At 38.7% G+C, this 57,671-nt stretch carries 54 protein-coding genes, 1 tRNA gene and 1 other RNA gene (1 of these 56 running past the window's edge); 28 read left to right on the top strand and 28 right to left on the bottom strand.

Going from position 1 to position 57,671, the window contains the following annotated elements; all coding sequences use genetic code 11:
- The first annotated feature begins 384 nt into the window (after positions 1 to 384).
- Positions 385 to 966: a thymidine kinase gene (locus AC13EX_RS07780; RefSeq protein WP_339715439.1), complete on the top strand. Its 582-nt coding sequence runs from the start codon at positions 385 to 387 to the stop codon at positions 964 to 966.
- The gene (recO, locus tag AC13EX_RS07785) at positions 966 to 1,652 is read left to right on the top strand and encodes a DNA repair protein RecO (protein ID WP_048640166.1); all 687 of its coding nucleotides are present in this window, start codon (positions 966 to 968) and stop codon (positions 1,650 to 1,652) included. Before AC13EX_RS07780 ends, recO begins: the two co-directional genes overlap by 1 nt.
- Before the next feature lie 7 nt (positions 1,653 to 1,659).
- Here recO and AC13EX_RS07790 read toward each other — a convergent pair whose 3' ends face one another.
- Positions 1,660 to 2,427 carry a hypothetical protein gene (locus AC13EX_RS07790; protein WP_482892235.1) on the bottom strand — a complete coding sequence of 256 codons (768 nt, stop codon included), beginning with the start codon at positions 2,425 to 2,427 and terminating at the stop codon, positions 1,660 to 1,662.
- Between the two features lie 238 nt (positions 2,428 to 2,665).
- Between AC13EX_RS07790 and AC13EX_RS07795 the strand changes: the two genes are divergently transcribed.
- On the top strand, positions 2,666 to 3,646 hold the full coding sequence (locus AC13EX_RS07795) for an isopenicillin N synthase family dioxygenase (RefSeq protein ID WP_048640168.1): 981 nt from the start codon (positions 2,666 to 2,668) through the stop codon (positions 3,644 to 3,646).
- A 9-nt stretch (positions 3,647 to 3,655) separates the two neighbouring features.
- Positions 3,656 to 4,867, top strand: coding sequence for a chromate efflux transporter (gene chrA / locus AC13EX_RS07800; protein WP_048640169.1), 1,212 nt, complete (start codon positions 3,656 to 3,658; stop codon positions 4,865 to 4,867).
- On the opposite strand, the gene AC13EX_RS07805 is transcribed toward chrA, so the two are convergent.
- Positions 4,864 to 6,117 (bottom strand): hypothetical protein, encoded by a 1,254-nt coding sequence (locus tag AC13EX_RS07805; RefSeq protein WP_482892237.1) that lies wholly within the window; start codon positions 6,115 to 6,117, stop codon positions 4,864 to 4,866. The genes chrA and AC13EX_RS07805 overlap by 4 nt on opposite strands.
- A gap of 275 nt (positions 6,118 to 6,392) precedes the next feature.
- Between AC13EX_RS07805 and AC13EX_RS07810 the strand changes: the two genes are divergently transcribed.
- The 5 genes from AC13EX_RS07810 (at position 6,393) to AC13EX_RS07830 (ending at position 11,542) form a co-directional block, all read left to right on the top strand.
- Positions 6,393 to 6,764: a BlaI/MecI/CopY family transcriptional regulator gene (locus tag AC13EX_RS07810; RefSeq protein ID WP_482892238.1), complete on the top strand. Its 372-nt coding sequence runs from the start codon at positions 6,393 to 6,395 to the stop codon at positions 6,762 to 6,764.
- A gap of 8 nt (positions 6,765 to 6,772) precedes the next feature.
- Positions 6,773 to 8,278, top strand: coding sequence for a TonB family protein (locus AC13EX_RS07815; protein WP_482892239.1), 1,506 nt, complete (start codon positions 6,773 to 6,775; stop codon positions 8,276 to 8,278).
- A gap of 390 nt (positions 8,279 to 8,668) precedes the next feature.
- Positions 8,669 to 10,144, top strand: a complete 1,476-nt coding sequence (nirK, locus tag AC13EX_RS07820) for a copper-containing nitrite reductase (RefSeq protein ID WP_048640173.1) — start codon at positions 8,669 to 8,671, stop codon at positions 10,142 to 10,144.
- A complete protein-coding gene (locus tag AC13EX_RS07825) occupies positions 10,141 to 10,902 on the top strand; it encodes a formylglycine-generating enzyme family protein (RefSeq protein ID WP_048640174.1) in 762 nt (253 codons plus the stop codon). The genes nirK and AC13EX_RS07825 overlap by 4 nt, the downstream gene beginning before the upstream one ends.
- Before the next feature lie 40 nt (positions 10,903 to 10,942).
- Positions 10,943 to 11,542, top strand: coding sequence for an SCO family protein (locus tag AC13EX_RS07830; protein ID WP_482892240.1), 600 nt, complete (start codon positions 10,943 to 10,945; stop codon positions 11,540 to 11,542).
- A gap of 192 nt (positions 11,543 to 11,734) precedes the next feature.
- On the opposite strand, the gene AC13EX_RS07835 is transcribed toward AC13EX_RS07830, so the two are convergent.
- The 15 genes from AC13EX_RS07835 to AC13EX_RS07905 all read right to left on the bottom strand — a co-directional run bounded on the left by AC13EX_RS07835 (position 11,735) and on the right by AC13EX_RS07905 (position 26,226).
- The gene (locus tag AC13EX_RS07835) at positions 11,735 to 12,136 is read right to left on the bottom strand and encodes a group III truncated hemoglobin (RefSeq protein WP_048640176.1); all 402 of its coding nucleotides are present in this window, start codon (positions 12,134 to 12,136) and stop codon (positions 11,735 to 11,737) included.
- A 15-nt stretch (positions 12,137 to 12,151) separates the two neighbouring features.
- Positions 12,152 to 12,592, bottom strand: a complete 441-nt coding sequence (locus AC13EX_RS07840; RefSeq protein ID WP_482892241.1) for an RrF2 family transcriptional regulator — start codon at positions 12,590 to 12,592, stop codon at positions 12,152 to 12,154.
- A 10-nt stretch (positions 12,593 to 12,602) separates the two neighbouring features.
- Positions 12,603 to 13,085, bottom strand: a complete 483-nt coding sequence (locus AC13EX_RS07845) for a hemerythrin domain-containing protein (protein ID WP_048640178.1) — start codon at positions 13,083 to 13,085, stop codon at positions 12,603 to 12,605.
- A gap of 623 nt (positions 13,086 to 13,708) precedes the next feature.
- A complete protein-coding gene (locus tag AC13EX_RS07850) occupies positions 13,709 to 14,710 on the bottom strand; it encodes an alpha/beta fold hydrolase (RefSeq protein ID WP_482892242.1) in 1,002 nt (333 codons plus the stop codon).
- A 323-nt stretch (positions 14,711 to 15,033) separates the two neighbouring features.
- Positions 15,034 to 15,675: a hexitol phosphatase HxpB gene (gene hxpB, locus AC13EX_RS07855; RefSeq protein WP_339715413.1), complete on the bottom strand. Its 642-nt coding sequence runs from the start codon at positions 15,673 to 15,675 to the stop codon at positions 15,034 to 15,036.
- A gap of 80 nt (positions 15,676 to 15,755) precedes the next feature.
- The gene (locus AC13EX_RS07860; protein WP_339715410.1) at positions 15,756 to 16,181 is read right to left on the bottom strand and encodes an Ig-like domain-containing protein; all 426 of its coding nucleotides are present in this window, start codon (positions 16,179 to 16,181) and stop codon (positions 15,756 to 15,758) included.
- Between the two features lie 451 nt (positions 16,182 to 16,632).
- Positions 16,633 to 18,396 (bottom strand): hypothetical protein, encoded by a 1,764-nt coding sequence (locus tag AC13EX_RS07865; RefSeq protein ID WP_482892243.1) that lies wholly within the window; start codon positions 18,394 to 18,396, stop codon positions 16,633 to 16,635.
- A 154-nt stretch (positions 18,397 to 18,550) separates the two neighbouring features.
- On the bottom strand, positions 18,551 to 19,918 hold the full coding sequence (locus AC13EX_RS07870; protein WP_482892244.1) for a Gfo/Idh/MocA family protein: 1,368 nt from the start codon (positions 19,916 to 19,918) through the stop codon (positions 18,551 to 18,553).
- A gap of 148 nt (positions 19,919 to 20,066) precedes the next feature.
- A complete protein-coding gene (locus AC13EX_RS07875; protein ID WP_048640184.1) occupies positions 20,067 to 20,636 on the bottom strand; it encodes a uracil-DNA glycosylase family protein in 570 nt (189 codons plus the stop codon).
- 177 nt (positions 20,637 to 20,813) lie between these two features.
- Positions 20,814 to 21,059 (bottom strand): cytochrome C oxidase subunit IV family protein, encoded by a 246-nt coding sequence (locus AC13EX_RS07880; RefSeq protein WP_048640185.1) that lies wholly within the window; start codon positions 21,057 to 21,059, stop codon positions 20,814 to 20,816.
- Positions 21,059 to 21,646, bottom strand: a complete 588-nt coding sequence (locus AC13EX_RS07885) for a cytochrome c oxidase subunit 3 (RefSeq protein WP_048640186.1) — start codon at positions 21,644 to 21,646, stop codon at positions 21,059 to 21,061. Before AC13EX_RS07885 ends, AC13EX_RS07880 begins: the two co-directional genes overlap by 1 nt.
- Before the next feature lie 28 nt (positions 21,647 to 21,674).
- Complete coding sequence (locus AC13EX_RS07890; RefSeq protein WP_339715400.1) at positions 21,675 to 23,438, bottom strand: nitric oxide reductase activation protein NorD; 1,764 nt, start codon at positions 23,436 to 23,438, stop codon at positions 21,675 to 21,677.
- A gap of 83 nt (positions 23,439 to 23,521) precedes the next feature.
- Positions 23,522 to 24,301 (bottom strand): CbbQ/NirQ/NorQ/GpvN family protein, encoded by a 780-nt coding sequence (locus tag AC13EX_RS07895; RefSeq protein WP_339715397.1) that lies wholly within the window; start codon positions 24,299 to 24,301, stop codon positions 23,522 to 23,524.
- 117 nt (positions 24,302 to 24,418) lie between these two features.
- Positions 24,419 to 25,780 carry a cbb3-type cytochrome c oxidase subunit I gene (locus AC13EX_RS07900; protein WP_339715393.1) on the bottom strand — a complete coding sequence of 454 codons (1,362 nt, stop codon included), beginning with the start codon at positions 25,778 to 25,780 and terminating at the stop codon, positions 24,419 to 24,421.
- A gap of 11 nt (positions 25,781 to 25,791) precedes the next feature.
- Positions 25,792 to 26,226, bottom strand: a complete 435-nt coding sequence (locus AC13EX_RS07905) for a c-type cytochrome (protein ID WP_339715390.1) — start codon at positions 26,224 to 26,226, stop codon at positions 25,792 to 25,794.
- A gap of 375 nt (positions 26,227 to 26,601) precedes the next feature.
- On the opposite strand from AC13EX_RS07905, the gene AC13EX_RS07910 reads away from it, so the two are divergent.
- On the top strand, positions 26,602 to 27,735 hold the full coding sequence (locus AC13EX_RS07910) for a hypothetical protein (RefSeq protein WP_482892245.1): 1,134 nt from the start codon (positions 26,602 to 26,604) through the stop codon (positions 27,733 to 27,735).
- A 50-nt stretch (positions 27,736 to 27,785) separates the two neighbouring features.
- On the opposite strand, the gene AC13EX_RS07915 is transcribed toward AC13EX_RS07910, so the two are convergent.
- On the bottom strand, positions 27,786 to 30,536 hold the full coding sequence (locus tag AC13EX_RS07915) for an outer membrane beta-barrel protein (protein ID WP_482892246.1): 2,751 nt from the start codon (positions 30,534 to 30,536) through the stop codon (positions 27,786 to 27,788).
- 365 nt (positions 30,537 to 30,901) lie between these two features.
- On the opposite strand from AC13EX_RS07915, the gene AC13EX_RS07920 reads away from it, so the two are divergent.
- Positions 30,902 to 30,974: transfer RNA gene (locus AC13EX_RS07920), tRNA-Gln, on the top strand.
- 480 nt (positions 30,975 to 31,454) lie between these two features.
- On the top strand, positions 31,455 to 33,053 hold the full coding sequence (locus AC13EX_RS07925; RefSeq protein WP_048640193.1) for a calcineurin-like phosphoesterase C-terminal domain-containing protein: 1,599 nt from the start codon (positions 31,455 to 31,457) through the stop codon (positions 33,051 to 33,053).
- Between the two features lie 223 nt (positions 33,054 to 33,276).
- Here the strand turns inward: AC13EX_RS07925 and AC13EX_RS07930 are convergent, their stop codons facing one another.
- The 5 genes from AC13EX_RS07930 to AC13EX_RS07950 form a co-directional block, all read right to left on the bottom strand.
- Positions 33,277 to 35,445 carry a TonB-dependent receptor gene (locus AC13EX_RS07930; protein WP_482892247.1) on the bottom strand — a complete coding sequence of 723 codons (2,169 nt, stop codon included), beginning with the start codon at positions 35,443 to 35,445 and terminating at the stop codon, positions 33,277 to 33,279.
- A gap of 281 nt (positions 35,446 to 35,726) precedes the next feature.
- Positions 35,727 to 36,038 (bottom strand): hypothetical protein, encoded by a 312-nt coding sequence (locus tag AC13EX_RS07935; protein WP_157470237.1) that lies wholly within the window; start codon positions 36,036 to 36,038, stop codon positions 35,727 to 35,729.
- An 813-nt stretch (positions 36,039 to 36,851) separates the two neighbouring features.
- On the bottom strand, positions 36,852 to 37,856 hold the full coding sequence (locus AC13EX_RS07940; RefSeq protein WP_482892249.1) for an ABC transporter permease: 1,005 nt from the start codon (positions 37,854 to 37,856) through the stop codon (positions 36,852 to 36,854).
- Positions 37,853 to 38,821 carry an ABC transporter ATP-binding protein gene (locus AC13EX_RS07945; RefSeq protein WP_482892250.1) on the bottom strand — a complete coding sequence of 323 codons (969 nt, stop codon included), beginning with the start codon at positions 38,819 to 38,821 and terminating at the stop codon, positions 37,853 to 37,855. The genes AC13EX_RS07940 and AC13EX_RS07945 overlap by 4 nt, the downstream gene beginning before the upstream one ends.
- 7 nt (positions 38,822 to 38,828) lie before the next feature.
- A complete protein-coding gene (locus AC13EX_RS07950) occupies positions 38,829 to 39,686 on the bottom strand; it encodes a COG1470 family protein (RefSeq protein ID WP_482892251.1) in 858 nt (285 codons plus the stop codon).
- A gap of 243 nt (positions 39,687 to 39,929) precedes the next feature.
- On the opposite strand from AC13EX_RS07950, the gene AC13EX_RS07955 reads away from it, so the two are divergent.
- The 9 genes from AC13EX_RS07955 (at position 39,930) to AC13EX_RS07995 (ending at position 49,164) form a co-directional block, all read left to right on the top strand.
- On the top strand, positions 39,930 to 40,757 hold the full coding sequence (locus tag AC13EX_RS07955) for a LytR/AlgR family response regulator transcription factor (RefSeq protein ID WP_482892252.1): 828 nt from the start codon (positions 39,930 to 39,932) through the stop codon (positions 40,755 to 40,757).
- A 105-nt stretch (positions 40,758 to 40,862) separates the two neighbouring features.
- The gene (locus AC13EX_RS07960) at positions 40,863 to 41,243 is read left to right on the top strand and encodes a hypothetical protein (RefSeq protein WP_482892253.1); all 381 of its coding nucleotides are present in this window, start codon (positions 40,863 to 40,865) and stop codon (positions 41,241 to 41,243) included.
- A gap of 226 nt (positions 41,244 to 41,469) precedes the next feature.
- Positions 41,470 to 42,072 carry a Uma2 family endonuclease gene (locus AC13EX_RS07965; protein ID WP_482892255.1) on the top strand — a complete coding sequence of 201 codons (603 nt, stop codon included), beginning with the start codon at positions 41,470 to 41,472 and terminating at the stop codon, positions 42,070 to 42,072.
- Between the two features lie 158 nt (positions 42,073 to 42,230).
- Positions 42,231 to 42,833 carry a Uma2 family endonuclease gene (locus AC13EX_RS07970; RefSeq protein ID WP_482892256.1) on the top strand — a complete coding sequence of 201 codons (603 nt, stop codon included), beginning with the start codon at positions 42,231 to 42,233 and terminating at the stop codon, positions 42,831 to 42,833.
- 205 nt (positions 42,834 to 43,038) lie between these two features.
- Positions 43,039 to 44,277 carry a DUF6786 family protein gene (locus AC13EX_RS07975; protein ID WP_482892257.1) on the top strand — a complete coding sequence of 413 codons (1,239 nt, stop codon included), beginning with the start codon at positions 43,039 to 43,041 and terminating at the stop codon, positions 44,275 to 44,277.
- A gap of 861 nt (positions 44,278 to 45,138) precedes the next feature.
- Entirely contained in the window at positions 45,139 to 46,059 is a 921-nt protein-coding gene (locus tag AC13EX_RS07980; protein WP_482892258.1) for an alkaline phosphatase family protein, read from the top strand.
- Between the two features lie 63 nt (positions 46,060 to 46,122).
- The gene (locus AC13EX_RS07985; protein ID WP_048640201.1) at positions 46,123 to 47,274 is read left to right on the top strand and encodes a TIGR03364 family FAD-dependent oxidoreductase; all 1,152 of its coding nucleotides are present in this window, start codon (positions 46,123 to 46,125) and stop codon (positions 47,272 to 47,274) included.
- Between the two features lie 2 nt (positions 47,275 to 47,276).
- Positions 47,277 to 47,969 carry a phosphonatase-like hydrolase gene (locus tag AC13EX_RS07990; protein WP_048640202.1) on the top strand — a complete coding sequence of 231 codons (693 nt, stop codon included), beginning with the start codon at positions 47,277 to 47,279 and terminating at the stop codon, positions 47,967 to 47,969.
- 451 nt (positions 47,970 to 48,420) lie between these two features.
- Positions 48,421 to 49,164: a hypothetical protein gene (locus AC13EX_RS07995; RefSeq protein ID WP_482892259.1), complete on the top strand. Its 744-nt coding sequence runs from the start codon at positions 48,421 to 48,423 to the stop codon at positions 49,162 to 49,164.
- A 132-nt stretch (positions 49,165 to 49,296) separates the two neighbouring features.
- Here the strand turns inward: AC13EX_RS07995 and AC13EX_RS08000 are convergent, their stop codons facing one another.
- The 4 genes from AC13EX_RS08000 to AC13EX_RS08015 all read right to left on the bottom strand — a co-directional run bounded on the left by AC13EX_RS08000 (position 49,297) and on the right by AC13EX_RS08015 (position 53,150).
- On the bottom strand, positions 49,297 to 50,436 hold the full coding sequence (locus tag AC13EX_RS08000; protein ID WP_048640204.1) for a 1-acyl-sn-glycerol-3-phosphate acyltransferase: 1,140 nt from the start codon (positions 50,434 to 50,436) through the stop codon (positions 49,297 to 49,299).
- A gap of 157 nt (positions 50,437 to 50,593) precedes the next feature.
- Positions 50,594 to 51,199 carry a 3-keto-disaccharide hydrolase gene (locus AC13EX_RS08005; protein ID WP_084011585.1) on the bottom strand — a complete coding sequence of 202 codons (606 nt, stop codon included), beginning with the start codon at positions 51,197 to 51,199 and terminating at the stop codon, positions 50,594 to 50,596.
- A 23-nt stretch (positions 51,200 to 51,222) separates the two neighbouring features.
- Complete coding sequence (locus AC13EX_RS08010) at positions 51,223 to 52,569, bottom strand: Gfo/Idh/MocA family protein (protein ID WP_482892261.1); 1,347 nt, start codon at positions 52,567 to 52,569, stop codon at positions 51,223 to 51,225.
- A 215-nt stretch (positions 52,570 to 52,784) separates the two neighbouring features.
- On the bottom strand, positions 52,785 to 53,150 hold the full coding sequence (locus tag AC13EX_RS08015; protein WP_048640206.1) for a hypothetical protein: 366 nt from the start codon (positions 53,148 to 53,150) through the stop codon (positions 52,785 to 52,787).
- Positions 53,151 to 53,310: 160 nt separating this feature from the next.
- Between AC13EX_RS08015 and ffs the strand changes: the two genes are divergently transcribed.
- From ffs to AC13EX_RS08045, 6 genes are all read left to right on the top strand, one after another.
- An RNA gene (gene ffs / locus AC13EX_RS08020) (signal recognition particle sRNA small type) lies at positions 53,311 to 53,401 on the top strand.
- 84 nt (positions 53,402 to 53,485) lie between these two features.
- On the top strand, positions 53,486 to 54,142 hold the full coding sequence (gene fsa, locus AC13EX_RS08025; RefSeq protein WP_048640207.1) for a fructose-6-phosphate aldolase: 657 nt from the start codon (positions 53,486 to 53,488) through the stop codon (positions 54,140 to 54,142).
- 84 nt (positions 54,143 to 54,226) lie between these two features.
- Positions 54,227 to 54,430 carry a hypothetical protein gene (locus AC13EX_RS08030; RefSeq protein WP_020893396.1) on the top strand — a complete coding sequence of 68 codons (204 nt, stop codon included), beginning with the start codon at positions 54,227 to 54,229 and terminating at the stop codon, positions 54,428 to 54,430.
- A 1-nt stretch (position 54,431) separates the two neighbouring features.
- A complete protein-coding gene (locus tag AC13EX_RS08035) occupies positions 54,432 to 55,145 on the top strand; it encodes a cell division ATP-binding protein FtsE (RefSeq protein ID WP_048640208.1) in 714 nt (237 codons plus the stop codon).
- Positions 55,146 to 55,538: 393 nt separating this feature from the next.
- Positions 55,539 to 55,724 carry a zinc ribbon domain-containing protein gene (locus tag AC13EX_RS08040; protein WP_482892262.1) on the top strand — a complete coding sequence of 62 codons (186 nt, stop codon included), beginning with the start codon at positions 55,539 to 55,541 and terminating at the stop codon, positions 55,722 to 55,724.
- 67 nt (positions 55,725 to 55,791) lie between these two features.
- On the top strand, positions 55,792 to 56,316 hold the full coding sequence (locus AC13EX_RS08045) for a hypothetical protein (RefSeq protein ID WP_482892263.1): 525 nt from the start codon (positions 55,792 to 55,794) through the stop codon (positions 56,314 to 56,316).
- Between the two features lie 124 nt (positions 56,317 to 56,440).
- Here the strand turns inward: AC13EX_RS08045 and AC13EX_RS08050 are convergent, their stop codons facing one another.
- A complete protein-coding gene (locus tag AC13EX_RS08050; protein WP_339717306.1) occupies positions 56,441 to 57,310 on the bottom strand; it encodes an SDR family oxidoreductase in 870 nt (289 codons plus the stop codon).
- Between the two features lie 125 nt (positions 57,311 to 57,435).
- On the opposite strand from AC13EX_RS08050, the gene AC13EX_RS08055 reads away from it, so the two are divergent.
- A protein-coding gene (locus AC13EX_RS08055; RefSeq protein WP_048640212.1) for a hypothetical protein crosses the window boundary here: on the top strand, positions 57,436 to 57,671 show its 5' portion. 574 nt of this gene lie beyond the right edge of the window; only the first 236 of its 810 coding nucleotides appear in the window; its start codon is at positions 57,436 to 57,438; its stop codon lies off the right edge, out of view.

The raw sequence follows: 57,671 nt of genomic DNA on the forward strand, positions 1-57,671 counted from the left end.
TCTATTACGTGCTGAAATCGCTTTAAAATCAGCCACTTCGTTGCTGTTTTCAATTTCACCATAGCGGTGCTATGCTAAAATCTCCAAACAGCCTGATTTTCTTGCGATTGCAACACTTCCCGTAAACACGGGACAGGCTATCACGAATTCTATTACATAATCCGGGTTGAACTAGCAAGGAGTGACCTAATCCGAGGTGGTATTATCAAATAATAGATGGCCTTTTGCCTATTTCAGGTTTAATCTGGCTTTAATTTTTATTAATAAATATAAATCAATTAATTTCGTCTGCTTATATTTTACTAATTTTCCTGTTGACCTTGATTCATTCTTTCTGTTTGGTCAACTACAGTAGTAAAGATTTTTTACCATTATTCAGAATTTATGTTTATTGAACCATCTTTAGGAAAAACCGGCCGAAAAGGGCAATTAGAGGTAATATGCGGTTCAATGTTTTCTGGTAAAACAGAAGAATTGATAAGAAGACTTAACAGGGCGTTAATCGCCAAACAAAAGGTGGAAATATTTAAACCTGCCATCGATAAAAGGTATGATGACAATAATGTAGTCTCACATGATGAAAACATTATCCGATCTACCCCTGTACAATTTGCTGAAGACATTTTGCTTCTAGCAGGTAATTGCGATGTGGTAGGAATTGACGAAGTTCAGTTTTTTGATGCCCAAATAATTCCTGTTGTAGAAAAACTTGCCAAGACTGGTACTCGGGTAATTATTGCCGGTCTAGACATGGACTTTGAAGGGAAGCCTTTTGAGCCGATGCCTCAATTAATGGCAATGGCTGAATATGTCACTAAAGTACATGCTATATGTATGAAATGCGGTGATCTTGCTTCTTTTAGTTACAGATTGTCTGCGGAAAAAACCAAGGTAATGCTGGGAGAAAAAGAAAGCTATGAGGCCCGTTGTCGCAGGTGTTTTTTTGACCTAGATGTAACCACTTAATGCTTAAAAAAACTACTGGAATTGTAATTGGGTATACAAAATACAGAGAAACTTCGATTATCACGAAAATCTTCACAAGAGAACTAGGGCTCAAATCCTATGTGGTAAATGGAGTGAGGAGTAATAAATCATCTTCCAAAGTCGCCCTTTTTCAACCCTTAACCTTGGTGGATCTTGTCGTTTATGATAAAGAGAATGCCAACATCCATAGAATTTCTGAAATAAAATCAGACATAAGTTTTCAACGCATCCCATTTGATTTTATCCGTTCTGGCATTAGTATGTTTATGGCTGAAATATTGGGAAAGGTTGTTTTTGACAATTACCAGAATGAATTGCTGTTTGACCATCTTAAGAACCAAATTTTAGCCCTTGATGCAGAACTGTACCAACCGGGATTATTCGCTCTACATTTTTTGATAGGTACTTCCCGCTATTTGGGTTTTGAACCTGAGGACGCAAATGACTTTTTTTTACAACTACCCGTTGATCAATCAAGTAGTAATTACACAAAAAAAAGCCTGTTCCTTAACCAGATTTTAGAAAGCGAACCTCATTCACCCACAGAGGTGCCCGGCAATATAAAAAGGCAATTATTAGACGATTGGATATTGTTCTACAAAATCCATATCGATGGATTTGGAGAAATAAAATCCTTATCTGTATTACGCACATTACTCGCCTAAAACCAGCCTATTCTATAAGAATATTTCTTGTCTGGCTAGAAAAAACACCTGATAACTCTTCCCCATTTCCAGCTTTAATCAAACTAACCTTCAGACTATGAGTCCCTTTATCTATTTTGGATAACTTCACAGGAACAATTTCTTCAGTAATGAACTGCTGACCGTCAATTTCAATCAATACTTTCACCCCATCGCTGTCTGGTGCGCCTCCCAGGTAAAGAAAGTCCACGACAACCTGCTCATCTGCAGAATAACTTTGCTGTTCTATGGGTAGGTGAAGAATCACATAAGGCTCCTCGTCTTCTGGAAAAGGTCTTGACCCTCCTACTGTAAAATCTCGTTGAGAAAAGTTCCCATATTCCTTTAGGGCTAAGCCCTCTTCGTTGACCAAAAAAGCAACAGCCCTATAGGTGCCTTTATTTAAGTCCATTTGAAAATTTGGCAAGGTATAAGGTTTAGGACTCGCCCCATTTAATGAAAGCATCAATGGATTTTCTCTCCCTAAGCCATGGTTCCGTATATTGAAAGAGAAGGCCACCTTCCCTTCTTTAAGGTCCTCATTCCCTATTGGGTTATATATGTCCAGCATTGCATCAGGGTTCGTTGCTGTTACCAGCTTTTCGAATTGAATTTTTTCTACTATACTTTCTTTCAATTCATTTGGGGCTTCATTTTGTTGATCCACCAATGCCTCAGATTTCTTATTTGTAGAATCACAGGCATACATAAATACCAATAAAAGGGCTATGGTAAAAAAAATGTTCTTGAATTTCATATAGATTTGTTCTGTAAGGACTTAACGTGAAAGGTTGTGTAGCTATTTTATCCCTTGGTAAAAAGACTTCAAAATAATCCTACCGGGTGATTTTCATCATTTCTCATACGCTCGATCAATTACTTAATTATTTTCTTTTAATTTCACGCTGGACTTAAAAATCTAAAGTGAAATCCGGATTCAAAGGTATTTATTTTTAACAATAAAAAAATTACCTTGCATTAAACTTAAAAAGCAAATGAGCGAAATTTTATTTGAAGAGGTTCCGTGCCTGGATTTGGCAGATTTCATTTCTGGGGACAGTAGTAAAAAAGCTGCTTTTGTAAAAAAACTAGGAGAAGCATATGAGAACATTGGATTCGTGGCCATAAAAAACCACGGACTCGATCAAAATATGCAGGATGAGCTTTATTCGGCCATCAAAAACTTCTTCCTGCTTCCAGACAATATCAAAGCCAAATATGAACAGCCTGATAAAGGCTTTCAAAGAGGGTATACTGGTAAAGGTAAAGAACATGCCAAAGGAAGGAATACAGGAGATTTGAAAGAATTCTACCATGTAGGCCAACCTCTTGATGAGATTTCAAACGATGATACCGTAAAAGAAGAATACCTACCCAATGTATGGCCAAGGGAAGTGCCCGAATTCAAAGACATTTCATTGAAGGTATTTAAAACTTTAGAAGCTGCTGGTAAAACCATGCTCCGAGCCATTGCTTTAAACTTAGGACTCAAGGAGAATTATTTCGAAAGCAAAATTGAAAATGGCAATTCCATTTTACGTTCCATCCATTACTTCCCTATAAAAAATCCTGATGATGTGCCTGCCGATGCCGTTAGAGCAGCCGAACATGGAGACATCAACTTAATCACTATCCTAATGGGAGCGAGTGCAGATGGTTTACAAGTATTAAGAAGAGATGGGAAATGGATCCCAATCACTGCCCTTCCTGATCAATTGATAGTGAATGTAGGAGACATGCTGGAAAGGTTGACAAATAAAAAACTCAAGTCCACCATTCACCGGGTAGTAAATCCTCCACGTGAATTAATGGACACCAGCAGGTATTCAATTCCATTTTTCATGCATCCTCGTTCTGAAATGGACCTGAGTTGTCTGAACTCTTGTATTGATGAAAATCACCCTAAAGCATTTGAAGATTGCACTGCAGGTGAATTTTTAGATGAAAGATTAAAAGAGTTAGGACTGAAAAAATAACAAGTTCATATGACGACCATCAGGAAGGTACGGTATTATATATATCTGAAAGATGTGCTCGTACTTTCTCTGACAGCTTTTGGAGGTCCACAGGTTTTTTTGGCCATGGTCATTGATATAATGGTCAAAAAAAGAGGCTTTATTACAGAGAAAGACTTGCTGGAATTAAATGCCCTTTGTCTGGTTTTGCCTGGGCCAACTTCTACTCAGACCATATCAGCAATAGGCTTCAGGGTGGGAGGACCGGTATTGGCCTACCTTTCTTTATTGGTATGGGTACTCCCGGCTACCCTTCTTATGATAGGGACAGCCTTCTTGATTGAATACTTGCAGTCCAACACAAAAGGAGAGCTGGGCTTTGCTAAATTTATTCAGCCTATGGCCATAGGCTATATCATCTACGCCTCTCAGATCACGATAAAAAAAATGATCCATACGGTAGAGGCCGCCATCTTAATGATGATTGCAGCATTTATTGCATTTTTTTACAATTCACCCTTTATTTTCCCAATCATGCTGGTCTTAGGTGGTTTGATTACTACCCACAATTACAATAAACAACCAATCATTGAAGAGAAACCAAAAATTAGGATCTCTTGGGGGAATTTTATTCTTTGGGCAGGAGTATTGATTTCAGCGGCTGTCTTGGGACATTATACCAGAATCTTGCCAATAAGATTATTTGAGAATTTTTATAGAAATGGATCCCTTATATTTGGAGGAGGCCAGGTTTTAGTCCCCTACTTGTATACAGAATTTGTAGAGTTCAAAAACTATTTAAGTTCGGAAGAATTTCTGACAGGTTACGCCATTTCTCAAAGTATCCCAGGCCCAACCTTTAGTATTAGCTCTTATATTGGTGCATTGTCCATGCGAGAATGGGGAGTTACTGGCATGATCACTGGAGGATTGGTTGCAGCTGCAGGTATATTTTTACCAGGCACCTTTCTAATATTTTTTGTTATCCGGTTTTGGGATGCCTTAAAGATATACCGTCCGGTGAGAGCCGCCCTAGAAGGAATAAATGCGGTAAGTTGTGGCATGTTGATCGCCGCTGCTTATCTTTTATTTGAACCTATGGAGAATAATTTCATTAATATCGTCATCATCATCGGCACCTACATCCTATTGAGATATAGTAAAATACCCTCTCCTCTTATCATTGTATCTGGGGTCGGCATAGGCTTGATTTACCAATGGATCATGAACAACCTTTATTAAGTGTAATTTGTGAGTAAGGCCCTATTTTGATGCTTATTGAATAAATGAATATAAATACAAATCCCCAATGGTAAGCAACAACTAAAAAACAACAAGCTTTCATTAAAATAAGCCATGGATCCCCAACCTTGCCAAAAGAAAAAGCCCTGGGCAAACAAAAGCATTTCAGTACCTATGAATCCTAGGTAATAGAACCAAACAGCGGTTTTCATTCCTCGGTTCTGTACTTCCATAGTGTTCGAATTAATAAAAGAAAACATCAAATAGGCGGAGAATAATCCAAGCATACTTAGGTGAATAAACCCTATAATAAATAAACGCAAAATAACAACCATTTCTGCTAACTCAGGCAAAACGAGCAAAGTTTGAGCAGCTACCCTTATTAGGCCAACTATTACAGCAAGTATTAGCCATGGTTTGGTTTTAGGAGAGAAATGTAAGGACAGTTTAGGCAAAGATTTTCTCTTTAAAACAAAAATTGCCACTAATCCAAAAAGTTGCAGGAGAACCCCTACTGCATTGACATAATAAGCCCAGCTCCACTGGTAGGCCCAGAACAAGATCAAAGCAAATGTCAAAATCTGGCTTGACAATAAAAACCCGTAAACTAAACGAAAACCAAGTCTTGGGAAACTAACCTTGAAGGTTTTAACAATTAAGGTTAAAAGCGCAAAAATCAACCATCCATTAAACTGAAAGTGAAGGTAAAACTGTATGGCTACCTGGTACAGCATCCCGCCCCCACCTCCGTTTCCCATAATCACTGCCACTCCCCAAACCCCTAAGGTGGAAAGTAGAAGAAGAAATAATGAGGTTTTTAATAAAAGGTTTATTTGTTCACATCCTTTAATGTGATCTCTCCATACCCTAAAGACAAAGAGATAGCTCAAGACAATATGAAGGGAGGAAAAGAATATTGAAAAGCCAGCATAACCTTGCAAAGGAAAGGCTATCATCATACCTGTTATTGAAAATTGTGTTAACCAAAACAGATAGGTATAAATTGGTTTGGAGGCCTTTTCTTTAGGTAAAAAATTACCATGAATCAAAATGAAAAAGCCAAGGTAAAGCCAACCTAAAAGGGCTACATGGGAATGCCCATGTAATAAATTTTTAAATTCTATCCAATTTAACTCCCATACGAAAGCTGCTCTTAGCACCAAGCCCATTATGGCTGCAATTAAAAAATTAAGTAGTGAAATCAAAATCCAGTTTTTCCTCATCTGCTGGTTGTTTTTATAGAAAATCATTTCCACAATTAAGAATTAATCCTTAGTAAAACTCTCTCTAATTCTTACAATAACAAAACTACAAACATTTAAGACAAATATATCCTTTTATATAAAGCCGGGATCAAATACATGATTTGCGAAATATTCAATCATCCAATAGGACTGACATTCTATACTTCTTGCCTCAACTTGACAAGGTTTAGAATTTAGTCCGAAAGAATGAAAAATAGATCAAAGATTTGGAGTTATAAATTATTTTTCTACATTTGTAGAACACCTTATTGTAATGTAGAATGAAGTTATCCAAATCCGAAGAAAAACTAATGGAGTTGATCTGGTCCAACCAGCCCATATTTATGAAAGAACTTCTTGAGGTCATTCCTGAACCAAAACCTGCGCCAAGCACTGTGGCAACACTGCTGAAACGCATGCAACAAAAAGGTTATGTAGGATTCAAATTATTTGGGAACTCAAGGCAATACCATGCTCTTGTAGAGAAACCGGATTATTTTTCCGGGCAGGTAAAAACCATTATTAAAGATTTTTTCTCTGATTCACCGCTTCAATTTGCTTCCTTCTTTACCAAGAAAGCAGACTTGAGTACCAATGAATTGGAAGAAATTAAAAAACTTGTAGAAACCGAAATTGAAAGGAGAAAAAAATGATGATGGTTTTGGTTAAATTTATCGGCTGTTCCGCAATTCTCTTTTTGCTCTTTCAACTTTTTCTGGCAAATGAGAAAACATTCACATTGAACCGGTGGCTGCTTTTATCGTTGATCCCTGCGGCCATGCTTGTTCCTTTTATAAGCTTACCCTTGTGGCTACCACAAGAAAGCACTGTAGCTGTTAACTATCTTCCCTATGCCCAAAACCAATCTACTCCGGTTGTAGCTTCTGCCCCATCAACTCAGGCCATTCCTGCTGAATTTTGGATCCTGGCAGTTTATTTGGCTATAACTGCACTTTTATTCGCTAAGAAAATAAGTGCATTATTAAAGCTAATCAATTGGACAAAAAAAGCCTCGAGCAAAACCTTAAAGAAGGCCAACCTTATCCTCTCAGAAAAAGTGATTTCACCTTTCAGTTTCGGAAAGTATGTTTTTATGCATCCTTCAACCTATAAAGAAGGTTCCGGAAAAACGGAAATGATCATAAAGCACGAACTCATCCATATCGTTCAAAAACACCATATAGACTTGGCATTGATGGAATTTATATCGGTGATATGCTGGTTCAACCCTATTGTATTTATGGTAAAGAAAGCCATTGTCCTAAATCATGAATACCTAGCCGATCAAGGCGTAAAAGATTCGGTGCATCCTATCAAATACAAAAAGCTACTGTTAAGCCTCAGCATTCAAAATAATCCTTTGATATGGACAAGTGCTATCTCCTCCTCCACCTTAAAACACAGATTAACTATGTTAAATAAACCCCTAAAGAAAACGACTATGCGCCTTCGAATCGCCTTTTTCAGTTTATTAGCCTTATTGATAGTTACAGGATTTTCAATTAAAATCAATGCTTATCCATCCAACCAACTCCCTCCTGATTCCAGTTTAAAATGGAAGGGAAACCAAAATAGTCCTTTGGATAAAATGCCTGAGTTCAAAGGTGGAATGACAGCATTTTCAAATTATGTCAAAAAAGAAGCGAAATACCCTTTATATGCCCGAATTAAGGGCATAGAGGGCCAGGTTGAAGTTCAATTTGTGGTAGAGAAAGATGGATCAGTTTCCAATGTTTCCGCTGCCAGTGGAACTGAAAATGGTTTTGAGTTTTTAGCAGAAAGGATAATTAAAAATGCGCCGGATTTCAATCCGGGAATGCAAAATGGTCAACCCATAAGGGTACAAATGACAATCCCTCTGTTTTTCACACTTAGCAAAGAGGAATTAGATTCTGACAAGCTACCATTGGGTGAAGTAAACATAGGAGAATTCACTCCAAACGTGGATGGTTTAAAAATTAAGACAAACTATTCAAATGGAACTTGGAATGGTACGGTTCGGGATACTGAAGGAAATTTACTTCCGGGTGCATTAATTATAGTAGAAGGCGCTAACGCAGGAACTGTAACAGATATTAATGGGGAATTCGCTTTAAAATCCGATTCATCAGCTACCCTTATTGTAAGTTTTAAAGGTTACAATAGTGTTAAGTTAAATCAGAATTGAAACACAAGCCCTAGCAAGGATTAAACAATAATTCTAACTAATAAAAAGTAAAGTCAGTCCAAAAGGTTTCATGTAAATAGGCATGAAACCTTTTTATTTTAGGTCAAATTCCATTTGAGAGTTCCATTTTTTATGTTTTGAATATTCAATTTTTACAGATAATATTAGATGAATAAAACAATATTGTAAAATAAACAATTATTAAATTATATTATAACAAAATTACATATATTTTAATAGAATATTTATTCATCAAAATACATGACAAATATCATGATTTCACCTAATTTTTGTTTTATTGGGCGCATCCATGTCTCACTACCTTTAGCCAACTAAACAGCACTAAAAAAAGCTTTTAAAAATTACAACCTATATAAATAATGATTTACCATGGAAATAGCAAAAGTAAGATCAGTTAGAGGATATTTTTATCTTTTTATCCTCTTAATCTCAGTATTAATGGTTGGTTGTGGGAATCATGATTCAGAGAAAAATCATACCCCAAAAAGTGTAACAGATTACGCCAAAATTAAAGTATTTGGAGAAGAACATGCCACGCTTACAGCCCCTCCAAACGTACCTCCACCAGTTGGAAACAGGCCTGCAAAAAAACTATTTGTAGAAATGGAGATCGTTGAAAAAGAAGGAGAAATGGCCGATGGAGTTACCTATATGTATTGGACCTTCGGCGGTTCTGTTCCTGGCTCTTTTATCAGAACAAGAGTAGGAGACGTGGTAGAGTTTACAATTAGAAACCACCCAGACAATAAGCTACCCCACAATATAGACTTACATGCCGTCACAGGTCAAGGCGGTGGTGCTGAAGCTTCATTCGTTGCACCAGGACAAGAAAAGACCTTTTCCTTTAAAGTTGTAAATCCAGGATTGTTTGTTTACCACTGTGCAACAGCACCAGTTGGAATGCACATTGCCAATGGCATGTATGGTCTGATATTGGTTGAACCAGAAGGAGGATTACCTCCTGTGGATAGAGAGTTTTATGTAATGCAAGGTGACTTTTATACAGAAGGGAAATTTGGTCAACAAGGATTGCAACCATTTAGCATGCAAAAAGCCATTGATGAAAACCCTGACTATGTAGTATTTAACGGAAATGTTAACGGCCTCTCAGGTGACAACAGCATTACCGCTAAAGTAGGTGAAAACATCAGGATATTTTTCGGTAATGGAGGTCCAAACTTAGTTTCTTCCTTCCATGTTATCGGTGAGATTTTTGACAAAGTTTACCTTGAAGGAGGAGAACAATTCAACCATAATGTACAAACTACATTGGTCCCTGCTGGCGGTTCGGCCATAGTAGAATTTGTGGCTGATGTCCCTTCTAACTTAGTACTGGTAGATCACAGTATTTTCAGGGCATTTAATAAAGGGGCTTTAGGTATTCTCTCCGTGTCTGGAGAGGAAAACAAGGCAATATTTGCAGGAGCAATTATGGAAGGAATTTATCAGCCTGAAGGAAGTGTAATACAAAATATGCCTAAAAATGAACTGGAGATTGAAGCTCCTGTAAACCTTAGTAAAGAAGAGCAAATTATTGCCGGTAAAAACTTATACATGCAAGCCTGTTTTGCCTGTCATCAACCGAATGGTGAAGGGATTCCAAATGCTTTCCCTCCACTTGCAAAATCCGATTACCTTAACGCAGATGTGGATCGATCCATAGGGATATTACTACACGGTTTGTCAGGTGAGGTGGTTGTAAATGGAAAGTCCTATAATAGCATAATGCCTGCACAACAAATGAATGACAGCGAGATTGCCAATGTACTGACCTTCATATACAATAGCTGGGGCAATAGTGGAAAAGTAATCACTCCTCAAATGGTTCAAGCACAAAGAAAATGAAAAATTGGGTATTAATAGGAGCACTTGCATTGATCCATTTCTCCACTTTTGGTCAAGAAAATGCCATGAGAAAAATAGATGGGGGGTCTTACCTCCCACTCTATGGCAACTCAAGTGAAGAAGTTAATGTAAGTGCTTTTTATATAGACCCACTACCGGTAACCCATGAAGCGTATTTGCAATTCGTAAAAGAATACCCTGAATGGAGAAAATCTCAGGTAAAGGGATTATTTGCAGACAAAAGATACCTAGAAGTTTGGGAAGGAGACCTTAGCTATCCTTCAGCATTCAAGAACAGCCCAGTCGTTCAGGTTTCTTGGTTTGCGGCAAAGGCTTATTGTGCATGTCAGGGCAAACGTCTTCCTACAGTAGATGAATGGGAATATCTGGCCATGGCCAATGAAGTGAAAGAAGATGCCAGAGAAGACAGTCTCTATAATTTAGCGATTCTGAGAAGCTATGAAACACCAAAAACCTACTTACTAAAAGTAGGCAGCAAACCAAGTAATATTTATGGTGTCTACGACTTACATGGTTTGGTTTGGGAGTGGACCTTGGATTTTAATTCAATCATCATCACAGGAGAATCCAGAAATAATGGAAACACTGACCAAGGCTTATTTTGTGCAAGTGGGGCATTAGGTGCCAACGATTTGATGAACTATGCCGCCTTTATGCGTTACGCTATGCGCTCTAGTTTAAAGGCCAGGTACAGTATGACAAACCTTGGTTTTAGATGTGCAAAAGACATCCAATAATAAAATTAATGCAGGGTAATCTGCCATAAATGAAACGATCATGAAGACAGCAATCACAATAATGTTGACACTTGTTGTACTCCTTCAAGGGTGCAAAGAACAAACAACTTCAACCTCAATCACTCCAGAAGAAGTCAAGGAATTGAATGAAATGTCCATTTATAATTTACCCAGCAATTGGAACACTCAGAATGGTAATCAGATTTCATTTATTGACCTAAAAGGGCAACCTTTGGTTGTAGTAATGATCTACACATCATGCCAAACTGCTTGTCCAAGATTGGTCGCTGATATGCGGTTTATTGAAGAAAAAGTGGGAACCAAGGCAGGGACCCAACCTCGCTATGTACTGGTAAGTATTGACCCTTTGGTTGATACGCCTGAAAGGCTCAAGAAATTTGCAGCTGAAAACGAGATGAATGCCGATCAATGGCTATTTCTTCAAGGTACCGAAGACAGCGTAAGAGATTTTGCCAATATCCTATCGGTGAAATACAAAAAAATAAACCCCATGGATTTTTCTCACTCTAATATTATAAGTGTATTTGACAAAGAGGGGGTTCTGCAATACCAAAAAGAAGGGCTGGAATTAGAAAATGATGAGATTGTAAACCAAATTCTTGAGATTAGTAAAATATAAATCTCAGGTTTATTTTGTCTTATTTCCACTCCTTATTTATAAAAACCCTGAGACTGCGAAAATTAGCAAGCAAATCAAATCTATTGCTAAAGCCTCTTTAAAAACAGTAAATTTGGCTGTTATTGAAGAGGCTTTTGTAAAAATCCCTTAATAAAGAATGATCCTTTTAAACAACAGTCCCCTGTTCTATTTTTAACCTAAGGGGCTTATATTATTATCACGGTAATAATCAATTTTTATCTGAAACATTTCAGCCATTTTGGCTGCTCGCCATAGGGCCTCAGTTGCCTTTTCGCCAAAAAAATTTTCCCTAAGTGTTTCTTGAAATAATAATAGCCACCGTTCAAAATGCTTTTTATCTATAGGTAGCTTTGCGTGTGGAGGAAACGGACTACCGTAATAAGTGTGTTCCGCTAATAAAACAGTCTGCCAGAAGGTGTACATTTTTTGAAGATGTTTGTCCCAGTGGCCTTTAATTCTATCTTCAAAAATTGGCCCTATCAAATTGTCTTCTTTTACTTTTCCATAAAAAAGATCGACTAATTTTATGATTTGATCCAATGAATCTAAATCTTCCTTTTCATTCTTAACCATACAAACCTATTAATTTTAACCCAGCAATGAGACCAAGGTAGCCTTACCTGAAGACACCTCCTCCGCAAGTTTTTTTATGGTTTTATCAGAAAGCAATTTAGCTAAATTTTCTCTAATTTTTTTATATTCATCATGTATAGGGCAAGGGTGAATTTCTGAACAATGTTTTAATCCTAACCCACAACCCTTGAACAATTTATCTCCATCTATGGCCTTCACAAGATCCAAAAGCCTCATATTTTCTTGTTCTTCATTAATATAAAAGCCCCCATTTGGCCCTTTAGTAGAACTTACTAAATCTTGTTTGGCTAGAGATTGTAAAATTTTCGCAGTAAAAAATTCAGGAGCATCGATCTCTTTACAGATATCCTTTACGCCTAATTTTATACCTTTGGTATTTTGAGACCAAAGGTAAATCACTGCTCTAATTCCATATTCGCAAGCTTTAGAAAACATAATCTTTACTTTATTTAATCCAAAATTTATCTTCCCACTCTTCAGTAATGGGATTGTGGATTGCCGCTACTTTCTCCTCCATTTTCTCAAGTTCTTTGCTTTGTAATTCGACTTGCAAATATTGGAAAAGCTTCCTTTCTTCAAAACGAATATGTGCTTCTACAAGCAAACAAAGTTCCGTCAATTGTGCTGATAATTCATCCTCTTTGAGAACATCAAGTTTCTTAAATAACTTTCTGATCGCCTTGTGTTGTCCTTCTACCTCTTTTCTAAGTAAGTCATTCTTAGCCATAAATGAGAATATCACCTTTTCCTCCAAAGAGAAATGAGGCTCTAAATGGGTGGAGAAAAAATATTTTACATAATTATGTAATCTTTCAGGATCTATTCCCTTCTCTTGTCCCTGCCGTATCTTCCATACTAACAACAAGCCAAAATGATGATCTCTAGAAACAGGCACAAATGCCGGATGTCTCTTTAGCGGTTTTCCCATAACAGGCTTACTTTTTATAGGCGAATAAACGCCCAATATTTAAAAACTATTCAAAGATAAAGAGTATAGCAGCAAATAAAAAGACATTTTTATCTTTAATTACCAATATACCACAGAACCCATTACAGCCTGACCAATTCTATTATCACAAGGCGGGTAAGCGAAAACCCATAAATCAATCAAGTATCAAGCACCTGAAAAACAAAGCTTTACATTAAAAACTTCAGTTACGACTTCAAATAACAGACATTTCTTACTTAAATTACAAATGGACTCGTCACCTCATCCATGTAAAATAAACTCCAATGAAAAGTTTATCAAGCGCATACTTTCCCCCTTTTAAACAGCTAGGTTTCAGAGCTTAGAATATCTTAAGCCTTTTCCCTATTCAAGAAATCCTCTTAACTAAAAGAACCCAAATGGCTAATTTGGACATCAACTTCCTGAATTAATTAAATTGGGTGTCAAGCAAATTAAATTCAGAATAGACAACAAATAAACCGCTTTGCTTTGCCTTTAAGTTCCTTTGTTTGGAAAATAACTCAATAATTATTGGCCCTAGGATTTAAATACCCATAAAGCAATCCAACCACCATAAGTTGAAGAAATCACTTCCTAAACGATCATTCTTTTAAGAAGCCAATCAGTGGACCAACAAACCCATTAAAATTTTCAATATGAGGCATATGACCAATGCCTGGAAGTTCAACCAACTGAGCATCGGGAATCTTCTTTTGGGTAATTTTACCCAATTCGCCGTATAAACCCATGGTTTCCCTGACTTTATCAGCTACCAAAGGTTTACCAAGTGCCGTTCTGTCTCTGGTACCAATGATCAATAGGGTAGGTGATGATATATGCTCAAACTCATAAACCACTGGCTGAGTAAAAATCATATCATAAGTAAGTGCCGCATTCCAGGCAATGGTTTCGTAGGATGAATTAAGTGTCCATCCTGCCAGTAAGTTGACCCATTGGTCGTATTCTGGTTTCCACTGATTGTCATAATAACTTTCAAGCTGGTACTTTTTAATGCCTTCATAATTCTTTTTCAATTCATTTTGGTACCACCACTCAACAGGTTTATAAGGAACCTTTAATTTCCAATCTTCAAGGCCTATAGGGTTCTCTAAAATAAGTTTTTGAGTCGTCTCAGGGTACATCAGAGCAAATCGAGTGGCCAACATTCCTCCCATAGAATGCCCTAAAATAGCTGTTTCCTTTATATTTAATAAATCAAGTAAAGCTTTTGTGTTTAGTGCAAGTTGTTGGAAAGTATAATGAAAATAAGCTGGTTTTGAGGATTTCCCAAAGCCTATCTGATCAGGAACAATCACACGAAACCCTTCCTTTGTCAATGCTTCGATGGTGCTTTCCCAGTAAGCTCCATTGAAATTTTTGCCGTGTAATAAAACAATATTTTTCCCATTATAATGATCTGGCTTCACATCCATATAAGCCATCTTCAAATCTTGTTCTTGAATGTTCAATGGCAAGTAGGAAACCGCATAGGGATATTGATAATTTGAAAGTTCAATGTCTAACCATTGCAAGTTGTTGTCTTGAGCGGATGTGAAATGGTAACTACTCAAAAACAGGATTATAATGAATATTCTTTTTGTCATTTTACGTTTTTTAAGTTTCTCAATGCTGGATTAAGATCAGTAGGCAATAGCAATGCACTTACATCTTCTCTCTATTAAGGGTTTATTCATTGAGGCTTTTACTACACAAGCTAATCCAAGCCAATTGCTGTTTGCTAAAACACATCTTACGGGAAGGCCCTAGAAATGTTGTTTACTTAATTTTTAAACGACTCTTTTCAGTTAAAGAAAGGTTCTTAAAAAGTTAGATGATTTATAAAGGGGAAATGGGAGAAAAACTTGCGATCCACAAGGATTTGAATGAAACTAAAAACGCCCAATTTATTAAAAGGTTGAAATTTTACTTAAAATTCTATCCTATCACTTTCAAAGCTGTCTATATGAAAGTCTGCTATTTGAAAATCTTTGGTTTTGCTTCCATTTGTAAAAGCAATAACCTTCATTCCTGCATTTTTCGCAGCCAGCATCCCTGAATAGGAATCTTCTATTACTATGCACTCCTCCGGATTAGCACCTAACTTTTCAGCCGCGCTGAAATAAATTGCAGGATCTGGCTTACCTTTTATTTCTGAGTCTGCGGATAGGGCTACATCAAATAAATGCAAAGCATCCAATTTTTTTAATACTACAGGGATAATCCTTTGAGGTGAATTTGTTGCCAAACCAATCTTATACTTTTTTTCTTTAAGCTTTTCGATAAAGGATTTCACACCATCAATCAGACAATCTTCAGACTCAATTAACGCAATAACCCTTGACACAACAAGCTGTTCTACTACTTCTAAAGCGACATTTCCCCAAGGAAATCTCTCGTACCAAAACTGGGTAACCTCTAAAGTGGTCATGGATTTTGTTAGGTCTGCTTGTTCATCCGTTACCTCAACACCCAAAGAAGTAAACACTTCATATTCTGCCTGCTTCCAATACCCCTCTGAATCGACTAAAACGCCATCCATATCAAAAATAAAAGCTTTACTAATGGTCATATTAAACTAAATCACACCTTTTTACTTATCCTATCAAAGAAGTTAAATATGTTTTTTATACCCTACCAGTTAGCTACCCATTATAAATAGGTAAATGTTCTGGCAGTTGAAGTCCCCACATTTCCACTGGAATCAATCACAGTAAACAATACCGTATAAACACCTGTTTCCTCAGCGGTAAAACTTTCCGAAAATGTAAATTCCAATTTATTATCAGACAGATTTTCAAGGACCTTATTCAATACAATATCTCCAATATTAATTGAAACAGTAACCTGAATAGACTTTACCTTTACATCTTCAATCCCTTTGGCTTCAAGTAGCACAGGTTCCCCTTCAGGCCAGGCACCTCCCCACTCGGCAACGTATGTCTGATCTATTGCAGGACTTATAATGGCAATGACCGGATTGTTATTGTCCAATTTCCCATCTTCCTCTGTAATGCATCCAAAACAGGATAACCCGATAAATAACCAAAGACATAAAAATGCTTTCTCTGAATTCATTGAATATATTTTTATTGGAGTATTTGATAAAAAAGTTCTTTTTTGTTTAAAGGTAAATTGGTTTTATGGCATTTCCCTCTATAATTAGCCCCTCACAGTAAACAAAAGTTTTTTTAACCAATTAATCTGTAATAAACTCAGGCAAATATAAACTCAAAAAATCACATGAAATAGTTAATTTCAAACTCTTCATCAAATCTAGTTTAAACAATAAATTTTTATCGAATTTCAAGTGCGCTTGCAATGGGATTACTACAGGACTGATGGAATTTTTTTTAGGCTATATACCTCTTTCATTCGCTTTCCTACAAAGTACATCTACCCTTTTTTCTCCCCCCGGTCGTTAACTCCAGCATTCACATCAGGATTAAAATCAAAAAAGCCCTTTTCCGATTATTTAAAATCTAAAAAAGGGCAATAGTGTAAAAAATAGAGAATTGATTAAAAAACGTTATACAAGCTGCAATTTTAACTTCATTTCAGCCAATTGAGCTTTTACCCTTTCTAAAACCAAAGCATTGTCCATGGACCAAGAAGATTTCATATCCTGGTAATAGGCAATCCCTTCAGATAAATTTTTCTTGAACTTATTGATATACACTTCCATTTTCTTCCCATTTTCAGGCAAGGCATTTTCAATATCTGTTCTGAGGTGTTGCAAGTAGAGTTGCAATTCCTTCACAAACACATGCGGACGTTCCGGATCTAAAGTTAGGTTCACCTTTCCGTAAATATGGTCTACCATTTCTTTTAAGCTAAAAGAGCCTTTGAAATAAGCCAAATTTGGGCCAGGACAAATGGTTACAGCTTTAAGGTTCCTTCGGGGTGTTTCTCCTGCGCTCAATAATGCAGGAGCACCTAAACCCTCACAAAGGCAATCCTTTTCTAATACTTCTGTCAAAGCCTCTTCAGAAATCTCGCCTGCTTCCCTTTGTTTGACTTTCAAATTTTGGTATTGTCGTGATGCCGTACAAATTGGCTTGTCTGTAAACTCAACATTTGAAGAAAGAAGCTTTTTATAGCATGGGCTTCCAGGCTTTCCTTTTGCAATTCTTTCCTTTCGCTGAGCTTCTGCAGTGCTTGTTCTCAGGTTATTGAATGGCACGCCCAAAGGAGAAGCCCTACTCAAATAGAAATCTGATTTTTTGGCTTTCAGAAGTTTGTCAAAGGTCTCTTCATCTACATTTGTGGCCTCAGGAACCAAAAGGAAAGGACTGCCCCAACCGGTGCCATCCAATTCGTATTTTTCTAACAACATGCGGTTTTCATCCGAACTACCGATACCACCCTGGTAAGTGATTTTGGGTTTGATATTATATGGCAATAATGGTTGATTCTTTTTACTCAAAGCATCCTGACAGATCGTCAATATTTCTTCTTTAAGACCTTCTCTATTATTTTTAAAACTATCTAGTATAGGCCCCGCAAGAAATCCATCTGTAGCAAAAGCATGACCTCCACAGTTCAAGCCGGACTCTATTCGGTATTCATCCACCCACAATCCTTTCTTTGCTAGAAACTTTCCTTGAATCAAAGCAGATCGGTAATCCGAAACTTTTAAAATAATCGGTTTTTTTATGAGACCATTTTCATCAGGAAAAAAATCTTTGAACTTCTCTGCATAGCCATAAAGGGCTGGATTCATGCCTGCAGAAAAAACCACTCCACCTCTCACATTACTCTCTGCAAAGCCTTTTAAAGCAAGCAAAGCATCTGAATACTCTCTAGGTAATACGTTTCCCTCTTTATCGTAATTGAGCTTGTCCACCTTGGTCATTATATTGACATCAATACTACCTGGGACAATTGCCTCCCTTAATGCTTCTTGGAGGTCAAGTTTTTCTTTACCTGTAGCAAGCTGCATATTTAAATACAGAGCGCTTAAAGGATGATCAAAGGGCAATAAATCAAAGTACTTGTCTATCTCCTGCCCTTCTCCAAAGTTTTGATTTTTTAATTCTTCAACTTGAGCATCAACAGTACTTTGTAAAAAATTAAGGTAAGCCTTGATTCGTTTTGCTCTGGAATCATCAACTTTTTCATTTATTGGCTCAAATTCCTCCGTATTGGTATAATGACTACGCATGTCTTCCAACAGCTGGTCATCCATAATGGACACTACAGATGAGATGCCAAAACGTGCGACTTTAAGTGGGGTATCTACTGTAAAACCCAAACCCATTACAGGGATATGGAAATTATGAATTAGGGACATATTGGTAATTTTTAATTTATTTCCAGACTTGAAAAATCCTTAGATCAATTACAAAATTAACCAGATACCTGCCCAAAAAGACTTAATTTTCTCAGCCTATTAACTGACTTTAATCAGGTATTGTAATATAAAAACATTCTCGAGTAGATAATGATTAGACTTTTAAACTTCGATAAATAGAAGCCCAAGGCTCTCGCATTTTCCTCATAAGCAACTGATTGGCTGCAAAGTTATCTTTGAACTGTTCTTTTTTCGGATCCCAAAGCAGATCCTGCTCCAACATCATGGCAATATTCCCCAAATGGGCAAGGGTAATAGACCGGTGGCCTACCTCTGCTGGAGCCACTGTTTCCTCACCGGAATAAATGCAATCTATAAAATTTTCAAAATGGTTATCGCTTACATACAGTTGCGTTTCATCAGGTCCAATTACGGTGTCCTTCAAACTTTCAGGATTGATTTTATGGTCTCCTCTTGTAGCCCATGCCGAACCTTCCGTTCCCTGAAAAGTCACGCCCATGTCTTTGTCACTCTGAATGATTAACTTTATCCCATTTTCATAAATGCACTCAAAATAAAACCTTGTAGCCGTATTCCAAACCGGATGATCTGACCAAACCGCTTGGGCATTTTGAATTTTTACCGGACCAGTAAGCTCAGTACCCATTCCCCACTGGGCAATGTCGGGATGATGCCCTCCCCAATCTGTGACATTGCCACCTGAGTAGTCCAGGTTCCAACGAAAGTTTACATGGGTTCTACAAGGACTAAAGGGTGCTTCAGGAGCAGGACCTAGCCACATGTCATAATCAAAATCCTTGGGCACTGGAATGGTTTCTGTCAAGTGACCTGTTCTTCCAAAATCAGGTGTTCCCCCAGGAAGTCCGCAAGTGACGGTATGAAGATCTCCCAACCTTCCATTTTTCGCCAGCTCACAAACCCTTCTGAAATGATAACTGGATCTTTGCTGACTGCCCGTTTGAAAGGTCACACCGTATTTTTTGACAGCATCACTCATGGCCCTTCCTTCTTCTACTGTAAGTGAAAGAGGCTTTTGGCAATAAATATGTTTGCCCGCCGCAGCAGCCATCATCACGGGTATAGAATGCCAATGGTCGGGAGTGACTACTTCTACAGCATCTATATCTTTGTTTTCTAGTAATTCTCTAAAATCAGTATAGCCAATAGCAGATTGATAGCTGGACTTGTTTTTCTCTGAATAGTGCTCATCCACTACTTGCATGATATAATCTCTCCCCGCAACTTTGCCATTCCAATATCCTGAACTTTTTTTATTGACATCACAAACAGCCGTCACTTGAACACGCTTGTCAGCTAAAAAGTCTTTGACATCATTTCCAGCCTGATTCCCGGCACCAATAAAACCCAGATTAATCCTATCTGAGGGTGCCACAAAGCCATTTTTACCCAATGCCGATCCGGGTATGATCGTTGGTATTGTCAAAAGGCTGCCAGCCGCCAATACTGATTTTTTTAAAAAATCTCTTCTCAAGTTTTTCATGCCTCAAAATAACGTTAATTCAGTAAACAGACAAACAGAATTTCAAAAACCAAACATAAGACAATACAATAACTCGCATTAAGCAACAATGAAACCCAAATCGAAGGGAGCAATAAAGAGATGGCACATTTTATTGGTTCAAAACAAATCACAGTAGCGCATGCACTTCATTTTGCAAGGCGGGCACCACTTCATCTTCAAACCAAGGGTTTTTCATTTGCCAGATTCTATTCCTAGGCGAAGGGTGCACCAAAGGAAAAAACTTTGGAAGGTAATTTTGGTAATTCCTTACCGTTTCGGTCAAGGTTTTCTTCTTCTCCTTTCCCAGGTAATAATTTTGTGCATACTGCCCTATCAACAATACCAATTGAATGGCTGGCATCTCACGAAACAAATCCGCATGCCATTCGGGTGCACATTCGGGTCTAGGAGGCAAATCCCCACCCTTGCCCCTTCCAGGATAGCAAAAACCCATGGGTACTATCCCGAAAACTTCGGGGTCATAAAAAAGTGTTGCGTCAACGTCCAACCAGTTCCTGAGATTCCTACCACTAACATCATCCCAGGGCACACCGCTGACATGCACCTTGGTACCCGGAGCCTGCCCTACGATTAGAATTTTACTCTTCGAATGCGCAGATAAAACCGGCCGAGGGCCTAAAGGAAGGTGTTTTTCGCAAATTCTACAAGCTCTGATTTCTTTAAGAAGCGTTTCCATAAAAGCCTTTCAGTTTCATAGGGGTAACCTTATAAACCTAAAGCTAACCATTTCTATTCACACCCTAAAAACATTTTGAACAAACTGAACCTGTTAATTTGAATGAGATTCTTTTTAGACTTCCTTAAATTAAAAAATGTAAACCCTGTTTTTTTCTGCTTAATACTTCGAGAAAAATTAGGCCAAAACCCCTATTAAAAAGGCCAAAGAAACACCAACTACTGCCGTGAGAATTTTCCAAAATCGATGGGCTTCTTTTAGCTCCATAAATTGAAAAGCAACCAATAAGAATTTAATTGCTGCTATTCCCATTATAAGCAAAGGGAGATAGGCAGCCTTTTCACCAATAAAATTTGCAGCAGCGGCTGTAAGCAAGGTTAATCCGATCAAAACAAACAAGGTAATTTCCTGGGTATTTTTCATTAGAAAATCAAATAAAGTGAGGGAAACAACAATAGCCATATCAAGTCACACATGTGCCAAAAGGCTGCGCCTGACTCCAGATCCAGCTCGTCGGTAGGTGATTTTCTGGCATCTATTTTAAAAGACATATAGCCTAAAATAACCATCCCTACCACCACATGCACAAGGTGAAAACCGGTGAGTAACCAATAAAAAGTGTAAAACATATTGTCCCACATTTCTAATCCAGAAGCAAGTTTCTCATAGTACTCATAGCTTTTCAATGCTAAAAATAAAGCCCCGCCAATTAGGGTTATTTTTATCAACCATTTGGCTTTTTGCTTGTCTCCACTTCTAAAAGCAGCCACTGCCCTGGCCATGGTGTATCCACTGACCAATAAAATCAAAGTATTGCTGGTGCCTAAAAGTGTATTTAGATGCATTCTTGCTTCATGAAATAGCTCAGGAGTCAGGGCGCCATAATAAGCCAAACCTAACAGTCCAAGACCGAAAGTGCCTAGTTCCAGAAAAATTATGATCCAGAGCATTATTCCACCTGGAGGATAATAAATATTTTTAAACGAAATTTTTTCCTGCATTTGCTCCATACTGATTGTGTTCTTTTTCTTTCTCTACTTATTGGTGTTTAATCTTCTCATACAGCTTTACCAGCGACTTCATCAGTTCCACAGGAGAGGTCAATATCTGGTAGTGATTCTGCCCAAACATTTGAGGTAAATAATACTTCGCCTGTGCTTCTATGGCCAATGCATAGGAATTGATTTTTCTTTCATTTAATTCTCGCAAGGCTTGCTTCACATCCTGAATCCCATATTTCCCTTCATACTTGTCATAATCATTCGGCTTCCCGTCCGAAATCAAAATGACCCATTTATTTCTGCTCTCCCTATCATCCAATCTTGCCCCTGCATGCCGTAAGGCTGCACCAATTCGTGTATACCCCTGAGGTTCCACACTTCCTATCTTGTGTTTGGCTTTCTCCCATGGCTCGTCAAAATCCTTCAAGGTGAGGTAAGTGGAGTAATTTCTCGTTTTGGAGTAAAAGCTATCAATGGAAAAATCGATAGAAAACTCATGTAAAATCTCCCCAAATAGAATGGAAACTTCCTTTTCAACGTCAATAACACGGCTATTGGCAGCATAACCATCACTGGAAAGACTCACATCCAAGAGCAAAAGAATAGAGATGCTCTTTTCCTTTTTGCGCTTGGAAACATAAATGTTTTCGGAGGGAGTCTTTCGGGCATGCACATCTGTATAAAGGTCCGTCAGTGCATCAATATCAAATTCTTCACCTTGATTTTGCCTCCTTAGCTGCAACATTTTATTATTGACAGAGGTGAGCATTTTCCTCAAACCCATCAAGGTGGAAGCATTTTTGGCAATTGTTCTTTTGTAATATTCGGTGTCTGTCTGCACCTGCAATCTTGGATAGACTTTACAAAAGTCTACTTTGTATTGTTGCTTTTTAAAATCCCATTCATCGTATTTTAAGTGCAAGCCCTTCTCGTCATTTGAAGCACTTTCTGCTAGGGTGGTATTTTCTATAAAATCTGCTTGATAGACCGAATGAGCTGTATCATCCACACGCACAGTAAATCGCATATTAATTTCCTCCAAGGCCTCCTGATGCTCTTCCAGTTCATCCTTGCCATCAAAATCTCTCCACACCCCATTTGCTTCTTCTGCCGTTTCAACTTTCTCAAAGTTATGGGTCAATACATAATCCTCCTGCTGCTTTTTATCCAAGCTCAAATTCTTGACCTCCTCTACGGCACGAGCACTCAAGGTAGTAGTTGGGGTCGTTTCTTTACCCTTTTTCGTTTGATCATCAAAATTCTCTAATGGGCTTTTTGATGTTTCCGATATACTACACATCCATTTGCCGTAAAACCAGGTGAAATCTGAGGGTTCTTCTGGTTTGGTTTGTTGGGTAAAAATGTCTTTTGCCTTATTGTGAAAATGAAAAACAGCCGGATAGGTCTCCTTCATCTTTTCCAAAATCTCAGGGGCAATCTGTTCAGCCATTTGACGGGATAGCGTAAGGTCATCCACTTCTTTGTCCCAGCAGGCACCCAGGTCTTGCTGAATGCTTAAAAATATTGTTCTATAAAAATAGAAGAATAAATTCTCCTCCCAGGTGGGGAGTAAGGCAAACGAAACCGGTAGAAAATAGCTTTCATTTTTATACCCTCCCTCACGCTCTGCAGGAAAAACAGTAATGGCTTTACCTGTGATCGCCCTGGCCAAAAAAGTTAGTCTAGGCTTGATACTTTCAAGATCGACCTTGTTTTCCAGCCTTTCTTCAGCAGCAAGTCTACTTTTCTTGAAATACCTGACAAACTTGCCATAAATCCATTCATCTAACTCAAATCCCATGGTATAAAGTTATTCTAGTGTTTTTAGGTATGCTTATAGCTGAAATGGTTGCCCCTTTTCTTTTGCATGTTTCGGGTTTATGATTAAATCATCAAGCCTGCCAGATCATTTAAGGCTTGAATCGTATCGGCATCATCACTCAAAGGCTGCACTACAGCTACATTTACAGACAGCCTCTTGGGAAGTCCACTTTCTATCAGTTTGGCGGCATCCACCAAAAGCCGGGTAGAAACTGTTTCTGCCAATCCCAATTCCGTGAGGTTTCGGATTTTCTGCCCTATGGCTACAAGTTTTTTGGCATCATCCTTATTGATACCACTTTCATTCATAAGGATTTCAATTTCCTTTTTGGCATCAGGATATTCAAAAGAAATGGCTAAAAAGCGCTGTCGAGTGGAAGGCTTCAATTCTTTGAATCCTTTCTGATAACCGGGGTTAAAGGAGGCCACCAACATAAAATCCTCGTGGGCTTTAATGGTTAGCCCTAGTTTGTCTATAAACAATTCTCGTCTATGGTCCGTAAGGGAATGAATGGCCACGATGATATCAGGCCGAGCCTCGGCCACCTCATCAAGGTAAAGCAATGCTCCCTCCTTTACTGCGGTGGTTAGAGGACCATCCTGCCAGACCGTCTCAGCTCCTTTAATGATAAAGCGTCCAATAAGATCCGTTGAAGAAGTCTCCTCATGGCAGCTAATGGTAATCAAGGCTTTGTCAAGTTCATGTGCCATATAGGCTACAAATCTTGACTTTCCTGTACCTGTAGGACCTTTGATTAATAAGGGCAATTTATTTTTAAAAGCGTGCTGAAAAACTTCCGACTCCTTTTGTGTTTCAAGGTAATAAGGTGCTATGGCAATCATAAATGCTGTTTTTGAAGGTATTAGAAGACCAAACCGCTGCAGAGAACGATTTGGCCTTAGATTGATTTTTATAAAAAGCATGACCAATAAAATCCCATAAGAGCTGGAAACCAGCTTTTATTTCACCAGCACCTGCTCATCGTCAAGTGCTTCTTCCAGGGCCTCATCTGTAGGTCTACCGTATTTAATAAATTCATAAATGTAAAGGCCAATGCCTGTAGTGAAAAGAGATGCATTGATAAGCATCACTACAAAATGTATTTTCACCTCTTCTTGGGCAACCATAAAGTCCATTCCCAAACGTCTTTCAAGGTAAACCTGAACCACTCCGGCTACTCCCATGGCTACCACCATACCCAGCATACCTATATTGGAAAGCCAAAATGCCAGGTGGCCATTCGTATTGTCATGACGTTTTCTACCTGTGATATTGGGCATGACATAGCTGATAATTGCCAGAACAATCATTGCATAAGCACCCCAAAAGGCGTAATGACCGTGCATGGCAGTCACTAGCGTTCCATGTGTATACAAATTGGTCTGAGGAAGTGTATGGGCAAAACCCAATAGCCCCGCGCCTATAAAGGAGACAATGGCAGCACCAATGGTCCAAAACAAAGCGATTTTATTGGGGTGATTTTTTTCACCTTTTCTGTACATGTACACCGCAAACAGGGCCATTGCCAAGAAAGCCAAAGGCTCAAGTGCTGAGAAAATCCCTCCTACTACCAACCAGATTTTGTTCACTCCTATATAATAATAATGGTGTCCGGTACCCAAAACTCCTGATAGGAAGGTAAGTCCAACAATTACATACAGCCACTTCTCAATTACTTCTCTATCCACTCCAGTGAGTTTGATAAGCAGGAAGGCAAGAATACCACCCATAATCAATTCCCAAACACCTTCTACCCAAAGATGCACAACCCACCAACGGAAAAAAGAATCTGTCACCTGACTATCAAACCAAATCATTCCGGGTAGGTACAATAAGGCTGCAAAGACCAAACCCATGGTCAGCACCATGGCAGTAGTGGTTTGTCGCTTCCCTTTAAAAAGGGTCATTAAAATAATCCCTAGGAACAGAAGCACATTGACTACAACCAGATAATCAAGCTCTCTTGGGATTTCAAGAAATTTACGGCCTTCCCAAATATTAAAATGGTAACCGGTGATGGCCAAAACGCCTACAACGGCAAGGGATATCAATTGGATATAGGCCCATTTTACACTTACCAACTCCCGCTGTGCTTCCTCTGGTATTATATAATAGGCTGCGCCCATAAATCCTGTCAACAACCAAACAACCAGTAAATTGGTGTGGACCGCCCTTGCGGTGTTGAATGGTATCCACTCATGAAGTACATCGAAGCCTATTCTGGCAAACCCCATGATAAAACCATAAACTATTTGCAAAGAAAAGAGCAACATGCACAAGGCAAAAAACCAATAGGCTACTTTTTGTGATTTATATTTCATAAGGCAATTGTTTATTTTTTGTCTTTTGCTAATGGGGAAACAATCCTTTCAAATCCATTAAGATCTATTCCTCCGATCCAATTAAAATAAGCCACCATGGCTTCGGCTTCTTCGTCAGTCATTTCATAGGCCACCATCTTTCTACCGTTGGGTGCCCAGGGAACAGGCGATTGCAGGATGGCTTTGATCAAAGGTGCACCGCGCCTTTCCACTACTTTAGTCAATTCGGGAGCATAATAACCACCCTCACCTAGAATGGAATGGCAACCCATACAATTGTTGGTTTCCCACAAATGTTTTCCCTTGATCACCTGATCGGTGATTAACTCATGATTGGTTTGGTCATTTCCTGGGGCAAGTGAATAAATGGTCAATCCAATGAATATTAGAAAGGTTACCACCGTACCTCCAAGGAAAAATGCCCGTGCTTGTGATTTTGAGAGCATGTATTTACAGGTTTAAATGAATGAATAAGATTTTGACATTAAAAGACCTTTTTATCTTTTTCCAAATATACGATCTGACTTTATGATACATCAAATTTATTAAGCATTAATTTTCAATTTTTATCCTAACATTCTGAAAGCTATATAATAAAAAACCAAACAGATTGACAATATCCTTCCATTATTATGGAAATACGGATGAAAAAACCATTATTCATCAACTCATCTAGAAAAATCAAAGGCCATATGAGCTAGTTCCAGAAATCAACCCATGAGCTACTTCGTTTAATTTAAGAAGGTTAAAAAAAAAAAAAACACCGTAAACAACCTCGTTAATTAGGTGTGTAATTATTACTTCAGTTGTAAAAAAATACCATGAACGTATCCAAACACCTAACCTTACTATCTATTGGCGTCCTATCACTCCTACTACTTTCCTGCCAAGAAGGAAAAACGCAAACGCCTACAAACCTATCAATTGAAATTACCGATAGCATACGCATCGATTATTTAGGATTACTTGATTTAATGAATATCCAGCCCAAAATGGAAAGACTACTGCTTCATGACAGGCAAAGAGGCATCACTTTAATGACCGATTTCAATGGCAATCCTTTACTAAACATGGACAAAGGTGGTGACCAAAAGGATAGCTACGGCAGATTTTTATGGAGCTCCGCCAATATTAAAGAAAACGAACACATTTCTCTCGTGTCACAAAAGGGCTTTTTCGAATTTGATTCAAAAGGAAATCTGGCCAAGCACAAACCATTTGAGGAAGAGGTTCCTTTCTTTGCAGGACGAGCTGCCGCAGATTCGGAATTGATGAAACACCATGGAATATTGTTTCAAAAAGGGCTCGTGGCATGGGATGAATATAACAAAACACAAGACGAATATTATGATCAATTTCAACTACTAGTGAAATTTGATCCCGAGAAAGGAACTGCCGAACGGATTATCAATCTTGAAGAAAACAGTCCTTTCCGGAACTCAAGACGGTCCTATGAAATTTCGGAAATGAATCCTTGCTTTACCATCTTTGAAGATAAATTGTTTGTCATTGCCGGAACGGATCCCCACCTTAACGTGTATGACATTCATTCACCACACCAATTGCTAGACAGGAAACACATTGATTACCCCAATTACACAATGGGTGAAGGAGAAGATAGAGGAAAGGCAGATCCCAAATCCATCGCTATCGATATGTCTGCAGGCCGTACTTATACCCTTAAAGCTTACAAAGATTATTTGATCGCCTCCTATAACCCAGGATACGATTCTATGAACAAAGAAAAATATAAAATGGAAGGGAAATACCCCAATACCCTTTTTCTTATGAACCATCATGGGGAAACCATACAAAGCTTAGCCTTGCCCGATAAATTAAATCACCGTCAATTTTTGGTGCGCGACGGAAAGCTATGGTGGTTATCCAAATTAAATACTGAAAAGGAAGACGATTTTATACAAATCTATAAAGTTGAAATAATCAACAAAAAATAGGCGCCCCATTATTGAGTCACCTATTGAATTAATCTCAAATTTATCTCCAATTACAGGGCCATGTCGTAACCTCCAAATCTTCGAAGATTGTAGGTAACCGTAAGCATAAAGAACTGTCTTAAAACCTGAGTTCTAACATCCTCAATATAGACATCTGTTACATTTCTACTAATGCTTGCATTCTGATTGAACAAATCGAAAACGGTAAGTTTCAGTTCGGTTTTATTACTAGGCGGAATTCTATAGCCTATATCCATATTTGTCAATAGGATACTTCGATCAAATTCATCACCCAAGCCAGTATATAGCTGATGGTTTACACTCGTACCTACGAAAACTCCTCCAACAAAATTCCAAAACAGGTCAGCCTTGGTACTCTGCGTATAATAATTATTCTCCAAACTCTCTTGTAAACTACTCCTAACCCAATTAAATGTTCCTCTGGAGGACAGATTAAAATCAATACTTTCACTAATATTACTACTTAGATTGATTCCCTGTCTGTAGGAGGTGTTTTTATTGTTATTCAATTGCCCATTGATAATACCTGGCCTGTTCCGCGTACTAAAGCTAGAATTAATACTTAAGTTACTTTTCATGAATTTTAGTGGAAAACCATAACTTCCATAAATTCGGAAAACATAATAATTGTCAAGGTTTACAGGTTTTGTAAATTGCCCTCCTTGGGCCAAGGTCACATCATTCTGAATCAGGGTGTCCTGAGTAGCAATAAAAGTCTCATTACCTATATAATCATTCCTGATATTTCCATAAAGGAAAAACATCCAGGAGCGATTGGTCTCAGGATTAATAATCCTATACCTGGTAAAGAGCCTATGGCTGTATTCTTGATTTAGCTCTGGATTACCAGTTGAAAGTTGCAATGGATTGGCATTGCTGATAACATCCTGCAATTGTCCGATAGAAGGTGCATCTGTATCGGTATTGTAATCAATTCTAATATTACTGAATTCTCCTGTTTGGTAATTGATTACCGCCCTAGGAAGGAAATTGGAAAATGTTCGCTGAGTATTTTCAAAGCCTGGAAACAACCTGTCACTGTCAATATAAGCAGCCTCATAATTTAGGTTGGTGAAAAAAGAAAGCTTTTCTGTTTTAAAACTATAACCAGCTCCACCCCTATGTGTGATATAACTATTTTCAAACCTATTGGTCAAGGTGCTGTCAATCTCTATCAAACCTGTTTCCGCTTCCTTAATTTCAACATCTTGGTTGGTATCAGAATTATTGTTTGAAACTCGGTATCCAAATCGAAGCCTAGATTTTTCACTTAAAGGTTCATAAAAATTCAAACCTGCATTATAATAAAAGCTATTGTACTTGTTTTGTTTGAATTGGATTAAGGAATCAACATTGGAATCCTGGAAATTCGTAGTTACAGCCACTAAGTCTGAATTACTATCACTGTTGTATTTACTTGTATAAATATAGGTGGAGAATGCTCTACCTATTTTATCAAATTTATACCTGTAATTCAAAGAATTCGAAAAACTCATGGATTCGCGAGAAGAAGTGGTTTCATTTTGATTCCGATTAATGAAGGTATTCTCATCATAGAGATTGTATGAATCCCTAAGATTTACAGAATTTCTAAAATCCAAACCTATTCTGGGTCTCAAAACCAAAGCATGCTTTTCGTTGATTTCATAATCTATCCTTGCACTAAACCTATGACTTTGCGTTTTTGTATGGTAATCTCTGTCCTCATTGTACAATTGAAGGCTATCATCCGGCAAAATATATTCTCTGGATGAAGTTCTATTCAATACATTGTCTCTGTCATTGAAAAGATAGTTCCCGGAAACTTTAAGTTTCTCATCCAGGTACTCATCAGAAAAGTTGGCTCCAAGAGCATTGGTATTTGTTATCCCTGGTAATTCTCCTACAGTTAGACCGTCACTAGATCCTCCACTACTGCTTTCAAGACTACCCAACTCATCTCCTCCAAAATTCTGCTGGTTGATATTATTACTCAATCCTAAAACGGAAAGTCTTCTGGCTCCATTGAAGAAATTCATATTTCCTCCACCAATATAATTATTGTCTGTACCGTAGCCTCCGTAAAACTTACCAAACCTACCCGCACGCATATCCGGTTTCGTAATGATATTTATTGTTTTAATGGTCTCCCCATCATCGAAGCCTGTTAACTTAGACTCTTCACTCCCTTGGTCCAAAAACTCAATCTTTAATACAACTTGAGCTGGAAGATTTTTCAAAGCTGCAGCAGGGTTATCACCAAAGAAAGGCCTTCCATCGACCAAGACTTCCTTTACTTCCTCCCCTTGAACCTCAATGACTCCGTTTTGGATCACCACACCGGGCATCTTTCGAACCAACTCATCCGCATCAGCTTGTGGTCTGGTTTTAAAAGCATTGGCATTGAATGCTACCGTATCTCCCCTGACCTCTCCAGTAAGTGCATCAGCGGACAATTCGAACGCTTCTAGCTCTTGGCCATCACTAACAATCTCAAAAACTCCCAAATCACTGCTTTCAGGAGATTTGATTTCTTTTTGAAATACTTGATAACCGATAAAAGAAAGTTCTATCAGAAAGTCTTTAACTATAGGCCTATCAATTTTAAATTTACCATCAAAATCTGTATAGCTGGACTTCAAGGTTTCTCCGTCCATATTTTTCAAAAATACATAAGCACCAAACAAAGGCTCTTTGGTTTGGCTATCTATGATGGTCCCGGTAAATTGCTGTTGTGCAAAAACACCTGAGGTGGAAATCATGAAAAGAAATAGGACAATTATGGGTGATTTGATCGACATGAAAGAAATAATTATGGAAATAACAATTGGCTTGAATTAAAATCAATGGCAAATTGAGCACGAATCAATAACTTTCAAATGACAATTATGCCAAGGTGAGTATGACAGGTTTGTAAGGCAAATTACCCAGATAATTAAAGGACTCGTTTTGCAGAGAAAATCAAAATTCATGGGTAGGAGACCTCAAAATCTCCCAATTTGAAATAAATCAAACTTTATTTCAGAAAATAGGTAAAATTTGTTTCTGAGAATTAGGCCTTTAAAGCATTCGAGGGAAAATTCTTTGAAATGGGATTTGCATTAAAAAAAAAGACCTGCTACATTTGTGTCACTAAAAAAGAGCAAGTCTTTTTAAAACTTATGATTGGCCGATGGTGTAACTGGCAACACGTCTGGTTTTGGTCCAGAAGAGTCCAGGTTCGAGCCCTGGTCGGCCAACAGTCCTAGTCCCAAGTTGATTTATTCAATTTGGGACTTTTTTTTGTCAAAAAAACCAAAAAACAGTCCCCTCACTTTTCTCAGGAATATTAATACTTTTCAAACTAGAGGAAAAAACCATCAATTCCCAGGGCTTAAAATACAAGCCTATTGATGTTATTCCTGTGTTCTGGAACAGTTTGCTTATATTAGGCAACAGGAAAATTAAAGCTTAATAAAAAAGTTGTTCTTTACCGGATCTATCCATAAAGCAGTGCTAAATAGAAAATTGACCATTTTTTCATTGCCAAATTCTTAACACTCCAAACATTCACAATTTCATAATGTCGATAAAAATAAAAAAAACAATAGATTTGTAATTACTGAAATTAGCTATCCATTACGTTTAATTTACGCTTATAGATTTCGGAATTAAGCCTTCAATAGCATCTAACTTTTCAATTGTACTTTATTCCCACAATATAAATTCATTTCAAAACCATGTTTACAATAATACCAATGCTACGTTCAGGCATTTTGTCTGCCCTATTTTTAATACAACTCTCCAGCTTTTCCTCTGTACTTGCCCAAGAAACTGTTACGGGCTATGTATTCGAAGACCGCAATAACAATGCGATCAAGGAAAGAAATGAAAAAGGCATCAAAGGCGTAGCGGTTACCAATGGCAAAGAGGTAAGTCTGAGCAATGAAGATGGAAGCTATAGCCTACCCGCAAATGATGACATGATCGTTTCAGTTATTAAGCCTGCAGGCTATGCTGTGCCAGTAGACGCCAACAATCAGCCTCAATTTTTTTACATCCACAAGCCCAATGGGTCACCGGATACTGGTGAAAAAAGGATTCTTCCCACGGGCAAACTACCCAAATCAGTAGATTTCCCATTGATTGCGCAGGAAGAAGACCCGAATTTCTCGGTACTCTTATTTGGAGATCCCCAAGCCGATGACCTTACCAATGCTGGTTATTTTGAGAAAGCCATAATTTCTGAGCTTATCGGGGGCAAAGGAGCTGCCTTTGGCATAAGCCTGGGTGACCTTGGTGCTAGAAATTTATTTGACAACTACATCCAATCACTTGGAAAAATAGGAATTCCATGGTACAATTTGCTGGGAAACCACGACACCAACAGCTATAAGGAAGACAAACTCTCAGATGAAACCTATGAGGCCAGCTTTGGCCCTACCAATTATGCGCTGAATTATGCCAATGCCCACTTTATCATATTGGATGATGTAATCACCCCCAACCCTTCCGGACAAGGCAGCTATATAGGCGGTTTTAGAAATGACATACTGGAATTTGTGAAAAACGATCTAAAACATGTTTCAAAAGACAAGCTTATCGTATTGGCTTTTCATATTCCCATTTATGAGTTTGAAAAAGGACCGGATCAATTCAGGGAAGGAGACCGACAAAAACTCTTTAATTTGTTAAAGGGCTATCAATACACCCTCTCTCTTTCTGGGCACACCCATTCCCAAAATCACCATTTCTTCACCACCGAAGAAGGTTGGCCCAACGCAGGTATTCATCACCATTACAACCCCGGAGCCACTTCAGGCGGTATTTATATTGGCCCCAAAGACAGCTATGGCACCCCTTCAGGCATAATGCGTGACGGCACACCCAAAGGCTATGCCTTTCTTAATATAACTAACAATACCTACAGCTATGAATATGTTCCTTCTGGAGAAAACGACTGGAAAATGAGTATTCATATGCCCAAAATTGTACCGCAAGCAAAAAAATACAGAGGGGAGATTACCGTAAACTTTTTCCAGGGAACACCTAGAGACAGTGTGAAATACAGGGTGGACGAAGGCGAATGGACAGCTTTAAAACTTGTACCCGAATACGACAAATTTTTGTTGGATATCCTACATGAATGGGACCATGCAGAAGAACTTCCATGGGGAATAAGACCATCCACTGCTTTGATCTCTTCCCATATATGGAGTGGCAGAATTCCTTCCGATCTCCCCTTAGGAGAACATACCGTGGAAGTTCTTGCCAAGGACTGGCTAGGAAGAACCTACGCGGCAAAAAAATCATTTAAAATCGTACCTGATAATCAGTAAATTCCATGTAGTGATGGAGTGATCAGTGATATGGTGATCGAGTGAGATGGTGGTGGGATGAGAAGGTGATCGTTTACCGGTGCCTGAGCTTGTCGAATGACCGGCGCCTGAGCTTGTCGAAGGCAAAGGTGTTTTGTCGGTATGGTTGTCAATAAATCACAACAATACCAACAAGACCTTTACTCTCTTTTCAATTCTCTATTCGGCTTTCAATGGGTAAAGGTTATAAACTAAGCTTAAACCCTCCATTGATCACAAAACCATCCACGGGGGCATAAATATCTCTGAACTGAGGATCGCTAATGTTACCTGTGTAAATCGTATCAAACCTGGTCTGACGGGTATCCAACATGTTTTCAAAATTCAGGAAGAGGGAAAAATACTTTCCGATTTTCTTTTCAGACATGATGCCCATAATCCAATAGGATTTCCCAGTACTGCCATCTGAAAGCTTTTGGGGACTGAAATAGTAAGCTTCCAGCCCGATCCAGAAATTCCCATGTTTTTCATACATCAATACATTGTTCAGCCTGTGTTTGGCCACCAAAGGGTATTCGCTTTCTTCATTGTCATAATGTTCATTAACATCAGCATAGGTATACCCTACGAAAAGCTTAAAATCATGGTAACTCCATTTCATATTGGCTTCCAAACCTTGGGTATTGATGTACCCTTTGGGCTGGGTGAATGCATACATGCCGTTATTGTTTGACTGCAATAGCATAGGGTCATTGATCTGTGTATAAAACAGTAGGGCATTTGTACTTAGGCTTAAATCACCTGTTACGGGCCATTTGTAATTGACATCCAAATTAATCCCTGTAGAACGTTCTGCACTGGTTTCCGAAAAGTCTATAGGTAGAATATTTCGGAAGTGCAGCCTTTCTGTATCTTCGGTAAACTGGGTGGGTGTTTTATACCCAAGTCCCCCTCCTGTCCTGAAAGTAATTCTTTCATTGGGTTCATACAGCAATGAAAAGCGGGGAAGCAGATAGGCTCCATATTGACTTTGGTAATCGCCTCTCAATCCAGTTTCCAGGGTCCATTGTGCAGCCATGTTCCAGGTATTTTGGACGAAAGCTCCTGTAGTCGTGTTGGAAAATCCCAGGTCATTGTCCGGATCGCCCCGTCTTTGATCAAAGTTTTCGGTCCATAGGTTAGCCCCTACAATCCATTCCATCTTATCGCCGAAGGTGACATAATTCAGTTCTGAAAAGGAGGACACTTGCTTCCCACTAAAGACATAGCTGGGTATAGCTATGGACCTATCGAAAAAACTAATACTGTTTTTCAGTTGAATGCGGGAATGGTCGGAAAAACGATGGGTAGCATCAAACTGTGTAGACAAGCGATCCGTTTCATTGGACTCAAAATATCCGGACTCCGTTTTGCCGGCGACATAATCCATATTGCCTCCCAGCCTATCCTCAGTAGTAAAGTTAAAGCCAAGGTTAATTTCCGTAGCTTCATCGAGGTACCAAAACATCCGAGGGTTGATGGTATACCGTTCAAATTCAGGAATAGCTGTAAGTCCTATGCCTGCTGGATCATAGGCTGTCCCCTTATTATAAGAAGCAAATACGGTGGTTCCAATCTTACCGTACCTTTCCGAATAGAAACCACTAAGATCCAAGCCTAAAGCAGAGGTCCTGTTCACCATAAAATTAAGCTCTCGGTCCTCACCGGGAGTTTTAGAAATTAGGTTTACCAAGCCTGCAATGGCTCCTCCACCATAGAGTGTAGAAGAAGCGCCTTTGATTACTTCTACTTGCTTGAGATCAAGAGGGGCAATCTGCATCAGACTTAGACCACCCGAATAACCGGAATACAGTGGAAGTCCATCTCTAAGTAATTGGGTGTACTTCCCATCAAGTCCCTGAATCCTAATGCTCGAGTTGTAACTGGTTGCTGAAGTCTGTTGGGTCTGTATCCCTGTGCTTTCGTTCAGTAGCATACGTATATCACCCGGTTTCATATTTCCTTTTTCCGCAAGTTCCTCCCCCGCGATAACCTCTACTCTTGTAGGAATATCTTCTATGGTTCTGCTGCTCCTTGTGGATGAGATGACCACCTCTTCCATTTCCTCATGCCCATGTTCCATAAATAGCGTCAGCTCTTCTTGCTGATTGATGGGAAAGGATTTTTCCAATTTTATGGATTCATAACCCAAGTGCGTTATTAGGATTGTGTAAGTACCATTCGGGATTTCATCTATGGAAACTTCTCCCTTTATATCACTGGATGCCCCTTTCTCCAATTGTGGGAAGTAAACAGACACCCCAAATAAGGCTTCCTTTGATTCCTCATCCTTGATCGTAGCGGTAAATGTATTTTGTGCCAAAGCAGTGCCATAAAGGCAAAGCAATAACAGTATGGTGACAATGTGTTTCACTGTAATTAATTAATAGTTAATTGATTGAAAAATTATGGTGGGCATTTAAAACGAAAATAAGCAATGACCAATCCATCTAGCTCATTTTAGCTTCAACCTTCCTTCTATATTGATTTTCAAGTAAAACTTTATTAGCCAAGGGTGTAAGCCCTTGGGAAAACCACGAGAATAAAATAATTTTGGCCATTTTGTTGCGCTATTTTCTGCAATAATAATGACAAAATCTTTACCAATAGAAGTCAGTATTCTGGTTTAAATTACCTCAATTTAGTATAGGTAGATTAAGCCTTTGGTGGCTTGAAAAAGGATTTAACTAGAATAAAAGGCTTGAATTCTGGTCTATTTCCAGAAATGGTTTCATTTACCTCCTGAAAAGTTAAGGGAGGGAATTCAACTTGCTGAAATACAAAGCCCGGACAATGGCCACAGGTAAAGAAGGGAGAACATAATCCCGAGCTGGGAAAAGCACCTTGTACAGGATCCTCAGTACAAGAATGACGAACATCATCCGCGCAGCTTTCCGATGGAGGGCAACAAGGCAGTATGGATAGAGAAAGCACAATAGGTATCATTACGGCTATGAATAACCTCATGATAAAAAAGTGCCTTATGTTTATTTGTTCCATTTTCTGGCTACCTATTGTTCGAAAATAAAATTTCCGTATTAGTTAATTTGCTTAGCAAAGTTATGGAATTCTTTTTCCATTAACTCGGATTATGTAATAGGATTCGTAATCAAGGATGTAACCACAAGAAAATCAGGCTATTTTGAAGTGGTTTCACCATGTAACAGAAGACCTATTGCATAATTCCATCTAACTCAATTTAATAAGGTGGTTTTATTTACGTTGAAGACCAACATTCTGGGACATGATAGCTGTTTTTGCTCATTTTCTCTGTTCATTTTTGGCTTGACCCAAAAACGAACCAAAAAAGTCAAGGCTGTCAAATCTTATTTCAAATGATGGAAAAGAATTGTAGAATAGACTTCATATACGGCGCCATCATTTGATTTTTGAAGCAGCATTACAGCCTAAAAAAGAGTGGATCTCTTTGAGGAGCTAACTCTTTTTCTTAACGCCCTCCATACTGCTCCAAAAACCATAAGCTTTGAAGGCCGGAAAAAGCCTGACCCTTTATACTCTCCAAGTGTATCCGATTGTAGACAAGGAATACGGTATTTATTAACAAATACTAATGCTGCCTTTCAAAGGTTTAAATTATAATTGTTTCGACTTTATTTTACTGCTTCAATTTTAACCCGAAATATGCAATAGACATTCTATTACGTTCTGAAATCGCTTTAAAATCAGCCACTTCGTTGCTGTTTGAAGATTTCATCCATCTGTAGCATAGTTAAAACCTCCAAACAGCTTTATTTATATAAAACAGGAAAAAAGAGATGCTTAGGTTCTTATTTCTCTTCTCATAAATAGGTAATAAGAAAAGGCAAAGCAAAGTAAAGTAGCTGCTAACAGCCCTGTTAACTGTGGCCAAACAATCAGCAGGCTATCTCTGATTGAAAGTGGTGAAGGAATGGCCCCAGCCATTTGTTCCATGGTAACAGGCCCCAAACTCCTAACAGAAGGCATTAACAAGGTAGTGGTAGCATCTGCATAGAGTTGACTTGGTGCAAGTCGGAGAAAATTCAATATCATTTCATTGAGGTGCATTACTTGCATTTGAGACAATTCACCAGAACCTGAGGTTAGCATGGTAACCACCATATTGATAACTATCTGATAGAATACCGTGAAAAACAACCATATGCCAATAGCTGTAAGTGCAGAAGTTGATGCCTGTTTAAAGACAATGGAAAGTAAAATAGAAAGTCCTAGCCAAAAGCCTACATAAACAGTACAGAGCAGCATAAAACATAGAATTCTTACCAGCTCTTCAATTTCTATCATTACCCCAGTAATGAGCATTCCTCCTCCAATCATCAACAAAGAGAGTGAGAGCAACAAGGTTCCTACCAGAAGCAGGGAGCTGACAAATTTGGACAAAAGCAAATTGTCACGGTAAACGGGCTGAGCCATAATCCGTGTCAATGTACCGTTTTGTTGTTCCGAATTAATGGCATCAAAGCCAAGGCTGATTCCCAATAAGGGGCCTAAAAAATTAAGAAAAACATGAAACGGTGGCAATGTCCCTTCTGTAGTTGTCAGTATTTTAAGGTACAAGAAAAGGCTTTCCATATCTTTGACCTTTGCCACGGTGTCTTTAATATTGTTCATGGCCACCGCAGTTGCCCCCCAAAAGGTGAGCACGATAAGTACCAATAAAATAATAAACCTCCAACTGCGAATATGACCAGCTACCTCCTTTCTCACCAATATCCAAAAGGGGTTCCGCTGATTTTCATCGCGCATAGAAGCATTCTTATCCAACGCATTTATGATTCCTTTCATTGATTTATAGTCTCCTTTATATTGTTTTCAAAATACTTTTGATAAATATCCTCTAGTCCATATTCTTTCTTTTGGACCCCTGTGATAGGATATCCTTTTTCCACCAAAAACCGGACAATATCAGGTGTAATATCCTCACTTCCTGATATCCAAACATCATGGGAATCAACGGAAATTTCCTCAATAGAAGGTAACTGAAGTAACTCTGTTTCATCTTTCCATGGCAGGTCAATGGGGTTTTTGAAGGTTACATTTACCTCAAAGGATTTACCAGAAAAAAGGCGGTTAGAAAGCGAAGCGATATCCCCTTCGATCAGAAGTTCACCTTTCACAAAAATCCCAACCCTATCACAAACCTGCTGCACCTGATGAAGGTGATGGGATGAAAGCAAAACTGTAAGTCCTTTTTCCCTACTTAACCGTAAAATAAGAGACAAAAACTCTTTAACCCCACTCGGGTCAATACCTAAAGTAGGTTCGTCCAATACCACAACCTGAGGTTTTTTGATAAGCACTTCTGCCAAACCTAAGCGTTGCTTCATTCCTCTTGAATAGGCTGCTGTTTTTTTATGAATGGCCTCTTCTGGCAAGCCTACCATTTCCATTACGGCTATGGCGTCTTTTTCGACTTCACTGCGTGGAATCCCATTCAATTCCCCGATATACATCAGGTTTTCCAAGGCAGACATATTATCGTAAAACCCAACATTGTCTGGCATATAGCCCACGACTTTTTTTACAGCTATGGGATCATTGGTGGAATTAACCCCACAAACATGAGCCGTTCCAGCACTGGGCTCAGTAAGCCCCATCATCATCAGAATAGTGGTCGTCTTTCCTGCCCCATTTGGGCCCAACAGGCCAAATATTTCGCCTTTATTTATGGTGAGATCCAATTCATTAACCGCAGTGAAAGTGCCATATTTTTTCGTAAGGCCTTTCAACGCTATTACCTGCTTATCCATGACCTTTTTATCTTCTTCCGAACTTTCGAATCAGTACATAAACAAATCCTACGGCGATCAATATTATCAAAATACCGATACCTCCAGACAATAGGGATGTTTTTACTGTCACCCGATAGGTTGCCGTACTTGTGCTTTCTGAGTTTTTGGCAGTGAACTTACTTACATAATCTCCTGCCAAAGTTTTATTAGGAACTGATAAAGTAGCAATCACATCTGCACTTTTTCTAGGCTCAAGCTCTTCCAATTCGGAGGGAGAAAAGCTTACCTCCCATTTTGATGGAGTATTTGCAGTAAGTGAAATTTCATTTAAAGGAAGTGAACCTCTATTGATTACTTTTAAGTGAATTTCAGTATTTTTTCCTTCAGTAATTTCACCACTTAAACGGCCTGAAGGGGTAGTAAGCTCTAAATCATAGGCGCCTTCCACAACTGCCTCAAGCTCCAGCTCCATCGAATCTTTTCCGGATTTTGCGAATACAGGGAAGCTATACTTTTTGGGAGCTGCATCATGGGCAGGCTTCACCTCAACATTGAGACTTTCCGATTTACCAGGTTCCAAATTAATTGAAGTGACTTGGCTTCCTCTGGCCTTAAATACCAACCTCCAGCCTTTAGGGGCTTCAGCATTGAGTTCGTAAACCTTTACCTTGTCAGAGTTGTTTTTTAGGGTTGTCTGAAAACGAAAGGTCTCATTAACAGGGGCTTCTATATTGAATAAGCGTGCTGTAAACGAGGATTCAGAATTTGAATCTTGTGCTGAAACCGCAATTGGATTAAGGTGAAACAAAAGGACTAATAACAATGGAAAAAACCATCCCTTGCCCCTTCTGAGGCCTTTTTTTTGTATATAAACGGCTGACATAATAATAAATAAGTGAAGTTTATAAATTAAATTAATAAAGTAAAATCTCTGTCTATTTATCGTATGATAGCTATTTTGATAGCGGGTTCAATTATAAAATCGAAGAAAAAAAAATACAAGCAATTAACTTTTTTTAACAATTCCATACACGGAAAATTCTTCTCCCCACTTACCCCCAAATTTCAGAAAAATGTCTTGGTGATTTTTAGGGTTTTCACCTTACCATTGTTTAAATTTAAGGCGATGACAGAGAAAAATAATCTTTTGAATTCTAAATTTAACCTACTCAACCATAACTGGGAAAGACTGGTTTTAATAGGTTTTTGCACCCTTTTTTCTATCCTTTTCATTAATCTTTATACCCCATTCAGAATAGATCAGTGGGAAGCTGATCAAGGCCTGTCCCAATTTATCAGACTTTCAGGGTTTGGAATTATAGGTGGAGTGGTAATTGGTCTTTCACAACTGGTCATTAGGCCTTTATTATTAAAAGGAGAACATAAAGTGGTTCACTTTATCCTCTGGACAATGGCTGAAATTCTGGTATTATCACTTGTTTTCTATGGATTGTATGGCAGTCATGGCTCCAACTTTTTTTCTGAATATTTTATTAGCCTGAAATATACTTTTCTGGGGCTATTGATCCCCTATACATTGGCTTTATGTTTCATCTTCATTTTTAACAAACAACAGGAAAGCCAAAAACAAGCGGAACCTGACACCTCTATCAATAAGATAATAAGCTTAAAAGATGAATACGGAAACAACAGGTTATCTTTAAAATCATCCGACATCTTATTTATTGAAGCGGCTGATAACTATTCCGTCATCTACTATAAGGACAGTGACGCAATCAAAAAAGAGATGCTTCGGAATTCTTTAAAAGCCCTCTCTGAGCAACTCAAAGACTACCCCATAAAAAGGTGCCATAGATCTTATTTGGTCAATGTGCAAAATGTAAAATTGGCAAAAAAAGCTTCAGGTAAAGTCAGCCTGCACCTGGAAGGCAGCGTGTCAATCGTCCCTGTATCACGCAAATTCACCCCTGAGTTCGATCACTTATTGCACTAATACCTGTCACTCACCCCTAAATAGGGGCTTAAAACCCTATTTTTCATACTGCACCTGAGAGGCACTTACCTTTGTTTCATTATGTATAACCAAAAACATCCTATCATGAAAAATTTAAGTGCAGTATTACTCTTATTATTCACCGTATCATTTTTTAATGCGGAGGTGATGGCCTTTGAAATACCTTCTAAATATGAAGGCATATGGGCATACGAATGCTATGACGCTCCATACCCTTATCACGAAGGCACTGTGCATATCGCTAACAAGGACAAAGCAACCACAGTAAAGGTTACTTTTAAAAACGGACAATCCGTTGCAGGAAAAAATGTAAATGTAAAAGATGGAAAATTATCCTTTGAAGTAAATGTGGAAGGAAATGTTGTAAAAACTGTACTGGAACAGAAAGGCGAAAAAATAACTGGAAAGGCCAATTCACCTGAAGGAGTTATGAACTTGGTGATTAAGAAAAAGGCGAAAAAATAAACGTTTCGAGAACTTACTTTTTCTTAGAAAAATACAAGCCCAAGGTCTATAAGCTTTGGGCTTTACCTATTATCAAAAAGAAAAGCCGATGTAAATTCATGATTTTAAAAAACACAGACCTAGACACTTACAGTTTTGTTTTCCTTCACAACCTATCCTTTTTGTCCACTAGCGATTTTAACCAAATCTTGTTATCTTTATTAGTCAACCTCGGTTTACGCAAAAGATGGAAAAGTCAAAAGATAAAGTCAAAGAACCCTTTTCTGCCTATGGAAGCTATTCCTATGCAGACTACCTCTCTTGGCAACTGGATGAGATGGTGGAATTGATTCGGGGAAAAGTATTCAGGCAGGCGGCAGCAGCTCCTCGTAGAATCCATGAAGAGCTTACGGTAGCCTTGGTTACGAGAATTCATGGATTTTTAAAAGGAGGAAGCTGTAAGGTGTATACCGCCCCCTTTGATGTGCGCCTTCCGGTCTCTTCCAGAAAGCACAAGGATATCGATACCGTAGTGCAGCCAGACCTATGTGTAGTCTGCGATCGGGAAAAACTGGATGAACTGGGCTGTGTGGGTGCCCCGGACCTAGTGGTAGAAATTCTCTCGCCAGGAAATAACAAAAAAGAACTGCAACTGAAATACGAGGTATACGAGGCCTCCGGAGTGAAGGAATATTGGGTGATCCACCCTAACGAGCGTACCTTGTTGATCTATACCTTGGAAGGAGGAAAATACCAACCTTCCCGCCTATTTACCTTAGGCGATCGAGTAATGTCTAAGGCTCTCTCTGGTTTTGAGCTGGATTTGGATGAGGTATTTGAGGAATTGTAAGTTCAAACGATAACAATAGGATCTCTTTATATCTGAGGAATATAAGTTAGAACTATATAATTGTTAATTGAGGATTACATACAATTCCCAACTTTATCTACCGGTTAATTCGTTCAAACATTGTTATGTTTATTAAGCAACTTCGATTTGTGTGAAAGATGGAAAAGTCAAAAGATAAAGTCAAAGAGCCCTTTTCTGCATATGGAAGCTATTCCTATGCAGATTATCTTTCTTGGCAACTGGATGAGATGGTAGAGCTGATCCGCGGAAAAGTATTCAGGCAGGCGGCTGCAGCGCCTAGAAGGATACACCAAGAGGTTTCTATGGTGCTTTCAAATACGCTTTATCAATTTTTAAAAGGGAAAACCTGCAAAGTATATGTAGCCCCATTTGACGTGCGGCTTCCGGTTTCTTCCAGAAAGCACAAGGACATCGACACCGTGGTGCAGCCGGATCTTTGTGTGGTCTGCGATCCGGAAAAACTAGACGAACTGGGCTGTATAGGTGCCCCGGACTTGGTTGTAGAAATTCTCTCGCCAGGAAATAACAAAAAAGAACTGCAACTGAAATATGAGGTTTACGAGTCCTCCGGAGTGAAGGAATATTGGGTGATCCACCCTGACGAGCGTACCCTGTTAATCTATACCCTTGAAGGAGGAAAATACCAACCTTCCCGCCTATTTACCATGGGAGACCGGGTGAAATCACACGCGCTTGCTGGGTTTGAGTTAGATTTGGATGAAGTGTTTGGGGAATTGTAAGTTCAACTTATTGGCTTTCCATTGACCATCAAAAAAGCATTGCCATTTTAACCCCTTCCTCCATAAACCAAATCACTGTCACATTAATGCTCATTCTATAACTCACTATAAATACGATGGGTATCCATTGTTTTTATAAATTCAATTGTAGCCTTAAAGGTTTAATGCTATTATTGTGGTTAAAACACATAAGAATTAACACAAAATGAACAAATATATCCTTGCTTTTGCCCTTCTCAGCAATTTATCCTTTACTATTTCCTGCTCAGAGCGCCAAAAAGACAATCAGACCATTGAGGACAGTCCAAATAATTTTTTGCAGGACAAAAAGTTTTTAGAGAAATTTGATCCAAATCTTGTGGAGCTAAGTACGGCTGACGAGCAGGCCAAAATCCTGGTATCCCCTAAGTACCAGGGCAAAGTTTTCACCTCTACCGCAGCTGGGGAAAATGGAGAAAGTTTTGGATGGATAAACTATAAAGCATTTGAAGGCCCGTTAGACAAACATATGAATGCCTATGGAGGCGAAAGTCGCCTATGGCTTGGGCCGGAAGGAAACAAGTACTCCCTATATTTTGAGCCGGGAAAAAAAATGGTGTTTGAGAACTGGCACACCCCTGCAGCCATTGACCATGAACCCTGGGAAAAAACCAAGGCTGGCCCGAGGGAAATAGCCATGACCAAATCAACCTCCATTACCAACTATCAGGGAACCGAGTTTAAGTTACAGCTTCAACGTACCGTTGCCCTTCTGGAAAAGGAGGAAATCTTAAAAAACACTGCTTTGACAGCCGATGTTTCTGCCATCAAAATGATAGGCTATACCACCATCAATTCCATTCAAAACACTGGCGATTTCCCATGGACCCCAGAAACCGGAGCCCCCTGCCTTTGGGTTTTGGACATGTTTAGGCCTAGCGCAAAAACCACCATTGTATTGCCTCTCAAGCCAAATGACAGCAAAGAAGGACTTACCACCAACTATTTCGGTGAAATTCCAGAGGAAAGAATTGCCATCACAGAAAATTACTTATTCTTAAAGGCCGATGGCTTAAGCAGAGGCAAAGTGGGAGTATCCCCCGAAAGAGGCCTCCCTATGGCTGCCAGCTATGACCATCTCAACAAATTATTGACCATCACTACCTTCAATATTTCGTCTGAATTGCCCTACCTTAATCAGGAGTGGAACACCGATGCTGATCCTTTCAAAGGGGATGCGGTCAATGCTTATAATGATGGCCCCTTGGAAGATGGTAGCCAGATGGGTCCCTTTTACGAATTAGAGAGTGTTTCTCCAGGAGCTTTTCTTTCTCCCGGCCAAAGCATGGAGCATTTCCACAACGTATACCACTTTACCGGAAACGAAAAGGAATTAAATGAAATCACCCAGCAATTATTGGGGATTTCTATTGCAGAGATAAATGGGGTGTTTGGTAATGATTAATTGTTAATTGTTAATTGTTAATTGTTAATTGTTAATTGTTAATTGTTAATTGTTTTTTAAGGTATATACTTCAAGAATCTATTACCGGTGTTTGGGTTTGTTGAAGCACCAGTACCTGACCCTGTCAAAGATCCGGTGGCTGAGCTTGTCTAAATACCGGCGCCTGAGCTTGTCGAAATTCCGGTGGCTGAGCTTGTCGAAGTCATCGGAATTTTTAACCGAGAATCCATTTGTTTATTCACTTCGGTGTTAAGGCTGAGCCTGACACGAAAGTGAAATGAAAAGTCAGGGTTCAAATGTAACCTTGTATATATGAATGTGTATTTCTCCTAAATCAATGCATTTGGTCAATGCAATAGTTTAATTCTAACTGTCTGAAGAAGCCTGGAGGGCTTCAACCCGAAATATGCAATAGACAATCAATTACGTGCTGAAATCGCTTTAAAATCAGCCACTTCGTTGCTGTTTTCAATTTCATCATAGCGGTGCTATGCTAAAATCTCCAAACAGCCTGATTTTCTTGCGATTGCAACACTCATCACGAATTCTATTACATAATCCGGGTTCAACAATAATAACCATGGGTGAAACCCGTGGACTGTAGGAATGCTTCTACTTGATTTTGGCGGTATTGTTGCTTTTTTTTTCTGCAACAATGCTGACAAAATCATATCGCAACCAGCTAATGGCCAACTCTTTTAAAAATCTACAAGCCTATTTAAACAATAATATTTAACCATTTAACAAAAAGACAGGATTTAATAAAAGGTCAACATCCTTCTGCTCACTGGTTTTTTATATATTTATCAAACGGGAATTCCCCCTTAAAAAAACAATTCTTAACAAAAACCCTATCCACAGATGATAAAAGCCAAGTCAACCCTGCTCCTTCTTTTATTTTCGTTACTGTTTACTATTGGCTGTAAGGAAAAAGCGCCTGTGGCAAAACGAGTAATCATGCTGGGCATTGATGGCTTTTCTCTGGAAGGTTACCAAAAAGCAAAGACACCAAATATTGATGCTTTATTTGCTGATGGGGTGATTTCCACAAGTACCAGGACAGTGATGCCCTCTGTTACCATGCCCAACTGGACTAGTCACCTCACCGGCGGTGGACCAGAGCAACATGGTGTATTTGGCAACAACTGGGAGAAAGAAGACCATACAATTGCTCCTCAAGAAATGGATGAAAACGGCTATTACCCCTCTATTTTTAAAATTGTAAAGGACAATGTCCCCAATATAAAGACCGCTTTCTATTTCAATTGGAAAAGCCTTATCAAACCGTTCAATAAGAAATACCTCGACGAGCAAAAGTTTGAAGAAGACGATCACTACGATCAAAATTATCAGGCAGCCTTTGATTTTCTCGTCAGTAATCAGGATGTACCTTCCCTGATTTTCCTATATTCTGTGCATGTAGATCATGCAGGGCATGGACACGAGTGGATGTCACCGGAATTTATTACGGCCATTGAGGAAATTGATGTGAAAATCGGGGAGTTTGTAAAGCAGCTGAAGGCGGAAGGGTTATATGAAGACAGCAACTTTTTACTCTTCACTGATCATGGTGGAATTGGCACAAGTCATGGCGGTACATCGGTTCAGGAAATGATTGTCCCATGGATGATCAAAGGTCCCGGAATTAATAAAGGTGTAGCCTTAAATTCTCCCAATTCAAATGCCAACACTTCCGCAGTAGTGGCCAGGTTATTTGGGATTAGGGATACCCCTGAATCCTGGATTGGAAAGGTTCCTTCAGGAATATTTGAGGAGGACTGATTCTTTTTCCTATCAGAATTATGAAGAATCTTTAAAAGTTGACAATAGAAACACAGTCAAGGAATGTTTGATCTTATTGTAGTTGGAGCTGGTGTTTTGGGCACTTTTCATGCCTATCATGCCCTAAAGAAGGGATTGAAGGTAGCCCTGATCGAAAAGGACAATGCTCCACAAGGCGCTACTGTACGCAATTTTGGGCAGGTTATTCCTTCAGGAATGAATGAAAAGTGGCAAGCTTATGGAAGAGAAAGTCTGGCTATCTATAAAGAAATTCACAGCACAATTGACTTAACTGTCAGAAACCAAGGAACAGTCTATCTTGCTTCTGATGCAGAAGAAATGCAGTTGATTGAGGAGCTTGCTTCGATCAATTATTCTAGAAGTTATCCCTCCATTTTGCTTTCCAAGCCAACTTGTTTGGGAAATTTCCCAGGGCTAAGGAGTGATTATGTCAAAGGTGGTTTGTTTTTCCCAGAAGAAATCACTGTAGAGCCACGGCTTATGATTCACCGGCTTCTGAACTTTATGCATGCAAAAATGGGGCTCGCTTATCTCCCTTCCACAACAGTGATCGCTTGCGAAAACAATGGGTCATTTGTAAGGTGCACAACCACCAGTGGTAAAAAGTTAAAGTCTTCAAAAGTTCTTATCTGTAGTGGAAGCGAATTTAAAACATTGTATCCCGCTATTTTTGCAGGAAGCGATATGGAAATTTCTAAATTGCAGATGATGCAAACCAAACCCCAAGCAAAGTCCTATCAACTGCCAGGCTCCCTATTGACCGGAAGATCTATACGAAGGTATGAAGCCTTTCAGGAATGTCCTTCCTATGCTTCTATAAAAAAGAAGGAGGCCAATGATACGCTTGAGAAAAAATGGGGCATACATATTCTTTTTAAGCAGGCAATGGATGGTTCTGTCATTCTGGGAGATTCTCATCAATATACGGACGCCAGAAATAGTGATAAACTGGGATTTGATTTAGACATGGAGATTGATCAATTTATGCTTCAAGAGGCCAAGGCCATAATAGACCTACCCACCTATGATATAGCTTATCGCTGGTATGGAACCTACGCTCAATGTAAAAATGGGGAGCTATATGAAAAAACAATCGATGAAAACATTCATATTGTCACCGGAATAGGTGGAAAAGGAATGACAGGTAGTCCTGCATTTGCTAAAGAAAACATTGAAAAACTATTTAATTTATAAAAATGAAAAACATTAAGCTAGTGGTACTTGACATGGCGGGAACTACCGTGGATGAGGACAATGTAGTTTACAAAACCGTTCAAAAAGTAATCAATGACAAGGGATTTAACGTTTCATTGGAGGAAGTTTTGGCACATGGGGCAGGTAAGGAAAAGCATCAGGCCATAACTGATGTATTGAAAGCATGTACCAATTCCACTGATATTGCAAGCATTGCCTCTGAAGCATTTGCCAATTTTAAACCAACCCTAAAACTAACTTATGAGCAGTTGGAGGTGAAAACTTTTCCTGGGGTAAAAGAAATGATGAAAGGTCTGAGGAGTAAAGGTGTGTTTGTGGTGCTTAATACAGGTTATGACCGCAAAACAGCCTTATCGCTACTTTTGAAATTAGGCTGGGAAACAGGAAAGGACATCGATGGGCTGGTCACCGCTGACGATGTATTGAATGGGCGACCCCAACCAGACATGATTTACAAAGCCATGAAGATATGTGGCATTACAGAGTCTCAAGAGGTACTGAAAGCAGGAGATTCTACCATTGATATTGAAGAAGGTAAAAATGCAAATTGTGGTTTGACGATTGGTGTATTGACTGGAGCGCAAAATGAGAAGCAACTAAAAACGGCTCATCCAGATTATATCTTGCCAAGTTTGGCATCCCTACCAGAGGTTTTAGCAGTTAAGGGCGCATAAGTTATTTTATACCTTTATACAATTACCACTAAAGGAAAGCCAGAGAATTCAATTGTGAGATCTCTGGCTTTCTTATTAAACCCGCTTTATCCATAAGGAATTGTAATGAGAACTGAAACTGCAAGAAAATCAGGCTGTTTGGAGATTTAATCATAGCATCGCTATGGTGAAATCGAAAACAGCAGCGTAGCGACTGATTTTGAGGTAGATTCAGGTCGTAATAGATAGGCTAATGCATAATGTGGGTTAAAATAGAAATAGGCTACAATACCATCAGCATCTCAATCTAAGATTACTTTTTAATGTCTTGGGATTTTATTTGATGAGAAAGTCTTTGCTACTTTTTCCTTTCTTTAAAAGAAAAAGAAGCTTCAACAAGACATACACATAGTTTGTTGCGTATAGTATTTGAATCAATTATTGAAAGCTCTTTAAACCAACATTCTATATTATGAAAAAAATTACCTATGACTCATTTTTAAGTAAAATGACAGCAAACAAAAAAGCGCCATCAACTAAAGGTGCATGGGCACTTTTCTTCTTGCCTCTATTATTGGCAGGTTGCCTCAACACAGTTGAAACGGAACCGGAAATCATCACTGAGCCACCCATTTCTTCACTCATTTCAACAGATACCATTAAGTCTGGGGATTACAAAACCTTCACCATAGGCGCCAATTCTGCGACGGTATATGAATCGGTAAACGAGTTGAAAAGTGATATAGGACTTGAATATATAAACATTGTCTCCAACATATATGAAGGAGTAGCTGAATTGGAAGACAAATTGCCACTGTATCACTATATTTTTATGGATGAAAAAATAGGTACCTCTTCCGGTGTTCAGTTAGGAATAAAAAACAATAGCATAGAAACCATCTATTTAAGCAGTGGTCAGGCACTTGAAAAATGGCCTGAAGAACTGTCTCAGTCCGCCATCAGGAAAGGAGATGATATAGCTGTGTTGTATGACAAGCTCAAAACAATCAGCGAAAATGAGAAGTATAAAAGTAAATTTGAAGCCATTAATTTACTGACCAAAGACCTCTCTAAAACCTATGATAGCGAAATGGAAAAATCACCTCAGTGGTATTTTGGATACACATTGGAAAAAAACAAAATGGATGTAGTAAAACTAAATTTCGAGGAAGGTGTTCTGGAAAGTATAATAATCAATCATTACCAGTCCTACTAAGGATAATCTGAATCGATTGAAATAAGTATTAGAAACTTGATTCAGGAATATATTCAATATAAAAACAACCTAGGTTAGAAAGCTTCTTAAAGCCATAAACCTAGGTTATTTTCATTTTAAAAGAATGGGGACTCAAGAAGTTGGTTGAGAAATATTTTGCTTGTGAACAACTGGGTTGGCATACATTGCCAAAAAGTTATGTACCGCAACTTCGTTTTCCATATCTATACCTTTGTGCATTCTTTCTTTAAATGCTTCCATTTCCTCGTTGGTATAATGCGCTGCATATTTACTGGTATTGTTCATAATGTCCAGTGCAATATAGTTGGTAGGCCATAACTGGTAATTGTGTACAATCACCCGATCCAATTCTTCTGCAAGTAATTGCAATTGTTTATTTATAGGACCTTCGGTACCTAGCACCTCGTCTATTTCTTCATCGAGTACTTTTCCTACGGAAATATGAATGCGTTTCTTTTGCCCCATAATCCCGCTTACCAGTGTTTTGAAATCTTCATTTTTCTGCTTCACATAAATCTCTTCCCTGGCCTTGGCAAGTAATTCAGGCATTTTAAGTACGTCTGTTGGGTCGTTTTCGTAAGAAATGGATACAGGAACTATTTTCAATTGCTTAAAATAGTCTTTCAAAGGTGTATCCTCACTGGCCAAGGCCAGCATTTTCAACATGCCTTTTTGTGTCAGGTCCATGCCATCTTTGGTTCTGCCTTCCCTCTGAGCAATCCAAACAGACCTGTTTTCTTTCAGCAATGCTTCCCTTATGTATTCAGAATTCAACTTAGAATTTTCAAACATGGCCTTAGGACTAAGTCCTCTAAAAACCACAAAATTACGTGTAATCCTTGATAATGCCTTCAAAAAAGGCTTTTTCACAAGATTATCCCCTATTGCAGAAGTTGTCATCACTAACCCATGTTCGTACAAGGTAGCATTCAGCAAAGAGGTGTCAAGTATAATATCCCGATGGTTTGAAATAAACAGATAGGCTGTATTGGGTTTCAGGTTTTCAAATCCTGAAGTAGATAGTCCATCAGAACTAACTTTTAAAATTTTAAGTACAGCATCGTATATAATTTTTGTTTGAAAGTCTCTGATTGAGTGAATATCGGAAAACATTTCGGCCCATTCTGCCTCTGATCTGTCAGGAAAAGTGAAATTCATTATTGCCTTCATCATGGGATGTTGGCCATATTCTTTCAATGCCTGATTGACTTCATTATCATAAAAAGGTCTTATCGGATCAAATTTAGACATATATCATTATTTTCTAGAGCGCAAATTACTAAAAATGACTCAAAGGTTGGTTCCTTTTGTCAAACAATAGTAGTTGAACGTAAAAAAGCCCCGAAAAGGGGCTTTTTTTCTGTATAATCCTTTGAATCTTGAGACTGTTTGTTCTAAAACAGGCTACTTACAATTCTTTTACTTTGATGTTTTTCCAGGAAATCTTCAGACCTCCACCACTGTGAATCTGAAGTGCCAACTGCCCTTCACCTTCACCAATTTTTTCGTCAGAATAATCTATCATTTCTACGCCATTAAGCCAAGTAGTTACATGGTCATCAACAACACGAATTTTAATATCATTCCACTCACCAAATTTTAGGTTTTTGTCTTTTTCAGGATCTGGTTTGATCAACCAACCACGACCATAAGACTCATATACTCCTCCTGTATCGTCACCTGGAGGTGCCACTTCTACTTGCCAACCGGAAACCTTGGTTCCTTCAAAGTTTGAGCGAAAGAAGATACCACTGTTACCATCCTGATCTTGCTTGAATTGTGCGGTCAATTCAAAGTTTTTATAATTTTTCTCAGTACCAAGATAGCCATACTCCCCGTCAGGGCCACTCTCGGAGACCAAAATACCATCTTCAACATACCATTTTTCAGTACCATATACTGTCCATCCTGTAAGGTCTTTGCCATTAAACAGGTCGGTGCCATCAGATGCGCATGACATTACAAGGACTGCTGCCAACATTAGGCCGCTTGTTTTAATAAGTGTTTTCATCATTGGTTTTAGATATTAAACTTAAATTATACTAATTTCATATTTACAGGATCCCATTTAATAAATTTGTCCTGGAAATAACTGTCATTACACAATAAAGCTGGTGCCGCAGCACGAAAAGCAAATATAGGGTTTTCTACCACTTCTCCATTCTCCCTGATGGCACGGAAAAAATTCCCAAAATGATCATAATGCGCTCCTTTATAACCAGGCTCCACTTTATAAACCATTTCATTGGGTGGTAAAATTTTCTTACGATCGGGAGCATCTCCTCTCATCTTTGCTTGTGCTTCCATAAATGGATCATTACTGGACACTTTCTGGTTGGTCTTTACAACCACTTCATCCCATTTCACATCCATAGACCCTTTACTACCTACAATTTTCAAGTAGGTAGAACCACTGGTACCATCCACAAAATTACATCTTAAAGACAAGTTAAAACCAGGGTGTTGTTGACTGTCTGGATATTGGAACATTCCCAATAAAACATCTGGCACTTCTCTTCCATCCTTCCAATACCTTAATCCCCCCATGGCTGATACTTTATCTGGTCCCAAAGAGTTGGTAATAAAATGAAGGCTGGTAAATAAATGAACAAATAAATCTCCAGACATCCCAGTACCATAATCAAGGTAATTTCTCCATCTAAAAAACCGTAGTGGATCAAATGGTCTATCTGTGGTATTGGAAATATACCTTTCCCAGTCCACCGTCTTGGTATTACCATCCTCAGGTACATTGTACTGCCAAGCGCCTTCAGGAGAATGTCTGGCCCAAAAACCCTCGGCATAGTTAATGTCTCCGATAGCGCCTTCAGCCAACAATTCTTTGGCCTTCTCATTCCCCAGGCTTGATATCCCTTGACTACCTACCATCATCACTTTACCCGATTTCTTCCAGGCATCAATGACATCCTTACCCTCATCCACACTATGAACCATCGGTTTTTCGCAGTAAACATGCTTGCCGGCGTTCATGGCATCAATGCTGATCTGCTTGTGCCAATGATCTGGTGTTCCTATTAGAACTGCATCTATATCTTTCCTTTTCAGGATCTCTTTATAATCTTTGGTTAAAAACAGGTGTTGTCCCCACTTTTCTTTAGCCGAATCCAATCTACCATCATACAAATCACAAACAGCCACTATACTTACATTGTCATGTTGAAGTGCGGTATTCATATCTTGGGATCCCATGATACCTGCTCCAATTAAGGCAATATTCAATTCCTTGTCTGCTGGACTTTCGAAATTTCTTTTCATTTGGGAAATTGCCTTTGGCTCTTCTCCTGCAAATGCCACCGGAACCATTGCCGAAGCTGCTCCGGCCATTCCCATTTTCTTTAAAAATTTCCTTCTATTATTGTTCATGCTAATGCTATTGATCTTCCAAATAAAGGATTAAATATAAGAAAATATTAAATCATATTTTTAAGCAACACAATAAACTTAATACATTTTTTTACTTAATTACAAAAACACCATAAGCTCCATAACAAAAAATAAAGTCCTCCTTAAAAATTTAAAGAGGCCTTATCACCTAAATTGAGTTTGTTAAGCTTATTTTTTCCCATTAATTATCCACTTTATTGGTTAGGATTATTTTGTTGTGGATACTTGTTTTGGTTTCCGTTGGGATTGTTATAGTTAGGGTTGTTGTAATTGGGATTGTTCTCATCCATGTATCTTTGCGCTGGCCACTGTGGGGTCAATTCCATTTCCTCAAGATTAGTCAAGGCATCGTTTTCAAAAGTAACCAATAAGTAGAATCTATCTCCATTATTGACTCTATACACTTTTTTGTCCACGCTTATTTGACTGATTACCGCATCCTTGTTTTGTCTAAGGAATTTGCTTTCAGACATGCCCAACTGATAAGGGATTCTTGGTTGGATAAGGGCACATGAACTCATAATAAATACCAAACTTAAAATACTTAATGTCTTTTTCATAGCTAATAACTGTTATGCTTACAAAGCATCGAAAATATAAGGAAATATCTATGGAAATGATATCAATAATATTGCCAGAATTTTTTCGCTTTGATTATAAAGGGATTAGGAAGGAGTGAAAAATATATTTTGCGGATGTACTGAAAATAGTTACCTTTGTACCAAGCGGCACGACCAGCTCCCGCTGAATCCCCCAGGTCCGGAAGGAAGCAAGGGTAGGCGGTCGTAGCGGTGCGATGCCGCTTATTTTTTTGTCCTTTTCCTACTCAAGCCCCTTCTTTTTGTTAATTTTGGTTTAAATTTACCGGGACATATCAACAAACCTAAAAACAAGCATGAAATTCTTTATCGATACTGCGAATCTCAACGAAATAAAAGAAGCCTATGACCTAGGTGTATTAGATGGGGTGACTACGAATCCTTCCTTAATGGCTAAAGAAGGAATCAGTGGTGACGAAAATGTCATCAACCATTACAAGGCCATCTGTAACATAGTGGATGCCAATGTAAGTGCAGAAGTGATTGCTACAGATTTTGAAGGAATCATCAAAGAAGGTAAGGAACTTGCAAAACTTGACGACAAAATCGTAGTAAAAGTACCTATGATCAAAGATGGCATCAAAGCTATCAAATATTTCTCAAGTGAAGGAATCCGCACCAATTGTACTTTGGTCTTTTCAGCAGGTCAAGCCATTCTTGCAGCCAAAGCAGGAGCTTCTTACCTCTCTCCTTTTATTGGCCGACTTGATGACATCTCTTTTGATGGATTAGACCTTATCGCTCAAATCGTTCATATCTACCAAAATTATGGTTATGAAACTGAAGTCCTTGCGGCCTCTGTTAGACACACCATGCACTTGGTTAAATGTGCTGAACTTGGAGCTGATGTGGTAACTTGCCCACTTAAAGTGATCACAGGTTTATTGAATCACCCACTTACTGACAAAGGATTGGCTCAATTCTTGGCTGACCATGCCAAAGCAAACAAATAATATTCAAAGGGGCAGGTTTGAGGACCTGCTCCTTTTTGAAAACTATTGCCAGGCTATAAGGTTACAATAAAAAAACTACCGGACATGTACATCATCAAAGTGAAAGGGAAAGCAAAAATCCCTGATTATATACAGATCAGAGATGAAAATTTTGTACTTGTGGCTTACTTCAGGGCAGATAGACCACTTAAAAAAATTGAAAAATTCGGGCTTGGAGGCAAAGAAGAAGCGCTTGAAAAACTCATCAAAGAACTTCCCTTCGGTAAACTAAAAAAGTTAGATCTCTGATATGGTTTTTTCCAACGATCCTGTAGTTAAGGTTGAGAACGCATGTGTTTTTCAAGGTATCAATACCATTTTGAAAAATGTAAACTTCAACATTGAAAAAGGGGAATTTGTATTTTTAATTGGGCGTACAGGAAGTGGGAAAAGTTCACTTTTAAAAACCCTGTATGCTGATTTACCATTGGTTATGGGCAAGGCATCCGTTGCAGGCTATCCCATTGAGGAAATCAAGAAGAAAGAAATCCCCTTTTTAAGAAGAAAATTAGGAATAGTATTTCAGGATTTCCAGCTCTTTCCCGACAGAAGCGTGGCAGAAAACCTCTATTTCGTATTGCGCGCCACAGGCTGGAAAGACAAACTCAAAATGAAAAACCGAATGATAGAGGTTTTGATGGGTGTCGGCTTGGGAGGTGCTGCTACTAAAATGCCTCACCAACTTTCAGGTGGTGAGCAACAGCGTGTGGTTATTGCCAGGGCACTATTAAATGAACCCTCTATTCTTCTTGCAGATGAACCCACAGGAAACCTGGACCCAGATGTTTCAGATGGGATTTTCAAACTTTTTCAGGAAATCAATAAAAGAGGCACAGCCATTCTGATGGCAACCCATAATTATGAACTGCTAAAAAAATACCCTTACCGTATATTGAAGTGTGAAAATACCGAGGTTTTAGATAGCAAAAACGCCCCTATTTCCTTATCAGGAAGTGGATTGTAAAATAAGAAGCCGGATTTTATTTCTTATCAGCCCCTCAACCCCCGACTTGAACCCATAAAAGTTTAAAAAGCAAGTTTAACCCGAAATATGCAATAGACATTCTATTACGTGCTGAAATAGCTTTAAAATCAGCCACTTCGTTGCTGTTTTCAATATCACCATAGCGGTGCTATGCTAAAATTTCCAAACACGACCTGATTTTCTTGCGATTGCAACACTTCCCGTAAACACGGGACAGGCTTCACCCCTGACATTGTCAGGGCGGAGAAATCCTATTACATAATCCGGGTTTAAAGGCTGAGTAACTCATACGGTAGAGTAGCTAAATGGATGAATTTCTATTTTATTCCTTCAGAAAGTGAGTAAAATGGGTTAAACTTAGACTAAGTCATTATGGAAATAGAACATTTTTTTCAATGCCCCTATTGCCTGGCAGAAATCTCTATGCTACTGGACCCAAGCATACCTGAACAAAATTACATTGAAGACTGTGAGGTATGTTGTAATCCTATCCAAATTAGTTACCAAATATACGATGGTGAACTGGAAAGCTTTGAGGCCAGGGACATCGAACAATAAATTATCTTAAATATTAACTTGAATTTTCTTCACTAAAACCTATTTTAGCTAATAAATTGAAAAGGTTATGGTAAAGAATTTTTTATGCTGTCTTTTTTTATGTGCTTGTCAATTTACCTTAACGGCTGAAGCACAGGTTATAGAAGAAATTAAAACAGCGGGGCAAATATATGCTTATGCCCAGATACACGGTGATTATGAAATCTTATTGGATTTCACCTACCCCATATTAATCGAAAAAGCTGGCGGTAGGCCCGCAATGAAGAACATTCTCAAACAAATTCAAGATACCAAAATCAATAAAGGGCAAAAACTCACCACCCTGGAATTTGGCGATGATATTCAATTTAGCTCCAATGCCACGGAAATACATGCCGTAGTGCCTATCACTACAGTAACCAAGGTTCCCGGAGGCACAATCACCTCCGAGAGTAATCTCGTGGCTGTAGGTACGGAAAACAGAGGGAATTGGTACTTTATCGAAACCACTTCGATTAATGAGCAAAACATCAGTAAGGTTCTTCCCACATGGGATCATAGTCTGGAATTGCCCTATAAAAAGCCTCCAGTATTCAAGGAAGACCACCTATAACTCCCTATGCATTTCACTCCTAATACTATAAACAATAGGCAACTCATTGAATCCATGGTATAACCCTTCATCGAGAGCTTCTCCTTTACAGTCCCAGTAAGCCAAATAAGTATCAATCCTGAGTTTACCTCTTCTTTCTTTTGGCCTCCATGGCATCCCACCATTCAGGTTTAATTGCCCTAAGCCCATTAAATTGGCCGGCCCCCTGAAGCCATTCACCCCCATCAATGGTGATAATTTCCCCATTAATATAAGCCGAAAATGGTGAAACAAGATAAGCAGCGAGATTGGCCAACTCCTGGTGCTCACCTACCCTACCTAACGGAACCCTACGAGACGGATCAAATTTCTCAGCTAGTTCTCCCGGTAGTAAGCGTTCCCATGCTCCAGAAGTAGGGAATGGGCCAGGAGCAATGGCATTTGAACGGATATCGTGAGGCGCCCACTCTACCGCCAAAGACCGAGTCATGGCCAGAACCCCTGCTTTGGCAGCCGCACTTGGCACAACATAAGCAGAGCCTGTAAAGGCGTAGGTAGTTACTATATTTAAAAATGTTCCCGAAACCTTTTGCTTGATCCAGTTTTTTCCAGCTACAAGCGTTAGATTGGCTGTTCCTTTTAATACAATATCTATAATGGTATTAAAAGCATTCGGGGATAACCTATCTGTAGGGCTGATAAAATTTGCTGCCGCATTATTGACCACCGCATCGATACTCCCATAATGGTCCAGAGCTTGCCCATACATTTTTTTAACCTGATCATAATCTCTTAAATCACAAGCTATAGGAAAAACCTCACCACCAGTCTCCTTTTCCATGTCACTAGCTGTCTTTTGCAAAACCTCTAGGTTCCTACTGCAAATTACCAATTTGGCTCCAAGGCTTAAAAAATACTTACCCATGGAAGCCCCTAAACCTGTACCACCGCCGGAAATCATAATTACATGGCCTTTTAAGGCATCATTAACGAGCATACCTTCCTGATATTTCATTATTTTGATTTATTGTTAACTAATATATTTCAAAGTACATAAATTTCAAAGGATTGAAATGTTTGGATGAAAGTTTATTTATCTTTGATTAATTTAACGGGAACAATGTAAATAACGCGAAAAAAATGAAGCAATATATCCCACTTGTTTTTTTAATCTATCTTTTCTCCTGTAATCTGGACACCAACAAGGATTTGCAGATTGACCAATCTTTTGAAGGTGAGGAAGCCTATTGGGTATCAAAGACTTTAGATGAGCACCACCACTTGGCCTTTTATAATGTATTCACCTTTTCCAACAGCCTATTTACAGACAGCCTTCCTGGATGCCCTACTGTAACTATTGGCGAAGACATGCTGAC

This window comes from Cyclobacterium sp. L-R (genome assembly GCF_056859355.1).

Excerpts from the sequence above, each read along its gene's own strand:
- AC13EX_RS07780 (WP_339715439.1), top strand. The coding sequence starts at position 385 with ATGTTTATTGAACCATCTTTAGGAAAAACCGGCCGAAAAGGGCAATTA.
- recO (WP_048640166.1), top strand. The coding sequence starts at position 966 with ATGCTTAAAAAAACTACTGGAATTGTAATTGGGTATACAAAATACAGA.
- AC13EX_RS07790 (WP_482892235.1), bottom strand. The coding sequence starts at position 2,427 with ATGAAATTCAAGAACATTTTTTTTACCATAGCCCTTTTATTGGTATTT.
- AC13EX_RS07795 (WP_048640168.1), top strand. The coding sequence starts at position 2,666 with ATGAGCGAAATTTTATTTGAAGAGGTTCCGTGCCTGGATTTGGCAGAT.
- chrA (WP_048640169.1), top strand. The coding sequence starts at position 3,656 with ATGACGACCATCAGGAAGGTACGGTATTATATATATCTGAAAGATGTG.
- AC13EX_RS07805 (WP_482892237.1), bottom strand. The coding sequence starts at position 6,117 with ATGATTTTCTATAAAAACAACCAGCAGATGAGGAAAAACTGGATTTTG.
- AC13EX_RS07810 (WP_482892238.1), top strand. The coding sequence starts at position 6,393 with ATGAAGTTATCCAAATCCGAAGAAAAACTAATGGAGTTGATCTGGTCC.
- nirK (WP_048640173.1), top strand. The coding sequence starts at position 8,669 with ATGGAAATAGCAAAAGTAAGATCAGTTAGAGGATATTTTTATCTTTTT.
- AC13EX_RS07825 (WP_048640174.1), top strand. The coding sequence starts at position 10,141 with ATGAAAAATTGGGTATTAATAGGAGCACTTGCATTGATCCATTTCTCC.
- AC13EX_RS07830 (WP_482892240.1), top strand. The coding sequence starts at position 10,943 with ATGAAGACAGCAATCACAATAATGTTGACACTTGTTGTACTCCTTCAA.
- AC13EX_RS07835 (WP_048640176.1), bottom strand. The coding sequence starts at position 12,136 with ATGGTTAAGAATGAAAAGGAAGATTTAGATTCATTGGATCAAATCATA.
- AC13EX_RS07840 (WP_482892241.1), bottom strand. The coding sequence starts at position 12,592 with ATGTTTTCTAAAGCTTGCGAATATGGAATTAGAGCAGTGATTTACCTT.
- AC13EX_RS07845 (WP_048640178.1), bottom strand. The coding sequence starts at position 13,085 with ATGGGAAAACCGCTAAAGAGACATCCGGCATTTGTGCCTGTTTCTAGA.
- AC13EX_RS07850 (WP_482892242.1), bottom strand. The coding sequence starts at position 14,710 with ATGACAAAAAGAATATTCATTATAATCCTGTTTTTGAGTAGTTACCAT.
- hxpB (WP_339715413.1), bottom strand. The coding sequence starts at position 15,675 with ATGACCATTAGTAAAGCTTTTATTTTTGATATGGATGGCGTTTTAGTC.
- AC13EX_RS07860 (WP_339715410.1), bottom strand. The coding sequence starts at position 16,181 with ATGAATTCAGAGAAAGCATTTTTATGTCTTTGGTTATTTATCGGGTTA.
- AC13EX_RS07865 (WP_482892243.1), bottom strand. The coding sequence starts at position 18,396 with ATGTCCCTAATTCATAATTTCCATATCCCTGTAATGGGTTTGGGTTTT.
- AC13EX_RS07870 (WP_482892244.1), bottom strand. The coding sequence starts at position 19,918 with ATGAAAAACTTGAGAAGAGATTTTTTAAAAAAATCAGTATTGGCGGCT.
- AC13EX_RS07875 (WP_048640184.1), bottom strand. The coding sequence starts at position 20,636 with ATGGAAACGCTTCTTAAAGAAATCAGAGCTTGTAGAATTTGCGAAAAA.
- AC13EX_RS07880 (WP_048640185.1), bottom strand. The coding sequence starts at position 21,059 with ATGAAAAATACCCAGGAAATTACCTTGTTTGTTTTGATCGGATTAACC.
- AC13EX_RS07885 (WP_048640186.1), bottom strand. The coding sequence starts at position 21,646 with ATGGAGCAAATGCAGGAAAAAATTTCGTTTAAAAATATTTATTATCCT.
- AC13EX_RS07890 (WP_339715400.1), bottom strand. The coding sequence starts at position 23,438 with ATGGGATTTGAGTTAGATGAATGGATTTATGGCAAGTTTGTCAGGTAT.
- AC13EX_RS07895 (WP_339715397.1), bottom strand. The coding sequence starts at position 24,301 with ATGATTGCCATAGCACCTTATTACCTTGAAACACAAAAGGAGTCGGAA.
- AC13EX_RS07900 (WP_339715393.1), bottom strand. The coding sequence starts at position 25,780 with ATGAAATATAAATCACAAAAAGTAGCCTATTGGTTTTTTGCCTTGTGC.
- AC13EX_RS07905 (WP_339715390.1), bottom strand. The coding sequence starts at position 26,226 with ATGCTCTCAAAATCACAAGCACGGGCATTTTTCCTTGGAGGTACGGTG.
- AC13EX_RS07910 (WP_482892245.1), top strand. The coding sequence starts at position 26,602 with ATGAACGTATCCAAACACCTAACCTTACTATCTATTGGCGTCCTATCA.
- AC13EX_RS07915 (WP_482892246.1), bottom strand. The coding sequence starts at position 30,536 with ATGTCGATCAAATCACCCATAATTGTCCTATTTCTTTTCATGATTTCC.
- AC13EX_RS07925 (WP_048640193.1), top strand. The coding sequence starts at position 31,455 with ATGTTTACAATAATACCAATGCTACGTTCAGGCATTTTGTCTGCCCTA.
- AC13EX_RS07935 (WP_157470237.1), bottom strand. The coding sequence starts at position 36,038 with ATGAGGTTATTCATAGCCGTAATGATACCTATTGTGCTTTCTCTATCC.
- AC13EX_RS07940 (WP_482892249.1), bottom strand. The coding sequence starts at position 37,856 with ATGAAAGGAATCATAAATGCGTTGGATAAGAATGCTTCTATGCGCGAT.
- AC13EX_RS07945 (WP_482892250.1), bottom strand. The coding sequence starts at position 38,821 with ATGGATAAGCAGGTAATAGCGTTGAAAGGCCTTACGAAAAAATATGGC.
- AC13EX_RS07950 (WP_482892251.1), bottom strand. The coding sequence starts at position 39,686 with ATGTCAGCCGTTTATATACAAAAAAAAGGCCTCAGAAGGGGCAAGGGA.
- AC13EX_RS07955 (WP_482892252.1), top strand. The coding sequence starts at position 39,930 with ATGACAGAGAAAAATAATCTTTTGAATTCTAAATTTAACCTACTCAAC.
- AC13EX_RS07960 (WP_482892253.1), top strand. The coding sequence starts at position 40,863 with ATGAAAAATTTAAGTGCAGTATTACTCTTATTATTCACCGTATCATTT.
- AC13EX_RS07965 (WP_482892255.1), top strand. The coding sequence starts at position 41,470 with ATGGAAAAGTCAAAAGATAAAGTCAAAGAACCCTTTTCTGCCTATGGA.
- AC13EX_RS07970 (WP_482892256.1), top strand. The coding sequence starts at position 42,231 with ATGGAAAAGTCAAAAGATAAAGTCAAAGAGCCCTTTTCTGCATATGGA.
- AC13EX_RS07975 (WP_482892257.1), top strand. The coding sequence starts at position 43,039 with ATGAACAAATATATCCTTGCTTTTGCCCTTCTCAGCAATTTATCCTTT.
- AC13EX_RS07980 (WP_482892258.1), top strand. The coding sequence starts at position 45,139 with ATGATAAAAGCCAAGTCAACCCTGCTCCTTCTTTTATTTTCGTTACTG.
- AC13EX_RS07985 (WP_048640201.1), top strand. The coding sequence starts at position 46,123 with ATGTTTGATCTTATTGTAGTTGGAGCTGGTGTTTTGGGCACTTTTCAT.
- AC13EX_RS07990 (WP_048640202.1), top strand. The coding sequence starts at position 47,277 with ATGAAAAACATTAAGCTAGTGGTACTTGACATGGCGGGAACTACCGTG.
- AC13EX_RS07995 (WP_482892259.1), top strand. The coding sequence starts at position 48,421 with ATGAAAAAAATTACCTATGACTCATTTTTAAGTAAAATGACAGCAAAC.
- AC13EX_RS08000 (WP_048640204.1), bottom strand. The coding sequence starts at position 50,436 with ATGTCTAAATTTGATCCGATAAGACCTTTTTATGATAATGAAGTCAAT.
- AC13EX_RS08005 (WP_084011585.1), bottom strand. The coding sequence starts at position 51,199 with ATGATGAAAACACTTATTAAAACAAGCGGCCTAATGTTGGCAGCAGTC.
- AC13EX_RS08010 (WP_482892261.1), bottom strand. The coding sequence starts at position 52,569 with ATGAACAATAATAGAAGGAAATTTTTAAAGAAAATGGGAATGGCCGGA.
- AC13EX_RS08015 (WP_048640206.1), bottom strand. The coding sequence starts at position 53,150 with ATGAAAAAGACATTAAGTATTTTAAGTTTGGTATTTATTATGAGTTCA.
- fsa (WP_048640207.1), top strand. The coding sequence starts at position 53,486 with ATGAAATTCTTTATCGATACTGCGAATCTCAACGAAATAAAAGAAGCC.
- AC13EX_RS08030 (WP_020893396.1), top strand. The coding sequence starts at position 54,227 with ATGTACATCATCAAAGTGAAAGGGAAAGCAAAAATCCCTGATTATATA.
- AC13EX_RS08035 (WP_048640208.1), top strand. The coding sequence starts at position 54,432 with ATGGTTTTTTCCAACGATCCTGTAGTTAAGGTTGAGAACGCATGTGTT.
- AC13EX_RS08040 (WP_482892262.1), top strand. The coding sequence starts at position 55,539 with ATGGAAATAGAACATTTTTTTCAATGCCCCTATTGCCTGGCAGAAATC.
- AC13EX_RS08045 (WP_482892263.1), top strand. The coding sequence starts at position 55,792 with ATGGTAAAGAATTTTTTATGCTGTCTTTTTTTATGTGCTTGTCAATTT.
- AC13EX_RS08050 (WP_339717306.1), bottom strand. The coding sequence starts at position 57,310 with ATGAAATATCAGGAAGGTATGCTCGTTAATGATGCCTTAAAAGGCCAT.